Origin of the sequence: Paraburkholderia panacisoli (assembly GCF_008369935.1) — a bacterium.
In the GTDB taxonomy this organism is placed as follows: domain Bacteria; phylum Pseudomonadota; class Gammaproteobacteria; order Burkholderiales; family Burkholderiaceae; genus Paraburkholderia; species Paraburkholderia panacisoli.
The window spans coordinates 342,989-400,659 of the sequence record NZ_VTUZ01000001.1 but is presented as its reverse complement, the minus strand read 5'-3'; the positions used below and the strand labels follow the sequence as shown (position 1 = coordinate 400,659).

The 57,671-nt window shown below is 64.1% G+C and carries 51 protein-coding genes (2 of these 51 running past the window's edge); 13 read left to right on the top strand and 38 right to left on the bottom strand.

Annotation, left to right across the window (positions count from 1 at the left end):
- The 5 genes from FVF58_RS01825 to cysS all read right to left on the bottom strand — a co-directional run.
- Positions 1–434 carry the 5' portion of an aspartate kinase gene (locus FVF58_RS01825; protein ID WP_149668231.1) on the bottom strand. It extends 817 nt beyond the left edge of the window, so only the first 434 of its 1,251 coding nucleotides appear in the window; the start codon lies at positions 432–434; its stop codon lies off the left edge, out of view.
- Positions 435–821: 387 nt separating this feature from the next.
- Positions 822–2,297 carry a tRNA lysidine(34) synthetase TilS gene (tilS, locus tag FVF58_RS01820; RefSeq protein ID WP_149668230.1) on the bottom strand — a complete coding sequence of 492 codons (1,476 nt, stop codon included), beginning with the start codon at positions 2,295–2,297 and terminating at the stop codon, positions 822–824.
- 48 nt (positions 2,298–2,345) lie between these two features.
- Complete coding sequence (locus FVF58_RS01815) at positions 2,346–3,317, bottom strand: acetyl-CoA carboxylase carboxyltransferase subunit alpha (protein WP_027799587.1); 972 nt, start codon at positions 3,315–3,317, stop codon at positions 2,346–2,348.
- A gap of 125 nt (positions 3,318–3,442) precedes the next feature.
- The gene (locus FVF58_RS01810; protein ID WP_149668229.1) at positions 3,443–4,486 is read right to left on the bottom strand and encodes a DNA-3-methyladenine glycosylase family protein; all 1,044 of its coding nucleotides are present in this window, start codon (positions 4,484–4,486) and stop codon (positions 3,443–3,445) included.
- Positions 4,487–4,533: 47 nt separating this feature from the next.
- Positions 4,534–5,928, bottom strand: a complete 1,395-nt coding sequence (cysS, locus tag FVF58_RS01805; RefSeq protein WP_149668228.1) for a cysteine--tRNA ligase — start codon at positions 5,926–5,928, stop codon at positions 4,534–4,536.
- 231 nt (positions 5,929–6,159) lie between these two features.
- Between cysS and FVF58_RS01800 the strand changes: the two genes are divergently transcribed.
- The 4 genes from FVF58_RS01800 (at position 6,160) to FVF58_RS01785 (ending at position 9,090) form a co-directional block, all read left to right on the top strand.
- Positions 6,160–6,960, top strand: a complete 801-nt coding sequence (locus FVF58_RS01800) for a tetratricopeptide repeat protein (RefSeq protein WP_149668227.1) — start codon at positions 6,160–6,162, stop codon at positions 6,958–6,960.
- 75 nt (positions 6,961–7,035) lie between these two features.
- Positions 7,036–7,617, top strand: a complete 582-nt coding sequence (locus FVF58_RS01795; protein WP_149668226.1) for a peptidylprolyl isomerase — start codon at positions 7,036–7,038, stop codon at positions 7,615–7,617.
- A gap of 144 nt (positions 7,618–7,761) precedes the next feature.
- On the top strand, positions 7,762–8,256 hold the full coding sequence (locus FVF58_RS01790) for a peptidylprolyl isomerase (protein WP_149668225.1): 495 nt from the start codon (positions 7,762–7,764) through the stop codon (positions 8,254–8,256).
- A 36-nt stretch (positions 8,257–8,292) separates the two neighbouring features.
- Positions 8,293–9,090, top strand: a complete 798-nt coding sequence (locus tag FVF58_RS01785; protein WP_149668224.1) for a UDP-2,3-diacylglucosamine diphosphatase — start codon at positions 8,293–8,295, stop codon at positions 9,088–9,090.
- A gap of 280 nt (positions 9,091–9,370) precedes the next feature.
- On the opposite strand, the gene cysE is transcribed toward FVF58_RS01785, so the two are convergent.
- Complete coding sequence (cysE, locus tag FVF58_RS01780) at positions 9,371–10,291, bottom strand: serine O-acetyltransferase (RefSeq protein WP_149668223.1); 921 nt, start codon at positions 10,289–10,291, stop codon at positions 9,371–9,373.
- 112 nt (positions 10,292–10,403) lie between these two features.
- Positions 10,404–11,249 carry an RNA methyltransferase gene (locus FVF58_RS01775; RefSeq protein WP_149668222.1) on the bottom strand — a complete coding sequence of 282 codons (846 nt, stop codon included), beginning with the start codon at positions 11,247–11,249 and terminating at the stop codon, positions 10,404–10,406.
- A 532-nt stretch (positions 11,250–11,781) separates the two neighbouring features.
- Here FVF58_RS01775 and FVF58_RS01770 point away from each other — a divergent pair.
- From FVF58_RS01770 to FVF58_RS01755, 4 genes are all read left to right on the top strand, one after another.
- Positions 11,782–12,585, top strand: coding sequence for an inositol monophosphatase family protein (locus FVF58_RS01770; RefSeq protein WP_149668221.1), 804 nt, complete (start codon positions 11,782–11,784; stop codon positions 12,583–12,585).
- 276 nt (positions 12,586–12,861) lie between these two features.
- Positions 12,862–14,160 carry a lysophospholipid transporter LplT gene (gene lplT / locus FVF58_RS01765; protein WP_149668220.1) on the top strand — a complete coding sequence of 433 codons (1,299 nt, stop codon included), beginning with the start codon at positions 12,862–12,864 and terminating at the stop codon, positions 14,158–14,160.
- 160 nt (positions 14,161–14,320) lie between these two features.
- Positions 14,321–17,005, top strand: coding sequence for a DNA mismatch repair protein MutS (gene mutS, locus FVF58_RS01760; RefSeq protein WP_149668219.1), 2,685 nt, complete (start codon positions 14,321–14,323; stop codon positions 17,003–17,005).
- The gene (locus FVF58_RS01755; RefSeq protein ID WP_149668218.1) at positions 16,992–18,362 is read left to right on the top strand and encodes a hypothetical protein; all 1,371 of its coding nucleotides are present in this window, start codon (positions 16,992–16,994) and stop codon (positions 18,360–18,362) included. Before mutS ends, FVF58_RS01755 begins: the two co-directional genes overlap by 14 nt.
- On the opposite strand, the gene FVF58_RS01750 is transcribed toward FVF58_RS01755, so the two are convergent.
- A complete protein-coding gene (locus FVF58_RS01750) occupies positions 18,342–18,881 on the bottom strand; it encodes an FKBP-type peptidyl-prolyl cis-trans isomerase (protein ID WP_149668217.1) in 540 nt (179 codons plus the stop codon). The genes FVF58_RS01755 and FVF58_RS01750 overlap by 21 nt on opposite strands.
- Before the next feature lie 32 nt (positions 18,882–18,913).
- On the opposite strand from FVF58_RS01750, the gene FVF58_RS01745 reads away from it, so the two are divergent.
- Both FVF58_RS01745 and FVF58_RS52450 read left to right on the top strand, forming a co-directional pair.
- Positions 18,914–20,164, top strand: coding sequence for a cupin domain-containing protein (locus FVF58_RS01745; protein ID WP_149668216.1), 1,251 nt, complete (start codon positions 18,914–18,916; stop codon positions 20,162–20,164).
- A gap of 232 nt (positions 20,165–20,396) precedes the next feature.
- Positions 20,397–20,678, top strand: coding sequence for a hypothetical protein (locus FVF58_RS52450; protein WP_129959435.1), 282 nt, complete (start codon positions 20,397–20,399; stop codon positions 20,676–20,678).
- A gap of 153 nt (positions 20,679–20,831) precedes the next feature.
- On the opposite strand, the gene yoaA is transcribed toward FVF58_RS52450, so the two are convergent.
- From yoaA to FVF58_RS01720, 3 genes are all read right to left on the bottom strand, one after another.
- On the bottom strand, positions 20,832–23,096 hold the full coding sequence (gene yoaA, locus FVF58_RS01730) for a DNA repair helicase YoaA (RefSeq protein WP_149668215.1): 2,265 nt from the start codon (positions 23,094–23,096) through the stop codon (positions 20,832–20,834).
- Positions 23,097–23,159: 63 nt separating this feature from the next.
- Positions 23,160–23,378, bottom strand: a complete 219-nt coding sequence (locus FVF58_RS01725) for a DUF465 domain-containing protein (RefSeq protein WP_042322843.1) — start codon at positions 23,376–23,378, stop codon at positions 23,160–23,162.
- Positions 23,379–23,510: 132 nt separating this feature from the next.
- Complete coding sequence (locus FVF58_RS01720; protein WP_425468900.1) at positions 23,511–24,593, bottom strand: hypothetical protein; 1,083 nt, start codon at positions 24,591–24,593, stop codon at positions 23,511–23,513.
- A gap of 189 nt (positions 24,594–24,782) precedes the next feature.
- Here FVF58_RS01720 and FVF58_RS01715 point away from each other — a divergent pair, with 189 nt between their 5' ends.
- Complete coding sequence (locus tag FVF58_RS01715; protein WP_149668214.1) at positions 24,783–27,134, top strand: Tex family protein; 2,352 nt, start codon at positions 24,783–24,785, stop codon at positions 27,132–27,134.
- A gap of 201 nt (positions 27,135–27,335) precedes the next feature.
- On the opposite strand, the gene FVF58_RS01710 is transcribed toward FVF58_RS01715, so the two are convergent.
- The 17 genes from FVF58_RS01710 to ndk form a co-directional block, all read right to left on the bottom strand.
- The gene (locus FVF58_RS01710) at positions 27,336–29,222 is read right to left on the bottom strand and encodes a potassium transporter Kup (protein ID WP_149668213.1); all 1,887 of its coding nucleotides are present in this window, start codon (positions 29,220–29,222) and stop codon (positions 27,336–27,338) included.
- A 307-nt stretch (positions 29,223–29,529) separates the two neighbouring features.
- Complete coding sequence (locus FVF58_RS01705; RefSeq protein ID WP_149668212.1) at positions 29,530–30,120, bottom strand: phosphoribosyltransferase; 591 nt, start codon at positions 30,118–30,120, stop codon at positions 29,530–29,532.
- A 3-nt stretch (positions 30,121–30,123) separates the two neighbouring features.
- Entirely contained in the window at positions 30,124–31,470 is a 1,347-nt protein-coding gene (locus FVF58_RS01700) for an adenylosuccinate synthase (protein ID WP_149668211.1), read from the bottom strand.
- Positions 31,471–31,674: 204 nt separating this feature from the next.
- The gene (locus FVF58_RS01690; RefSeq protein WP_149668209.1) at positions 31,675–32,826 is read right to left on the bottom strand and encodes an ATP phosphoribosyltransferase regulatory subunit; all 1,152 of its coding nucleotides are present in this window, start codon (positions 32,824–32,826) and stop codon (positions 31,675–31,677) included.
- A 180-nt stretch (positions 32,827–33,006) separates the two neighbouring features.
- Complete coding sequence (locus FVF58_RS01685) at positions 33,007–33,198, bottom strand: DUF2065 domain-containing protein (RefSeq protein WP_149668208.1); 192 nt, start codon at positions 33,196–33,198, stop codon at positions 33,007–33,009.
- Between the two features lie 44 nt (positions 33,199–33,242).
- Positions 33,243–34,145 carry a protease modulator HflC gene (hflC, locus tag FVF58_RS01680; RefSeq protein WP_149668207.1) on the bottom strand — a complete coding sequence of 301 codons (903 nt, stop codon included), beginning with the start codon at positions 34,143–34,145 and terminating at the stop codon, positions 33,243–33,245.
- Between the two features lie 12 nt (positions 34,146–34,157).
- Complete coding sequence (hflK, locus tag FVF58_RS01675) at positions 34,158–35,537, bottom strand: FtsH protease activity modulator HflK (protein WP_149668206.1); 1,380 nt, start codon at positions 35,535–35,537, stop codon at positions 34,158–34,160.
- A 49-nt stretch (positions 35,538–35,586) separates the two neighbouring features.
- The gene (gene hflX, locus FVF58_RS01670; protein ID WP_188130682.1) at positions 35,587–36,801 is read right to left on the bottom strand and encodes a GTPase HflX; all 1,215 of its coding nucleotides are present in this window, start codon (positions 36,799–36,801) and stop codon (positions 35,587–35,589) included.
- Positions 36,802–36,831: 30 nt separating this feature from the next.
- Positions 36,832–37,068 (bottom strand): RNA chaperone Hfq, encoded by a 237-nt coding sequence (hfq, locus tag FVF58_RS01665; protein WP_006051315.1) that lies wholly within the window; start codon positions 37,066–37,068, stop codon positions 36,832–36,834.
- A gap of 142 nt (positions 37,069–37,210) precedes the next feature.
- Positions 37,211–38,548: a ribosome biogenesis GTPase Der gene (der, locus tag FVF58_RS01660; RefSeq protein ID WP_149668204.1), complete on the bottom strand. Its 1,338-nt coding sequence runs from the start codon at positions 38,546–38,548 to the stop codon at positions 37,211–37,213.
- A 434-nt stretch (positions 38,549–38,982) separates the two neighbouring features.
- Positions 38,983–40,128: an outer membrane protein assembly factor BamB gene (gene bamB, locus FVF58_RS01655; RefSeq protein ID WP_149668203.1), complete on the bottom strand. Its 1,146-nt coding sequence runs from the start codon at positions 40,126–40,128 to the stop codon at positions 38,983–38,985.
- Positions 40,129–40,203: 75 nt separating this feature from the next.
- Positions 40,204–40,833 (bottom strand): YfgM family protein, encoded by a 630-nt coding sequence (locus FVF58_RS01650; RefSeq protein WP_149668202.1) that lies wholly within the window; start codon positions 40,831–40,833, stop codon positions 40,204–40,206.
- Between the two features lie 66 nt (positions 40,834–40,899).
- Positions 40,900–42,240, bottom strand: coding sequence for a histidine--tRNA ligase (gene hisS, locus FVF58_RS01645; RefSeq protein ID WP_149668201.1), 1,341 nt, complete (start codon positions 42,238–42,240; stop codon positions 40,900–40,902).
- Positions 42,241–42,260: 20 nt separating this feature from the next.
- Complete coding sequence (ispG, locus tag FVF58_RS01640) at positions 42,261–43,577, bottom strand: flavodoxin-dependent (E)-4-hydroxy-3-methylbut-2-enyl-diphosphate synthase (RefSeq protein ID WP_149668200.1); 1,317 nt, start codon at positions 43,575–43,577, stop codon at positions 42,261–42,263.
- A gap of 84 nt (positions 43,578–43,661) precedes the next feature.
- Positions 43,662–44,768 carry a helix-turn-helix domain-containing protein gene (locus tag FVF58_RS01635; protein ID WP_149668199.1) on the bottom strand — a complete coding sequence of 369 codons (1,107 nt, stop codon included), beginning with the start codon at positions 44,766–44,768 and terminating at the stop codon, positions 43,662–43,664.
- Positions 44,769–44,984: 216 nt separating this feature from the next.
- Entirely contained in the window at positions 44,985–46,136 is a 1,152-nt protein-coding gene (gene rlmN / locus FVF58_RS01630; RefSeq protein WP_149668198.1) for a dual-specificity RNA methyltransferase RlmN, read from the bottom strand.
- A 171-nt stretch (positions 46,137–46,307) separates the two neighbouring features.
- Positions 46,308–46,733 (bottom strand): nucleoside-diphosphate kinase, encoded by a 426-nt coding sequence (gene ndk, locus FVF58_RS01625; protein WP_042322811.1) that lies wholly within the window; start codon positions 46,731–46,733, stop codon positions 46,308–46,310.
- A 287-nt stretch (positions 46,734–47,020) separates the two neighbouring features.
- On the opposite strand from ndk, the gene FVF58_RS01620 reads away from it, so the two are divergent.
- Positions 47,021–47,719, top strand: coding sequence for a Bax inhibitor-1/YccA family protein (locus FVF58_RS01620; protein WP_149668197.1), 699 nt, complete (start codon positions 47,021–47,023; stop codon positions 47,717–47,719).
- Positions 47,720–47,855: 136 nt separating this feature from the next.
- Here FVF58_RS01620 and FVF58_RS01615 read toward each other — a convergent pair whose 3' ends face one another.
- The 10 genes from FVF58_RS01615 to FVF58_RS01570 form a co-directional block, all read right to left on the bottom strand.
- On the bottom strand, positions 47,856–48,629 hold the full coding sequence (locus tag FVF58_RS01615) for an MBL fold metallo-hydrolase (RefSeq protein WP_149668196.1): 774 nt from the start codon (positions 48,627–48,629) through the stop codon (positions 47,856–47,858).
- 7 nt (positions 48,630–48,636) lie between these two features.
- Positions 48,637–49,776, bottom strand: a complete 1,140-nt coding sequence (gene bamC / locus FVF58_RS01610; RefSeq protein ID WP_149668195.1) for an outer membrane protein assembly factor BamC — start codon at positions 49,774–49,776, stop codon at positions 48,637–48,639.
- Positions 49,777–49,902: 126 nt separating this feature from the next.
- Positions 49,903–50,826 carry a 4-hydroxy-tetrahydrodipicolinate synthase gene (gene dapA / locus FVF58_RS01605; RefSeq protein WP_149668194.1) on the bottom strand — a complete coding sequence of 308 codons (924 nt, stop codon included), beginning with the start codon at positions 50,824–50,826 and terminating at the stop codon, positions 49,903–49,905.
- 43 nt (positions 50,827–50,869) lie between these two features.
- Positions 50,870–51,466, bottom strand: a complete 597-nt coding sequence (locus tag FVF58_RS01600; RefSeq protein ID WP_149668193.1) for a class I SAM-dependent methyltransferase — start codon at positions 51,464–51,466, stop codon at positions 50,870–50,872.
- A gap of 17 nt (positions 51,467–51,483) precedes the next feature.
- Entirely contained in the window at positions 51,484–52,686 is a 1,203-nt protein-coding gene (locus tag FVF58_RS01595; protein WP_149668192.1) for a tryptophan--tRNA ligase, read from the bottom strand.
- Positions 52,687–52,692: 6 nt separating this feature from the next.
- Positions 52,693–53,355, bottom strand: coding sequence for a site-2 protease family protein (locus FVF58_RS01590; protein WP_149668191.1), 663 nt, complete (start codon positions 53,353–53,355; stop codon positions 52,693–52,695).
- Between the two features lie 47 nt (positions 53,356–53,402).
- A complete protein-coding gene (locus tag FVF58_RS01585) occupies positions 53,403–54,038 on the bottom strand; it encodes an L-threonylcarbamoyladenylate synthase (protein ID WP_149668190.1) in 636 nt (211 codons plus the stop codon).
- Positions 54,039–54,189: 151 nt separating this feature from the next.
- Positions 54,190–55,020: a 3',5'-nucleoside bisphosphate phosphatase gene (locus FVF58_RS01580; RefSeq protein ID WP_149668189.1), complete on the bottom strand. Its 831-nt coding sequence runs from the start codon at positions 55,018–55,020 to the stop codon at positions 54,190–54,192.
- Positions 55,021–55,120: 100 nt separating this feature from the next.
- Positions 55,121–56,005, bottom strand: a complete 885-nt coding sequence (locus tag FVF58_RS01575) for an alpha/beta fold hydrolase (RefSeq protein ID WP_149668188.1) — start codon at positions 56,003–56,005, stop codon at positions 55,121–55,123.
- Positions 56,006–56,086: 81 nt separating this feature from the next.
- Positions 56,087–57,022, bottom strand: a complete 936-nt coding sequence (locus FVF58_RS01570; protein WP_425468903.1) for a ferritin-like domain-containing protein — start codon at positions 57,020–57,022, stop codon at positions 56,087–56,089.
- 318 nt (positions 57,023–57,340) lie between these two features.
- Here FVF58_RS01570 and FVF58_RS01565 point away from each other — a divergent pair, with 318 nt between their 5' ends.
- A protein-coding gene (locus FVF58_RS01565; protein ID WP_149668186.1) for a gamma carbonic anhydrase family protein crosses the window boundary here: on the top strand, positions 57,341–57,671 show its 5' portion. It continues 194 nt past the right edge of the window; the window shows 331 of its 525 coding nt (coding positions 1–331); it begins with the start codon at positions 57,341–57,343; its stop codon lies beyond the right edge, outside the window.

Sequence of the window (57,671 nt, the reverse complement as noted above, 5' to 3'; positions counted from 1 at the left end):
ATGTTGCCGTCAGGATCGATGCCCTGGAAGCCGGTGATCACCACTACCCTACCCGCGTCGAGATCGCGCAGCACGCGCTCGCCGTCGATTTCGCTGATGCGCGCTTTGGTGAACGCGCTGTCTGTCCTGACCGGCACTTGCCAGCCGGCATAGCTGACCGCGTCGACGCCGGCTTCCTGCAGCGCGATGGCGAGCAGTCCCGAGCTGACCTGCTCGCCCGTGGCGGCGATCATGTCGAGTTCACGCGCGCTCGGTTGAGCCGTGATTTCTTTCGCGAGACCGAGCAAGCGGTTGGTTTCGCCGGACATCGCCGACGGCACGACGACCATCTTGTGGCCGGCCTTGTGCCATTTCGCGACGCGCTTGGCGACGTTCTTGATGCGCTCGACCGAGCCCATCGAGGTGCCGCCGTATTTATGTACGATGAGTGCCATTGTCGTTCTGAACTGGAAGAGAAACCGCGCTGGCGCGCTGGAGACAACCGCACAAAAGCACAGGGAGCGCAACGTCTTGTGAACGCGACGGCAGAGTGTGTGGCGGCGTAAATGCAGCGCGCGTGCAGCACGCGCGGATTTGCCCGGGAATGATCGCTAATGGCTTAACGGAAACGACGGATCACGCTCGCAAACCGGCGATAGCGACAAAAGCGACGGCGAAATCGGGTCGGGCAAACACGTAAACTTACCCGATCGGGGGCAAAAAGACAAGCCGCGTGGGCCATCGAAAGACGCGCAATCGGCGCTGCAAAGGCTTGTTTCATGCGGCTTTGCGCCCTATTTCGAGATTTGGCGCCTCGCTGATCGGACAGTCCGACCGTCCGGTCAGGCGATCAGCAGATCTTCGCGCCAGATGATTCTGATGCGCGCGCCGGTGGGGTCGGCCGGGTCGGTCAACGCCGCGCAGTTCACGCCGAGCAGAGGCACGAACAGCAGTTCGTCGCCGACGTATAGCAGCGGCACATCGCGCTTCCACGCGGGAATGCCGCGTTCCTGGAAGAGGTTCTTCAAGGTCCGGTTCGGTGCGCTGGGCGCCCCGCCCGTGCGCATCCGCTCGCCGCCGCTGCGCGATCGTGCGCTCAGCAATGCGCGTCGCAGCACGCCGATGGGGATGGAGTCGAGATTGGACGCGTCGGCGCTCGCATCCGAGGCGGCCGATGCATCGCCTGTTGCAGCATCCACTGCTGCAAACACAAACGTGCCCCGCCATTGCGGCAAATGCCACACGGACTCTCCTTGCCACGCGAGTTCGCTGATCTCGCGAGCGGCGAGCGCGGTTTCGTCGGCGGGCTCGCTGCTCTCTCCTGCTTCCCAATAGACGAGGCCGCGATAGCTGCGCAATGCATGCCCCGCATGATCGACACGCAGACGATGCCCGTCGCTCGCCGCGCCCACTTCGCGCAGTTGACGCAGCGCATCGATCAAGCGCGCGCTGGAGGCCGCCAGGAGCCCCAATGTGCGCATCCAGTAGCGCAGCAGGTTGAGTGCGCGATCGTCGTCGAGTGCGAGCAGCGCACTCTGCGAGAGCGCACGCCCCTCGTCCTCGGCTACCGCATCCATGTCGATGCGCGCGAGCACATCGAGCAAACGCTGCGCCGATGCCGCATGCGCGGCCGTACGTGCGAGCGCGTCGCGAAACCCGGGAAAGTGGACAGCAAGCGCCGGCGTCACCTCGTGACGCAATGCGTTGCGAGCGTAGCGAGTGTCCGCGTTCGACTCGTCGTCGATCCAATGCAAAGCGTGCTCGCTCGCGTATTGCTCGAGTTGCGCGCGCAGCACGTGAAGCAAGGGCCGCACGCGCGTCGCGCACGCCCCCGCCGCGAGAAACGCGGGCGCCATCGCCGCAAGACCCGCGAGACCGGCGCCACGCAGCAATTGCAGCAGCACGGTTTCCGCCTGGTCGTCCGCGTGTTGCGCGAGCCATAGTGTCTGCACGCCGCGCGCCGCGCACATCGTGTCCAACGCGCGATAACGCGCATCGCGCGCCGCCGCCTCGACACTCACGCCGGTGGCACGCGACACCTCGACGCGCCGCGCGTCGAATTCGACCCCGCGCTCCTGCGCAAACGCCTGACAATGTGCGAGCCACGCATCGGCATGAGGACTCAACCCGTGATGCACATGCAGCGCGACACAACGCGATGCGCCCGCGACACGCACCGCGGCATCGAGCAGCACAGTCGAATCGACGCCGCCGCTGAACGCCACCGCCATGCGCGCGTTCGCGGGAAGCGCGGACAACGCCAAGCCGACCGCCTCGATGACGAGGCGGTCGGCAGGTGTTTCGGCGGGGGTGGTCACGTCGCTAGCGCGTTAAGCGCCGAAGGACGAAAGAGAACGCGCGCGGGCTTACGCACCCGGCGTCGTTTCCTTGAACTTGCCGTACGACATCAACCGTTCGAAACGGCGTTGGCGCAGGTCGTTGATGCTCATGCCCTGGAACTGGCGCAGCGAATCGGCGAGCGCACGGCGCAGCATCGCGGCCATGCCCTTCGGATCGCGATGCGCGCCGCCGAGCGGCTCGTTGACGATCTTGTCGATCAGCCCGAGCGCCTTCAGACGATGCGCGGTCAGCCCGAGCGCTTCTGCGGCTTCCGGCGCTTTCGCGGCGCTCTTCCACAGAATCGACGCACAACCTTCAGGGGAAATCACCGAGTAGGTCGAGAACTGCAGCATCAGCACGCTATCGCCGACAGCGATCGCGAGCGCGCCGCCCGAACCGCCCTCACCGATGATCGTTGCGATCAGCGGCGTCTTCAGCTCGGCCATCACATACAGATTCCGGCCGATCGCTTCGGACTGGCCGCGCTCTTCCGCGCCGATGCCCGGATACGCGCCCGGCGTGTCGATGAACGTGAAGATCGGCAGGCTGAATTTTTCGGCGAGACGCATCAGGCGCTCGGCCTTGCGATAGCCTTCCGGACGCGGCATGCCGAAGTTGCGCAGCGCGCGCTCCTTCGTGTCGCGGCCCTTCTGATGACCGATGACCATGCAGGCCTGGCCATTGAAACGCGCGAGGCCGCCGACGATCGACAGGTCGTCCGCATAGTTGCGGTCGCCGTGCAGTTCGTGGAAATCGGTGAACAGCTCGTTCACGTAGTCGAACGTGTACGGGCGCTGCGGATGACGGGCAATTTGCGAAACCTGCCACGGCGTCAGGTTCGCGTACAGATCTTTGGTGAGCTGTTGACTCTTCTTGGACAGCCGCTCGATTTCTTCCGAAATATCGACGGCCGAGTCGTCCTGTACGAAGCGCAATTCTTCGATCTTCGCTTCGAGTTCAGCGATCGGCTGTTCGAAATCCAGAAAGGTGGTCTTCATTGGTTGTAATCCTTGGACTTACCGGCAGCGCGTATTCTAACCGCGCGCGCCAATGTCAAAACCATTTCTCAACTATCGGACATTGGCAATCCATAGTTTTTCGAAACGGCCTCGTTTCTTCTTTTTCAGTAGTCGACCGGCAACGGATCGAGACTACGCCACATGTACCAGGTGGCGACGGTGCGCCACGGCTCCCAGTTCGCGGCGACCTCGCGCGCTTCGCTGCGCGTGACCGGTTCGCCGCTGAAATAGTTCACGCTGATCGCGCGGATCAGCCCGAGGTCGTCGAGGGGCAGCACATCGGGCCGCGACAGATTGAAGATGAGGAACATCTCCGCGGTCCAGCGGCCGATGCCGCGAATCTGCGTGAGCTCGGCGATCACCGCCTCGTCTTCCATCGACGTCCACTTGCCGACGTGCAACGCACCCGACACGAAGTGCTGCGCAAGATCGAGCACGTATTCGGCCTTGCGTTTGGACAGGCCGCACCCGGTCAGCTTCTCCTGACCGAGCTTGATGAACTGCTGCGGCACCAGCTTCGGACACGCGGCCTCGACCTTCGCCCACACCGCCTGCGCGGACGCGACCGAAATCTGTTGCCCGACCACCGAGCGCGCGAGCGTGACGAACGGATCGCCACGGCTTAACAAATGCACCGGGCCGAATTTCGGAATCAGTTTCTTCAGAATGCGGTCGCGCTTGACGAGGTCAGCACAGGCCTTGTCCCAATACGCGGGACGCATGACTTCAGGCGTGAGGCCGCCGATCTGCACCGGCACCGCGACTTCGCTCGCGCTCGCCGCTTCGCCGCCGGCGCTCGCCGACGCGCGTGTCTTGCGCACGACTTCACCCGCATTGGCATCGCGTGCGAGTTCCTGCACGTCGCCTGCCAGGTCGGCCGGCAACGCGCCATTGCCTTTCGTACGCGAGGCCTTCGCGCGCTTCGCAATAGACGCATGCGCGGACGCACCATTGAGCGCGCGTTTGACTACGGCCTTTTTCGCCGGCCCCGCCGCCCCGGTCTTCGCGATCACCCCTGCTGCTTTCGACGATGCTTTCTTTACCGTGCCGCTGCCCGCGCGAGCCGACGTGCGTGTCGACTTTGCCGCGGCTGCCGCGCTTGTTTGAGACGTGGCTCGTTTAGCCGGCGTCTTCGTGGCCGTTGCCATCCTGCCTCCTGCCTGGCGAGTCGATCAAAGGGAAGTACGAGGTGCGCTCACACGCGCCGCCACTCGGTCAACCCGCCGGGTTTGTCTTCAAGTGCAACGCCGGCCTCGAGCAATTCGGCCCGGATCCGGTCTGCTGCCGCATAGTCCTTCGCCTGCTTGGCGGCCACGCGCGCGGCGATCTTCGCTTCGATCGCGGCGGGCTCGAGCGCGCCTTCCGCGCGACCCGCGGCCTGCTGCAGATATGCACGCGGCTCGCGGCCGAGCAGTCCGATCACCGCGCCGAGCGAGCGCAATTGACGGGCCAGCGCGGGATCGCGCGTGCGGTTCACTTCAGTTGCCAACTCGAACAACACCGACACTGCAACCGGCGTGTTGAAGTCATCGTTCATGGCCGCCTGGAAACGCTGCGCATGCGCCTCGTTCCAGTCGAGTTCCGCGTCGTCCGGCGCGACGTCCTTCAGCGCGGTGTACAAACGCGCGAGTGCGTTGCGAGCGTCGTCGATATGCACGTCGCTGTAGTTCAACGGCGACCGGTAGTGTGCGCGTGCAATGAAAAAGCGCACGACCTCTGCATCGTACTGCGCCAGCACTTCGCGAATCGTAAAAAAATTGTTCAACGACTTCGACATCTTCTCATTGTCGATCTGTACGTAGCCGTTGTGCATCCAGTAATTGACGAACGTTTGACCGGTAGCGGCTTCACTTTGGGCAATTTCGTTTTCGTGGTGCGGAAACTGCAGGTCCTGGCCGCCGCCATGAATGTCGAACTGGTCGCCGAGCAGCGTGCAACCCATCGCCGAGCATTCGATATGCCAGCCAGGACGACCGCGCCCGTACTTCGAATCCCAGCCGGTGTCGGCGGGCTCGTCTGGCTTCGCCTGCTTCCACAACACGAAGTCGAGCGGGTCCTGCTTCGCGTCGTTGGCCGCGACGCGTTCGCCCGCGCGCAGATCTTCTAGCGACTTGCCCGACAGCTTGCCGTAGCCCGCGAACTTGCGCACCGCGTAGTTGACATCGCCGTCGCTTGCCTGGTACGCATAGCCGTTCGCCTCGAGCGTCTCGATCATGCCGAGCATCTGAGGAATGAAGTCGGTGGCGCGCGGCTCGATGTCCGGACGCTGGATGCCGAGCGCGTCCGCGTCTTCATGCAACGCGGCGATGAAGCGGTCGGTCAGCGACTTGATCGTCTCCCCGTTCTCGACGGCGCGGCGGATGATCTTGTCGTCGATATCCGTGATGTTGCGCACGTAGGTCACGTCGTAGCCGAGCGTGCGCAGCCAGCGCTGCACGATGTCGAACACGACCATCACCCGCGCATGACCGACGTGACTATAGTCGTACACGGTCATCCCGCAGACGTACATCCGCACGACGCCTTCTCGCATCGGGACGAAAGTTTGCTTGTCACGCGCGAGCGTGTTGTAGATGCGCAGTGATTCCATAGAGAACGGTGCGTGGGCCGAAAGAAGTCCGCATTGTGGTTCAAGCGCGCCGCGCCCCGCGAACAGGACGGCGGTGCGTCGCATGCAGCAAAACCGGTGCAGCTGGTGCGGCGGTCAGGCTGCGATCAAGGCGGAGACGACCACGAGTGGCGAAAAGACAGTCGGCGGTTCGACGGAACGCGCAGACCTTTTGTTAGAATGGGTCGGAGTATAACATCCAGACCCAAGCCTATGAAACCTTCCAGCGGCCGCGCGCGCAGCGTTGCGACCCTCGCCGCGACGGCGTTCAGTGGGCTCACGCGCGGCCTCGCCCGCGGTGTTGCCCATGATGCGACGCGCGCCCTCACCTTGCGCGTCACCGTCGCTGCCGCCCTTGCGGTGCTGCCGGCTGCGGCGGTCTATGCGCAGAAGGCCGCCGTCATGCCGCAAGGCCCCGCGGTGCGCGACAACACGCCGGACGTCGACGCATCGATCGCGCAGAAAAACTGGCAAGCGTCGCTTGCGCAACTCGACGCGCATATCGCGTCGAATCCGCGCGACGCCCAGGCAAAGTTCAAGCGCGCCACGGTGCTCGCCCACCTGAATCGCGACGACGAAGCGATCGCCGCCTTCACCGAACTCACGCAGACCTACCCTGAATTGCCCGAGCCGTACAACAACCTGGCTGCGCTTTACGCGAAACAGGGCAATTTCGCCGAAGCGCGCGCCGCGCTCGAGACGGCGACCAAGGTCAATCCGGGCTACGGCCTCGCGTACGAAAATCTTGGCGACCTGTATCTGCGCATGGCTAACGAAGCCTACCGTCGCGCGCAAAATCTCGGCAAGGCCAGCGCCACGACCACGCAGCGTCTCGCGGACATCCAGAAGATCGTCTCGCCGCCCAAGACCCCTGCGCGGCCGAAGCAGGCCGTGGTGCCGCTCGAGAACCCCACGAATGGCGACACCTCGAACATGACGCAAACACCGAGCTTCCAGTTCGGCGGCGCGAACGGCTCGCTCGCGATGCCGCCTTACATGGCGCCGTCGCGATAACGCCGGTGCGTCATCGGCAACCCGCGCTTTCAACAGCAAATTGAGGCACAAGTTTTTCCAATCCCGAGGATCTTCATGAAATGGTTGATGTTGGCGCTCGGCAGCGCCGCCCTGATCGCAAACGCACCCGCTTTTGCCCAGTCCGGTTCGCAAGCCGCGCATCCGTCCGTCCTGCTCAAGACATCGGAAGGCGACATCCGCGTCGAGTTGTATCCCGAGAAGGCGCCGAAGACGGTCGCTAACTTTCTCGACTACGTGAAGTCCGGCCAGTACAGCGGCACGATCTTCCATCGCGTGATTCCTGGCTTCATGATCCAGGGCGGCGGCTACACGCAGAGCTTCGCGGAGAAGCCCACGCGCGCGCCGATTCCGCTCGAGAGCCGCAACGGTCTGAAGAACCAGGCCGGCACGCTCGCGATGGCGCGCACCAGCGATCCTAATTCGGCCACCGCGCAGTTCTTCATCAACACGGTGGACAACGCCAATCTCGACTATCCGAATCCGGACGGCAGCGGCTACGCGGTGTTCGGCAAGGTCACGAGCGGCATGGACGTCGTGAAGAAGATCGAAGCCACGCCCACCACCACGCGCGGCCCGATGAGCAACGTGCCGAAAACGCCGGTCGTGATCCAGTCCGCCACGGTGGTCGGCAAGTAAGCGAACGCGAGCACAACCCAATACGCACCTGAACGCGCGGCTGCCTACGCGCTAGTGCACAATCCACGCCCCGGCGCGGTCCGTCGTCAACCCATCACGACTCGCCGCGCCTCTTACCCACCCCGTTCATCAAAGGATTCCATCATGGTTGAACTGCATACGAACCACGGCGTCATCAAACTCGAATTGAACGCCGAAAAGGCGCCGAAGTCGGTTGAAAACTTCCTCAACTACGTGAAGGCCGGACACTACGACAACACGGTGTTCCACCGCGTGATCGACGGCTTCATGATCCAGGGCGGCGGCTTCGAACCCGGCATGAAGCAGAAGCCGACGGCCGAGCCGATCAACAACGAAGCGAACAACGGCCTGAAGAACGTCAACGGCTCGGTCGCGATGGCGCGTACCAACGACCCGCATTCGGCGACCGCGCAATTCTTCATCAACGTGAACGACAACGACTTCCTGAACCACTCGTCGCCGACGCCGCAGGGCTGGGGCTACGCGGTGTTCGGCAAGGTGGTCGAAGGCATGGACGTGGTCGAGAAGATCAAGAAGGTCAAGACGGGTTCGAAGGGTTTTCATCAGGACGTGCCGGCCGACGACGTCGTGATCGAAAAGGCTGTGATCGTCGACTGAGCGTCGATTCGTTCGAACTGGAATCAGGCACCTTCAATGCTGCAAGAAACGCCGCTGCGAAGCGTCGCCGCGGGCGTGCCTGGCGAGGGCAAACGCCCGCACGCCGCACGCCCGTTTTTTTTCCTCTCTGACATTCATTTGAGCGAGGCGATTCCGCACACGGTCGCCGCGTTCGAACATTTCATTCGCGTCACCGCCGAGCAGGCGGACTCGGTGTTCATTCTCGGCGATCTGTTCGAGTACTGGGTCGGCGACGACATGCTGGCCGAGCCGTTCGTCGCACGCATGGCCGCGCTGCTGCATACGCTGTCGGAGCGCGGCATCGCGCTCTACCTGATGCACGGCAACCGCGACTTTCTGCTCGGCAAGCGCTTCATGAAAGCGGCCGGCGCAATCTGGCTGCCCGACCCGTTCGTGATCACCGCTTTCGGCACACGCGTCGCGCTCGCGCACGGCGACGGGCTGTGCAGCGCGGACCATGGTTACCAGTTCTTCCGGCATTTTGCGCGCAATCGTTTCGCGCAGATGCTGTTTCTCGCCTGGCCGTTTCGCTGGCGGCAGAAGCTCGCCGAGAACATGCGCTCGAAAAGCGAATATGGCCGCGCGCGGCCGGTATCGATGAAGTACAACGTGACGCCAAAAGCCGTAGCCGCATTGTTCAAGGCGTCGAAGACCGCGACGATCATTCACGGACACACGCATCTGCCTGCGCGGCATCGCGAGCCGGGCGGCACGCGCTGGGTGCTGCCTGATTGGGATCTCGATCACGGCACGCGCCGCGGCGGGTATCTGCGGATTGATGCGGATGGGATTCGGGCGTTGCCGCTGGATTGAGACTGGTTTTGGTGCGGCTTCTTTTGCTTCAGGGTTCTGTTGCTTCGAGCCTCGCTTGCTCGAGACTGTGTTGTGCGATGCCTGACTTGTCGTCTGAAGCCGATCGGCGTGAAGCTACCCGCGCGTGAAGATCGATTGCATCAAACTGGCTTGCCCGACTCGTGCCTGCGTGATGCCCTCTTGCGTGAAACCATCATGTCGAACTTGCGTGGTTAGCCCTTCGGATTGACGCGGTCCCTCGAACGGGCCAGCGCTCAAAGCGCCAGCCCAAAGCCATCAACTAGCGCTCCGCCACCGCCCCTTCCACTTTCCCCGCAATCGCGGCTGACAGACGTCGCAGGTCGAGCAGCGCCGCATCCGCACCTTGCAGACCTTCGAGGCTCGTGCCCAACCGCTCCAGCGCGTCGACGATTTCATCGATACGCTTCGCTTGCGTGGCGGCATGATCGATCAGCCCGTGTATCGCCAGCGACACCGGGTCGTCCGCATTCGGCGTAATGCCGTACGCGCAGAATTCGCTGCGTGGGGTCGCACGTTTCGCATCGCGCGACGCGTCACCGCTTGAGCCGGCGTCGGTGGCCGCCGTCGCCATGACCGACGCAACCGAAGCTGCCGCCGCCGGCACGATGATCCGCGCCGGATTGCCCACCGCCGTGCCGCGTGCGGGCACCGGCTTGGTCACCACGGCGTTCGAGCCGATCTTCGCGTCCGCGCCGATCGTGAAGCCGCCGAGCACCTTCGCACCCGCACCGACGATCACCCCGCGTTCGAGCGTGGGGTGCCGCTTCGCGCCCCGCGTCAGCGACGTGCCACCAAGCGTCACGCCCTGATAGATCGTGCAGTCGTCGCCGATCTGCGCGGTTTCACCGATCACCACACCCATACCGTGGTCGATGAACACGCGCCGCCCCACCGTCGCGCCCGGATGGATTTCGATACCGGTCATGAAGCGCGCCATCTGCGAGATGAAGCGCGCGAGCCAGCGGCGCCGCGCCTGCCAGCACGCGTGCGCGAGCCGGTGCAGCACGAGCGCATGCAAGCCCGGATAACACGTCAGCACTTCCCATGCGCTGCGGGCGGCGGGATCGCGCTCGCGGATCGTGGCGATGTCTTCGCGAAGTCTCGTGAACATGGCAGGGGCTGTGTTGTGGGAGAAAAGACCGCTGGCGCGCAGTCGCGCATGACGGCGCGACTGCCGCATAGCACGGCGGCAGATTTGGTTAGAACGTTTCGAGGATTGTAGGTCGATTGCGCGAAACCTGCCGGAAGCCCACGCTGCCGGCAAGGTCGTCGTCATTGGACGAAGGCGTGGCTCAGGATGGGTCGTCGCCGGGTCGCTTCACCTTCAGCAGGATGTGCTTGGCGATGCCGCGCACGATGTTCACTTCCTCGCGCTCGAGCCCCGAACGCGCGAACAGCCGCCGCAGACGCGACATCAGCTTCTTGGGATTGGCCGGATCGAGAAAGTCGATCGCTACGAGCGCGCTCTCCAGATGCCTGAACATGCTTTCGATCTCGTCGCTCGCCGCGCGCGCGCCGAACGGCTCGGCTTGCGCCGCGTTCGGCCGGAGCGCGGTGGGCGCGGAAAGTGCCGATGCCATCGAGTCGTCCGCCGACAGATACATCGTGCGCAACTCGTACGCCAACACCTGCACGGCCTGCGCGAGATTGAGCGAGCTGTAGGCCGGATTGGCCGGAATATGCGCGAGCGCGCTGCAACGCTCCACGTCCTCGTTCGACAGGCCCGTGCGCTCGTTGCCGAACACCAGCGCGATCTCGCCGTGCACCGCCTGCTGATGCGCGACCGCGGCCGCGGCGCGCGGCGTCCACTGCGGCGGACCGTATTCGCGCAGCCGCGCGGTCAGTGCGACGGACCAGTGCACGCCTTTTAACGCGTCGGCGAGCGTGGGCACGACGTGCGCGGACGCAAGCACGTCGTCGGCGCCGCTCGCCATCGCGATCGCTTCCGGATCGCTCTGCACGTGCGGCACGCGCGGCGACACCAGCACGAGCCGCGAGAACCCCATGGTTTTCAGCGCGCGCGCCGCCGCGCCGACGTTGCCCGGATGACTGGGCTCGACTAGCACGAAGCGGGTCGAAGTGAAGCCGCCGCGCAGGTCGGCCACGGCGGGATCGGAAGAATGGTGCGGGTGGTCCACGATGGAATTCTGCAAGCTAAAGACGCGTATGGTAGCGCCAACCGCGGGTGGGGTCCGAAATGCCGGTGCTTCTCGTGCTGCTTGCCGCTGCGTCTTGCTGAGGATCATACGGGAATACCGGCGCAATTTGCTGGGGACAATGGCGGCGGATTCGCGCGATAGGGCTGCCTGTTCGAAGCCATGCGATTGCCGGTTTGGCGTCATCTGACGGCCTCGATGTCGACGCCGTGCCACTGCCCCATGGCGACCCGGCAGGAGCCCCATCACGGCCCCATCACATCCACACCGCGCCGCGAACGCTGTCGCGCCGCCCGGACTCAGGTAAAATACTGATATTCGCGCCCGGCTTCAGCCTCTGCTCAGCCGGGCGCCTCGTTCTTATTCAATTCGTCTCCGTCGGCGGAATGCGCACCGGTCCTGTGCCGGGCGGCCGTTCCGTGCTGTTTTCGCGCCTCTTCGGGCGCCAGTCGGCGCTTCAGCGCTCATTTACCGGCCAGCAGCCGTGCTGCCCCGGCACAAAGGATCCAGTCTCATGCATCCCATGCTCAATATCGCTGTGAAGGCCGCGCGCCGCGCAGCCCAGATCATCAACCGCGCGTCGCTCGACCTCGATCTGATCCAGGTCAGCAAGAAGCAGCACAACGATTTCGTCACGGAGGTCGACAAAGCGTCCGAAGCGGCGATCATCGACACGCTGAAGACCGCCTACCCCGATCACGCGATCCTCGCCGAAGAATCCGGCAAGTCGGACCACGACTCGGAATACCAGTGGATCATCGATCCGCTCGACGGCACCACCAACTTCATCCACGGCTTCCCGTACTACTGCGTGTCGATCGCGCTCGCGCACAAGGGCACCGTGACGCAGGCGGTGGTCTACGACCCGACCCGCAACGACCTGTACACCGCGTCGCGCGGCCGTGGCGCGTTCCTGAACGATCGCCGCATCCGCGTTGCCAAGCGCGACCGTCTGGCCGACGGCCTGATCGGCACCGGCTTCCCGTTCCGCGAAACGGACGGCCTCGAAGCCTATGGCCGCCAGTTCGCCGAAATGACCGTCGCCTGCGCGGGTCTGCGCCGCCCGGGCGCAGCCGCGCTCGATCTGGCGAACGTCGCCGCCGGCCGCATGGACGGCTTCTTCGAGCAGGGCCTGAATCCGTGGGACGTCGCCGCGGGCAGCCTGCTGATCACGGAAGCCGGCGGCCTCGTCGGCAACTACACGGGCGACTCGGACTTCCTGCACGTGGGCGAAATCGTCGCGGGCAACCCGAAGATCTACGCGCAGATGATCCCGGTCCTGTCGCGCTACAGCCGCACGCGCGAACAATCGGCTTGAGACTGGCTGTGGTCGGGTCAGCCTGAGCCGAGATCGGCTCGGCCTTGATCCGGCCCATGCGCCGGTATGCGGAACAAAGAAGCGGCTTCGGCCGCTTTTTTGTTGGCGGCTCTGCATCGCGCGGACGTTCGTGCTACAAAGCGGGATGCCGCGCCGGCGCGCTGCTTCGCCCGGCTGCGTTTCGCGCGGTTCTCGCTGCGCCTTGCCATGCGCGCGATCCGGGCCCGGCCCGCGACCGCCCCGCTCCCGACTCGCGCGCAGCTTCCCATCCGCTTCATGAAAAAAGGCTTCTACACAATCATCGCGGCGCAGTTCATTTCGTCGCTCGCGGACAATGCACTGTTGATCGCCGCCATCGCATTGCTCTCCGTGATTCGCTCAGCTGCCTGGGTCACGCCGCTGCTGCAGATTTTCTTTACTGTCTCGTACGTGCTGCTCGCACCGTTCGTCGGCGCGTTCGCCGACTCGATGCAAAAGCGCCACGTGATGTTCATCTCCAACGCGCTGAAGGCGAGCGGCTGCCTGCTGATGATCGCCGGCGTCCACCCGATGATCGCCTACGGCGTGGTCGGCTTCGGCGCCGCCGCGTATTCGCCCGCCAAGTACGGCATCCTCACCGAGCTGCTGCCCGCCGAAACGCTCGTCAAAGCGAACGCGTGGCTCGAATCGGCGACGGTGCTGTCGACGATCGTCGGCACGATGGTGGGCGGCGCGCTGATCAGCAGCTTCGCCGACAGATTCGTCGCGCACGCGCACTTGCCGTTGATCCGTTCGTCGGCCGATCTGGCGATGTTCGCGGTGATGATCACTTACGCAATCGCCGCCGCGATCAACATCTTCATTCCCGACACCGGCGCGCGTTATCCGAATCTCCTATCAGAACCGAGGAAACTGGTCGGCGACTTCTACCACTGCTTCAACGTGCTGTGGGCCGACAAGCTCGCGCAGATCGCGCTGTGGGTGACGACGCTGATGTGGGGCGGCGCGGTGACGCTGCAATTGCTGGTGCTCAAATGGGCGAACGTCAACCTCGGGCTGTCGCTATCGAAGGCGGCGGTGATGCAGGGCGTGACGGGACTGGGCATCGCGGTCGGCGCGGCCGCGGCAGCCGCGCTGATTCCGTTGCGCAAATCGCTGCGGGTGCTGCCGGTCGGCATTCTGACCGGCGCGGTGGCGATCGCGATGGCCTTCTACAACAAGGATCTGTTCCCGGCGGGCGCGGGCCTACGCATCGGCTCGTACGTCGCGCCGATCTACATCCTGCTCGCGTATCCGCTGATGATTCTGCTCGGCGCGCTGTCGGGCTTTTTCATCGTGCCGATGAACGCGATTCTCCAGCATCGCGGCGCGACGCTGCTGTCGGCCGGCCATTCGATCGCCGTGCAGAATTTCAACCAGAACCTCGCGGTGCTACTGATGCTCGGCGTGTACGCGCTGCTGCTCACCGCGAAGATGCCGGCGCAATGGATCATCGTCGTGTTCGGCAGTTTCATCACGTTCATGATGTGGCTCGCCAAACGGCGCAGCGCATTGAACGAGCGCACGGTGAACATGCGGACGATGATCAAGGAATGATGGCTCGCCGCGAATGGATGCGGCGCGTTCAAGCGAGCGCAATCGTCGACGGGGTGACGATGAAGCCCGCTGCACGGATTGGCCATCCGGCCAGGGTCCGCTCGTCGCGCCGGCGGGTTAAACTCACGCCCTGAACAGCTAACGCAAGAAGACACCGAGGATGGGCATTCAAACCGCAGCGGCCAACGACGTCGCACAACACACGCCAATGATGCAGCAGTACCTTCGCATCAAGGCGGAGCATCCGGGCACGCTGGTGTTCTACCGGATGGGCGACTTCTACGAACTCTTTTTCGAAGACGCGGAAAAAGCCGCGCGCCTGCTCGACCTGACGCTCACGCAACGCGGCGCATCGGGCGGCAATCCGATCAGGATGGCGGGTGTGCCGCATCACGCAGTCGAACAATATCTGGCCAAGCTGGTGAAGCTTGGCGAATCCGTCGCGATTTGCGAGCAGATCGGCGATCCGGCTACGTCGAAAGGCCCGGTCGAGCGCAAGGTGGTGCGCGTCGTCACGCCGGGCACGCTGACGGACGCCGCGCTGCTGTCCGACAAGAACGACGTTTATCTGCTGGCCATGTGCGTCGCGCACAACCGGCGCGGCGTCGCGACCAGCGTCGGCCTCGCGTGGCTGAATCTGGCGAGCGGCGCGCTGCGCCTCGCGGAAGTCGCCCCCGACCAGGTGGCGGCGGCGCTTGAACGCATTCGTCCCGCGGAAATTCTGGTCGCCGACAACGCCGCCGATTCGCCAAGCTGGACGCCACCCGTCAACGCGGGCGCGCTCACGCGCGTGCCGGTCTGGCACTTCGATATCGCGTCGGGCACGCAACGCCTGTGCGATCAACTGGAAGTGGCGGGGCTCGACGGCTTCGGCGCGCATTCGCTGACTTGCGCATGCGGCGCGGCGGGCGCGTTGCTGCTGTATGCGGCGGCCACGCAAGGCCAGCAATTGCGCCACGTACGCAGCCTGAAGGTCGAGTACGAATCCGAATATATCGGCCTCGACCCCGCCACGCGCCGCAACCTCGAACTCACTGAAACACTGCGCGGCACCGAATCGCCCACGCTGTGCTCGTTACTCGATACCTGCTGCACGACCATGGGCAGCCGCTTGCTGCGTCACTGGCTGCATCATCCGCCGCGCGACCATGCGGTGGCGCAGGCGCGTCAGCAGGCCATCGGCGCATTGCTCGACGCGCCGCCGGGCGCCGACGTCGACACGCTGCGCGGCGCGTTGCGGCAGATTTCGGACATCGAACGGATCACCGGGCGTCTCGCGTTGCTGTCGGCGCGGCCGCGCGATCTGTCGAGCCTGCGCGACACGTTCATCGCGCTGCCCGAGTTGCGCACGCAGCTTGCAGCCGTGTCCTCCAACGCGGATTCGCTGGCGCGTATCGACGCGTCGCTGGAGCCGCCGCAAGCCTGCGTCGACCTGCTCAGCCGCGCGGTCGCGCAGGAGCCGGCGGCGATGGTGCGCGACGGTGGCGTGATCGCGCGAGGCTACGACGCGGAACTCGACGAACTCCGCGATATTTCGGAGAACTGCGGACAGTTCCTGATCGACCTCGAAACGCGCGAGCGTGTGCGCACGGGCATCGGCAATCTGCGCGTCGAGTACAACAAGGTGCACGGCTTCTATATCGAAGTCACGCGCGGCCAGACCGACAAGGTGCCCGACGACTACCGCCGCCGTCAGACGCTGAAGAACGCCGAGCGCTACATCACGCCGGAGTTGAAAACCTTCGAGGATAAGGCGCTGTCCGCGCAAGAACGCGCGCTCGCGCGCGAACGTTCGCTATACGACGCGTTGCTGCAGTCGTTGCTGCCGTTTATTCCGGAGTGCCAGCGGGTCGCGTCGGCGCTCGCCGAACTCGATCTGCTCGCCGCGTTCGCCGAACGCGCCCGCGCGCTCGACTGGGTTGCGCCCACGTTCTCGCCCGACACCGGCATCGAGATCGAACAGGGACGGCACCCGGTTGTCGAGGCGCAGGTCGAGCAGTTCATCGCCAACGACTGCACGCTCACGCCCGAGCGCAAGCTGCTCTTGATCACCGGCCCGAACATGGGCGGTAAATCGACCTTCATGCGGCAGACCGCGCTGATCGCATTGCTCGCGTATGTGGGCAGCTACGTACCGGCGCGGCGCGCGGCGTTCGGGCCGATCGACCGCATCTTCACGCGGATCGGCGCGGCCGACGACCTGGCCGGCGGCCGCTCCACCTTCATGGTCGAAATGACCGAAGCCGCCGCGATCCTGAACGACGCGACGCCGCAGAGTCTCGTGCTGATGGATGAAATCGGCCGCGGCACGTCGACCTTCGACGGGCTCGCGCTGGCGTGGGCGATCGCACGGCATCTGCTCGCTCATAACGGCTGCCATACGCTGTTCGCCACGCACTACTTCGAACTGACGCAATTGCCGGCGGAGTTTCCACACGCGGCCAACGTGCACCTGTCGGCAGTCGAGCATGGGCACGGCATCGTGTTCCTGCATGCGGTCAACGAAGGGCCGGCCAATCAGAGCTACGGCCTGCAGGTCGCGCAACTGGCCGGCGTGCCGAACGCGGTGATTCGGGCGGCGCGCAAGCATCTCGCGCATCTCGAGCAGCAATCGGCCGCGCAGCCCGCGCCGCAACTCGACCTGTTCTCCGCACCCGCGCCGATGGCCGAGGACGCGGACGACGAGCGCGATGCCGGGTCCGATGCGCCAGTGGTATCACCCGCGATGCAGGCGCTCGTCGAACGATTGCGCGGCATTGATCCAAACGATCTGCGGCCCCGCGAAGCACTCGACCTGTTGTACGAACTGCACGAACTGGCCGCCGCGCCGGATGCGGATCATTGACGCCCACAATCCTGTCCAGCGACCGCGCCGACTTCGCGCGGCGCTGAATTTCGCCTTCTCGCTCACCGGCGCTCCAAGGTGGTTCGCGGCACTGTCCGCTGCATTTTTTACGTTCGCAACGCCTGCCAACGCCGCCGCGCCGCGCTTCACCTTCGCAGTGATCGCCAACACGATGCACAGCGCCGCCGACGAAGCCGCCACGCAACGGCTGATCGACGCGATCGGCCGTGAGCGCGACGTGTCGTTCATCGTCTACAACGGCAATCTGAAGGGACCGAAGGAAGCCTGCCGCGATGCGCTCTACGAGCGCCGCCAGGCGCTGCTCGAAACTTCACGGCATCCCCTCTTCTTCATTCCGGGCCAGCACGACTGGGTCGACTGCGGCACGGCCGAGGCTGGCGGCTTCGATCCGGTGGAGCGGCTCGACCTGCTGCGTCAAACGCTGTTCGCAGACTCCACGTCGATGGGCCAGAACCCTATCGCGCTGACGCGGGAAAGCGAGGTCTCGCGCTTTCGTCCGTTTCGCGAAAACGTGCGCTGGCAAGCGGGTGACATCGTGTTCGTCGGGCTCAACGCACCCGGCCCGAACAATCATTACCTGACCGCGGGCGGCCGCAACGGCGAATTCGAAGATCGGGTCATCGCCAACGCTTTCTGGCTCGAGCACGCCGGCGAATATGCGAAACGCCGCGAAGCGCGCGCGGTCGTCGTGTTCATTCAGGGCGACCCCGATCCGGAGCGTTATGAACGGCCCGATCGCTTCGCGTGGCTGCGCTTTGCGCACAGCCCACGCCGCGACGGCTTTCTGGAATTCAAGCGTAGCCTCGTCAAGCTCGCGCAGATTTTCCACGGGCCCGTGCTGGTGATTCATTGCGACGACGAAGCCGCGAGCGGCGGCTTCGTGATCGATCAACCGCTACGCAATGACAAAGGGATGCTGGTGACGAATCTCACGCGTGTCGCGATTGCGCCGCATGATCGTCTTAACCAGTGGATTCAGATTGATGCGGAACTCGGTAGAAAACCGCCGTTCCGTGTGAGCGTGCGCGAGGTACCGAAGCAGATGCCGATGCCTACCGCGCAACCCGTGCTGACGCGCGAGGTGCCGGCTGCGTCGATGCCGGCTGTGCCGGCACTCGGACCCGCGTCGGAATTGCCGCCGCTGTTGCAAACGCCCGGAGAGCCACAACCGGATCAGCAACCGCGCATACCGGCCGACCAGGGTGGCGGCGCATACGGGCCGCCGTTGTCGGCGCCGCCTGCGCCGCCGGCCACGGCGCCGCGCACGCCGGGCGCTGCTTCAGGCCTGAACGTACCGGGCGGCGTGCCGGCAAGTTCAGTGCAGAGTGGGCCCTGACTTGTCGTCGTCTTCCTCGTCGTCTTCGTCGAGGATTTCAAGGCCGTCGGCGCCGTGCGCATGTTCGTGCTGGATTTCGTCTTCCGTAGCCGGGCGCACGTCTTTCACGGTCAGCGCGAACCGCAACGCCATGCCCGCGAGCGGATGATTGCCGTCGAGCACGACTTTGTCTTCCGCGACGTCGGTAACCACGTAGACCAGCGAATCGAGGTCCTCGTCGCCTTCTTCCGGCGTGCCTTCGAATTGCATGCCGACTTCGAGCGGTTCCGGGAAACGATCGCGCGGCTCGATCTTCACGAGATCGGGGTCGTACTCGCCGAACGCGTCTTGCGGTTCAAGCTGAATCTGAGTCTCGAAGCCGGCCTCGTGGCCGTCGAGCTCTTCCTCGATCTTGGGGAACGTGCCATCATAGCCGCCGTGCAGATAGACCATCGGCTCGTCGCTTTCTTCAATCAGATTGCCCTGCGCATCCGATAGCTTGTAAGCGACCGACACGACGGTGTTCTTTGCGATTTTCATTCGACTCTCCAGAATACAACTCACATTATACGATGCCCAAGCGGCCCACTGACCACCCGGCCGATGCAGCTTCGGCACGGAAATCGTCGCCGGCCTCGAAGCCGGCGCTTCCCGTTCTCCCGCCCTCGCCCGATACGCCGACCGCATTGCTCGGCAACTTGACCCCGGCGCAATTCATGCGCCGGTATTGGCAAAAAAAACCGCTGCTGATTCGCCAGGCCGTTCCGGGCATCGAGTCGCCGCTGTCGCGCGACGAATTTTTCGAGCTGGCCGATCAGGACGAAGTCGAAGCACGCCTGATCACCCACTTTCGCAACAAATGGCAGCTCGAGCACGGCCCGTTCGCGCCCGACGAGTTGCCATCGGTGAAGCAGCGCGCATGGACGCTGCTCGTGCAGGGCGTGGACCTGCACGACGACCGTGCGCGCGCGTTGCTGGACCGCTTCCGCTTCGTGCCGGACGCACGCCTTGACGACCTGATGATTTCGTATGCAACCGACGGCGGCGGCGTAGGCCCCCACTTCGATTCCTACGATGTGTTTCTTTTGCAAGTAAAAGGCACACGGCGCTGGCGCATAAGCGCGCAGAAAGATCTGACCTTGCAAGCCGGTCTGCCGTTGAAAGTTTTACAGAACTTCGAGCCGGATCAGGAATGGCTGCTCGAACCCGGCGACATGCTGTATCTGCCCCCGCACATCGCCCATGACGGTATTGCGGAAGGCGAATGCATGACCTGCTCGATCGGCTTTCGCGCCCCTTCGGCCAGTGAGCTGACCGCCCAATTCCTCTATCATCTGGCCGAACGCGGCGAGTCGGCAGGCAAGCCGGGCGCGCTTTACCGCGATCCGCAGCAGCCCGCCGTCGACCGTCCGGCCGAGTTGCCCGCGGCTCTGGTGGAGAAGGTTGGCGCGATCCTTGCTGGCATCAAGTGGAAGGATCAGGACATTGCTTCGTTTCTCGGCACGTATCTGAGCGAGCCGAAGCCAAGCGTGGTATTCGATCCGCCGTCCAGGCCCCTCAATGAAGCCCGTTTTATCGGTCAGGCATCAAAGTCCGGCCTGCGACTGGACCGCAAGACCAGTTTGTTGTACAACCGCCGTTTTTTCTTCGTAAATGGAGAAGAAATGCCGTTGGATGGTGCGCAAAAATGGTTATTTGATCTCGCCGATGGCCGGTGTTTGAGTGCGAAACGCTTTGTAACACTCTCACACGATTCGTCGGTGACAGCACTGCTACACGAGTGGTATTGTGCGGGCTGGATACAAGTGGGCGAGCTTGCGTAACTCTGCCTGCCTGCTATACCGTACAGTGAAATTTTGTATGAGAAAGACAACGTATTGACCCCGGATTTATCGACTGTCAGTACGAAAGTGCATATAATTTCCGCCCAAGCCGTAGGGAAGATTCTAGCTCGTCGAAAGAGCGTCTCCACCAGCGGCCCAGGTCGGTGTTGGAGCACATTACCGGTTTTATTTTGCGCTGTTGCTTACCTTTAAACCATAAAAGGACGTGATCATGAAGAAATCCCTCCTCGTAGCATCCCTGTTGGCAGCTGTGGCACTGGCTGCATGCAACAAGAGCAACGACCAAGCCGCTGCCCCGGCTAGCGACGCAGCTGCTGCTTCGGCACCGGCTGCTGCAGCTTCGGACGCGGCTACGGCTGCTTCGGGTGCCGCTGCTGCTGCGAGCGATGCTGCTGCTTCGGCTACGGCTGCTGCCTCGGATGCAGGCGCTGCTGCTTCGGACGCAGGCGCTGCTGCTTCGGCAGCTGCTCCGGCTTCGGGCGCAAGCCAGTAAGCTGTCGCATAGGGCTCGCCTCTGGGCGAAAACTGCATCGGGAAATCGTCGCGATTTCCCGGGCAGTAAAGCAAAACGCCACGGACTCACATCCGTGGCGTTTTGCCATTTGCGCGCCGTTTTACAACGGCGGCATTTTCAACACGTAACGGTTCATCGGACCGGCGTCGCGTTCTCTTCGAAGAACTCGCGCACCACCTCGATCTCACGCGTTCGTTTGAACGGCGGCAGGCTTTGCCAGATCCGACGGCCATACGGTTTGTCGACGAGACGCGTGTCGCAGATCATCAGCACGCCGCGATCGGTCTCCGCGCGAATCAGACGGCCTGCGCCCTGCTTCAACGTAATCACGGCCTGCGGCAACTGATGCACGGCAAACGGGCTCAAGCCTTTCTTGGTGAGCGCATCGAGCCGCGCCGACAGCACCGGGTCATCCGGCGGCGCAAACGGCAGCTTGTCGATCACCACCAGCGACAGCGCATCGCCGCGCACGTCCACGCCCTCCCAGAAACTCTGACTGCCCACGAGGATCGCATTGCCGTACGCCCGGAAGCGGTCGAGCAACTCGGTGCGGCTCGCGTCGCCCTGCACCAGCAGCGGATAATTCCAGCCTCGCGCTTCGATCGTGTCGCGCAGTTTCGCCGAGATGCGGTCCACCGCGCGCAGCGTCGTGCACAACATGAATACGCCGCCGCCCGATGCTTCGATCGCGGGCAACGCGGCGTCGAACACGGCGTCGGTGAACATCGGCGACGACGGCTGCGGCAAGTTGCGCGGCACGTACAGCAACCCTTGCGACGGATAGTCGAAGGGGCTGGGCAGCGTCATCGAACGTTTGGCGTTCAGTCCCATTTGCGCGGCGTAGTGCGTGAAGTCGCCGCGCACCGACAATGTGGCCGATGTGAAGATCCACGCGCGCGGCACGCCGGCGCGCTGCTTCGCGAAGATTGGTGCGACCGACAGCGGCGTTTCGTGCAACTGCACGGTATGGGAGAAGACTTCGATCCAGCGCACCTTTTCGTTCGGGTCCGCGCGTTCGGCATGGCCGTCGCTCGAGCTGGCTTGCTGTGCGTCGGCGGCGTTGCGCTCGGTCTCGGTGGGCGGCGTGGTCCAGCCGCCAAGCACGCCTTGCAACTCGCGCGCGCGGCGCAGGCATGCACCGAGTGATTCGGCGCGCTCGGCCTGGCCCGCCAGCGCGGATGCCAGCGCGTCGAGTTCGGTTTCGAGCGTTTCGAGCGCGGGGAATAGCGGATGATCATCGGGCAACTGGCCGATCGACAAGCGCACCGAATCTTCCTTGAACGCGAGCCGCACATCGCGCGCCGCGCGCTCGAGCGTCGCGCCGAGCTTGACCCAGTCGACCGCCTCGCGCGCGTGACCCAGACCTTCGGCCACCGAATCGCGCGCGAGCTCGAGAAACTGCGTAGTGGATAACGTCTCGCCGAAAAACAGCGTCGCCGTCTCGGGCAGTTGATGAGCTTCGTCGAAGACGATGGTGTTCGCGGTGGGCAGCAACTCGGCCATGCCCGTATCGCGCAACATGATGTCGGCGAAAAACAGATGGTGATTGACCACCACGATATCGGCCTGCTGCGCCTCGCGGCGCGCCTGCATCACGAAGCAGTCCTTGTAATGCGCGCACTCCTGGCCGAGACAGTTCTCCCGCGTCGACGTAACCATCGACCACACCGCCGCCGTTTCCGGCACGCTCGCGAGTTCCGCCTTGTCGCCGGTGCGCGTGATCTTCGCGAAGCGAACGATGTCCTGCAAATACGAGGTTTCCTGGCGCGACGGCAGACGGCCGTTATCCGCGGTGCGCTGCAGATAGTAGTGGCACAGGTAGTTCGCGCGTCCCTTGAGCATCGCCACCGATACCGGTACCGCGAGCGCATCGCGAACGGTCGGAATGTCGCGCTGAAAGAGCTGATCCTGCAGATGCTTCGTGCCGGTGGAGACGATCACCTTGCCGCCCCACAGCATGGCCGGCACGAGATACGCGTAGGTCTTGCCGGTGCCGGTGCCTGCCTCGACGATCAGCGTGTTTTCGCTACCGTCGAGTCCGCTCGACTCGGTGTTCCCAGCGGCCTCGGCCGTGGCATCCGCGCCCGCCGTTTGCAAGCGCCGCGCCGGACGCTTTTGCGCCTCGAACATCGCGGGCTCGGGCATCGCACGGCCCGACGCTTCCATCGCCGCAGCAACCGCGCGCGACATTTCGATCTGCGAGGCCCGCGAGCGATAGCCGTCGATCTGCCGGGCCAGCAGCCCATTGTCGGCGAAGATCTCATCGAGTTCGGCCGCGCGGCGCGGATTGAGCGACGCGCTCAACGCCGACGCGCCACTACGCGGCGCCGGCGTGCCGGTTCCTGCTGCTGCGTCGCCCAGCGTGGTCCGGGGTGAAGTTTCAAGCGGTGAATTCAAGGCAAGCGTTCCTGCAAAGTCCGGCTCGCGCGGCGCGCGCCCGGCGCCTGCCAGGCCGCGAACTCAGGCGCGTGCGTCCGGTTCGAGCTGCAATTGCAGCAAGATGATGGTGTCCTTGACTTTGAGTTTGCGCTTTTTCAGGCGCTGCAACTCGAAGTCGTCGATGCCGGGTTCATCCGACATTCGGTCGATTAGACGATCGAGCCCACTGTGCTCCGATTCCAGTTGCAGAATACGGTCGCGAAGTGTGTCCGCGTTGATGACGTGGTGATGATCGCGCATGCTCTCGCCTCCTCTCGTCTGCGGCACGGGCTGCGCGCGCAGACCGACGCCTGAGGTTGCTGTCCGGCTTAAAAGGCGTTTACGACTACGACGGGCGCTGGCCACAACCAGCCAGCGCCAACTACAGCACATTTACTGTTGCTGCTGTTGCTGTTTCTGCTGCTCTTCGAGTTGCTGCTGCTTCAACTGGTCCTGACGCTTCTGCTCGGCCTTCTCGGCCGCCTGCTTCTGACGCGCTTCCACGTCGGCCTTGTGTTGCGCGGCATCGGCCTGCTTCCTCTCGAAGCTCTGCTGTTTCTCGACGCGCTCCTGCGCCTTCTGCGCGCCCTGCTGACGCGCTTCTTCGAGCTTGCGCTGGAAGTCGCCCTGCTTCTGGTCGTACGCCTGCTGGTTGGCCGCCGCCTGCGACGGACCGATGCCACGCTGCGCCTGATCCAGCGCATGCTGGCGCTGCTTTTCCTCGTAGGCCTGCGCGTTGGCGGCGCGTTGCGGCGCCTCGGCGCTGCGCTGCGCCTGATCGAGTTCGTGCTGACGCTGCTTGTCCTGGTAAGCCTGCTGGTTACGCGCATCTTCGGCGGCACGCTGCGGCGCGTTCGCTTCGTCGCGCGCGCGCCTCAGCGCGGCCCGCTCGTCACGCGCGCGCGCGCGTTGCGCGCGCTGCTCGCCGTCGAGCGCGAGCTGTTCCTTGCGAATCTCCGCCTGCACCGTGCGCATGCTGTCGCGCGCGCGGTTCAGACAGTGATTGACGAAGAACGTGCTGTAGCAATTGTGCTGGGCGACCGCGTAACGGTAGTTGTTCTCGTCGCTGCGTTCGTCCAGTGCCCGTTGGCGCGCCTCGAACGAATTGTCCAGTGCGGCCGCGTCGCTCGCGCTGTCCGCGCTGCCAGCGGGCCGATCGCCCTGCGCAGCCGATGCCGCTGATGGCGCGACGCTCTGCGCGGACACCGGCGGGCTCGCGCTGTTACCCTCAGCCGACGGCGTTTGCGCGGCAGCCGGTGCGGACACGGCGAGCGCGGCGGCCATCACGCACGATGCGCACGATGCGGCGAAAACTCGCGGAGAAACGAATGCAAGCCCGAGCACGGCGCGCGCGGCCGATACCAACGAGATGAGCGGCGCGTTCAGCAAATCCGTTGGCGAACCCGACGACAACTCCGGCGACAAATCCGGTGACAGGCGAGAGACCCGGCGAAAGCCCAGGCAGTTGATGGACAAGGAGATTGGCAACGTCGTAGAGGGTCAACGGAACATGCCCGAAATTCTATCACCCTGCGGTTGAGCCCTTTGGCATTTATGGCAAAATGCCCCGCTCTAGCAACCTGGTCGCAGCGCGCACGCCGGGCGTGTCCCGACGAGCCGTCAGCGCGCGGCCCCTGACTGAGTCCGCAGGAACACCAAGACCTTATGACGGAAAACGTAGCACTCAAGATCGTACAGCGCATCGCCGCCGAACTGTCCGTCCAGCCGCGCCAGGTCGCGGCCGCCGTGCAACTTCTCGACGAAGGAGCGACTGTTCCGTTCATCGCCCGCTACCGTAAGGAAGTGACCGACAATCTCGACGACACGCAACTGCGTAATCTCGAGGAACGCCTGCTGTATCTGCGCGAGCTGGAAGACCGGCGCGCCGCGATCATCTCGAGCATCGACGAACAGGGCAAGCTCACCGACGAGCTGCGCAGCGCGATCGAAGGCGCCGACAGCAAACAGGTGCTGGAAGATCTGTATCTCCCGTATAAGCCGAAGCGCCGCACGCGCGCGCAGATCGCGCGCGAAGCCGGTCTGCAGCCGCTCGCCGACGCGCTGCTCGGCAATCCGCTGCTCGACCCGCAAACCGAAGCCGCCGCGTACGTTGACGCCGAAAAAGGCGTCGCCGACCTCAAGGCCGCGCTCGATGGCGCGCGCGACATCCTCTCCGAACAGTTCGGCGAAACGGCCGAGCTGCTCGGCAAATTGCGCGACTACATGTTCAATCAGGGCGTGGTGTCGTCGAAGGTCGTGGAAGGCAAGGAGAACGCGGAAGAAGAGAAATTCCGCGACTACTACGATTACGCGGAGACCATCCGCACTGTGCCGTCGCATCGCGCGCTGGCGCTCTTTCGCGGCCGCAATGCGGGCGTGCTGATGGTCAAGCTGGGTCTCGGCGAAGAACTCGACGCGCAGGTGCCGCATCCGGGCGAAGCGCTGATCGCGCGCCACTTCGGCATCGCCAATCAGAACCGCCCGGCCGACAAGTGGCTCTCGGACGTGTGCCGCTGGTGCTGGCGCGTGAAGGTGCAGCCGCACATCGAAAACGAACTGCTGACCAACCTGCGCGACGAAGCTGAGCACGAAGCGATCCGCGTGTTCGCGCGCAATCTGAAGGACCTGCTGCTGGCCGCGCCGGCCGGTCCGAAGGCGGTGATCGGCCTCGATCCGGGTATGCGTACCGGCGTGAAAGTCGCGGTGGTCGACCGGACCGGCAAGGTGCTCGCCACCGACGTGATTTATCCGCACGAGCCGCGCCGTGATTGGGACGGCTCGATCGCGAAACTCGCGCGCATCTGCGCGCAGACGCAGGCCGAACTGATCAGTATCGGCAACGGCACGGCATCGCGTGAAACGGACAAGCTCGCGAGCGAGCTGATCGCGCGTCATCCGGAATTCAAGCTGCAGAAGATCGTCGTGTCCGAAGCGGGCGCGTCCGTCTACTCGGCCTCCGAACTCGCGGCGAAAGAATTCCCCGACATGGACGTGTCGCTGCGCGGCGCGGTGTCGATTGCCCGCCGCCTGCAGGACCCGCTCGCGGAACTGGTGAAGATCGAGCCGAAGGCGATTGGCGTCGGCCAGTATCAGCACGACGTCAATCAACGCGAACTGGCGCGCTCGCTCGACGCGGTCGTCGAAGACTGCGTGAACGCGGTCGGCGTGGACGCGAACACCGCGTCGGTCGCGCTGCTCGCTCGCGTGTCGGGTCTGAACGCCACGCTCGCGCGCAACATCGTCGACTATCGCGATTCGAACGGTCCGTTCCCGTCGCGCGAGCATCTGCGCAAGGTGCCGCGACTGGGCGACAAGACCTTCGAACAGGCGGCCGGCTTCCTGCGCATCAACAATGGCGAGAATCCGCTCGACCGCTCGTCGGTTCACCCCGAAGCGTATCCGGTCGTCGAACGGATGCTCGCGAAGATCAACAAGCATGTCGGCGAAGTGCTCGGCAATCGCGACGCGCTGCGTGGGCTATCGCCAAGTGAATTTGTCGACGAGCGTTTCGGTCTGCCGACAGTGCGCGACATTCTGCTCGAACTCGAAAAGCCGGGCCGCGACCCGCGCCCCGAGTTCAAGACCGCGACGTTCCGCGAGGGCGTCGAGAAGGTCAGCGATCTGACGCCGGGCATGGTGCTCGAAGGCGTGGTGACGAACGTGGCGGCATTCGGCGCGTTCATCGACGTCGGCGTGCATCAGGATGGTCTGGTGCACGTGTCGGCGATGTCGACGAAGTTCATCAAGGACCCGCACGAAGTCGTGAAGGCCGGGCAGATCGTCAAGGTGAAGGTGCTGGAAGTCGACGTCAAGCGTCAGCGTATTGCGCTCACTATGCGCCTCGACGACGAGTTCGGCGCGGCTGCTGCGCGCAGCGGCGGCGGTGGTGCGCAGCAGGACCGCGGCGGCGCTGGACGTTCCGGTGGTGCCGGACGCGGCGCATCGCAACAGCGCTCGCGCGAGCCGGAAGCGGGCGGCGCGATGGCCGCCGCGTTCGCCAAGCTCAAGCAGAAGTAAGCGCCGCGACCCGCGCGTGATTCGTTTCATGCGCGGGCTTTCGCGAGCATGACAGGCGTTCACCACGCGAGCGCCCACGCGGCGGCACCGCGATGAAGCCACCTGATGCCATGCGGCCAAACAAAAAGCCCACGCTTGTGCGTGGGCTTTTTTCCGCGCCCCGATGCCGACATCGAAGCACGCAAGATTCACCGGCTCGCGTCAGATCTCGATCTTGGTCCCCAACTCCACCACCCGGTTGGCCGGGATGCTGAAGAAGTCCGTCGGCTTCGCGGCGTTCTGGTGCATCCATGCGAACACACGTTCGCGCCACACCGACATGCCCGGCAGTTGCGTCGGCACCACCGTTTCGCGCGCGAGGAAGAACGACGTGTCCATCAGTTCGAAGGTCATGTCGTGGGTGCGGCCGACATCGAGCAGCACCGCCTTCACATCGGGCGTTTCGTTGAAGCCGTAGGCCGCCTTGACGAGATACAGACCGCCCTCGATATCCTTCACCGTCACGCGCTCCGCGTCGTTCACATAAGGGATGTCGCGCGTCACGAAGGTCAGGAAGATGGTGCGCTCATGCAGCACCTTGTTGTGCTTCAGATTGTGCAGCAGGCTCACCGGCACCAGCGAATCGCTGCCGGTCAGATAGATCGCCGTACCCGACACGCGATGCGGCGGATGCGCGAGCAGCCCTTGCAGGAACGGCATCAGCGGAATACCGTCGGCGGCCGTGCGCTCCTTGACGATCATCCTGCCCTTGAACCACGTCATCAGCAGGAAGAACAGCAACGCGCCGATGCCGAGCGGCAACCAGCCGCCCTCTTCGACCTTCAGCAGATTGGCGCCGAAAAAGCCCAGGTCGACCGTCATGAACACGCCGATGATCAACGCCACCAGCAGCTTGTTCCAGTTCCACACGTTCACCATCACGACGCAGGCGAGGATCGTGGTGATCACCATCGTGGCCGTCACCGCGATACCGTACGCGGCGGCGAGATTGTCCGAGCTCTTGAACGCGATCACGATGCACAGGATGATGAAGAGCAGCATCCAGTTCACCACCGGCACATAGATCTGCCCGATCGCCAGCTCGGACGTGTGCAGGATCTTCATACGCGGCACGTAGCCGAGCTGGATCGCCTGGCTCGTCAGCGAATACGCGCCGGAGATCACGGCCTGCGATGCGATCACCGTCGCCACCGTCGACAGCACGACGAGCGGCAGCAACGCCCAATCAGGCGCGAGCAGGAAGAAGGGATTTTCGATGGCCTTCGGGTCGTGCATCAGCAGCGCGCCCTGGCCGAAGTAGTTCAGCACCAGCGACGGCATCACCAGCAGATACCACGCCATGCGGATCGGCTTCGCGCCGAAGTGGCCCATATCGGCGTACAGCGCTTCGGCACCGGTCAGCACCAGCACGACCGAGCCGAGCACCACATAAGCCTGCAGCACGTGCGCCGCCATGAAGGTGTACGCGTAATACGGGTTCAATGCGCGGATCACGTTCGGCGACTGCGTGATGTGCCACAGGCCGAGCGCGGCGAGCACCACGAACCACAGCACCATGATCGGACCGAACAGGCGGCCGACCATCGCCGTGCCGTGCCGCTGAATCCAGAACAGCAGAATCAGGATCGCGATCGTCAGCGGCAGGACCAGATGCGACAGATGAGGCGCGGCAATCTCCAGACCCTCGACTGCCGAGATCACCGAGATGGCCGGCGTGATCACCGCGTCGCCATAAAACATGCAGGCGCCGAAAATGCCGAGCATCATCAGCAGGCCGGCCATTTTCGATTTCTCTTCGAGCGAGCGCAGCGCCAGCGCCATCAGCGCGAGCACGCCGCCCTCGCCGTTGTTGTCCGCGCGCATCACGAACAGCACGTACTTGACGCCGACCACGATAATGATCGCCCAGAACAGCAGCGAGATCACGCCGAGGATGGATTGCTCGGTCAACGGAATGCCGTGCGACGGACTGAAGGCCTCTTTCAGCGAATACAACGGGCTCGTGCCGATATCGCCGAACACCACACCGATCGCGGCAATCGCGAGGGAAGGCAGTGGCTGCTTGTGCACGTGATTGTTATCTGTCATAGACGCGAGGAAATCCGTTTCCTGAGCGGAAAAAACGACCGCTATTCTAAACTGCCCGTCTAGCGCCGCCCGGCTTGTTGTGGATACACCACGTAGATAGTCCGCGCAGTGTAGCACTGCGATTTGGGCGCGTCTGCCGCGCCGAGGGCCGTGCCGGCGGTCTTGCCTGGATTCGTATCACACGACGCGCGCAGCGTGGTCTGGCCGGTCCGCTGAAGACGCGCAAAAAAAACGGAGCCCAACCGGGCTCCGTTTTGCGGACATTGCGACACATACGACGCGAAGCACAAAGCGCCGGGCATTCACATTACTCCGCCGCCGACTCCTGCGCCTGCGCGATGCCGCGCTTGATCCACGCACCGAGGTTGTGCGGGCGAACCGTGTCCCACTCCTCGAACGGCTGATGAATCCACGGATTGGTCGGCAAATACTGTACGTGGTAATCAGGCTTCACCTTTGAGCAGCCCTTGTACCAGAGCACCGCCGAGCGCACTGAGGTGATCGCCGGATAGCGTTCCTTCAGATGCTGCTGAACCCGCGCCAGCGTCACGCCGGAATCGACCAGGTCGTCGACCAGCAGCACGTTGCCGTGCAGCTCGCCGCGCGTCATCGTAATGTATTGCGCGATGTCGAGTTCACCCTGCTCCGTGCCGGCCGCTTCGCGATATGAACTGGTGGCGAGGATCGCCAGCGGCAGATCGTAGATGCGCGAGAGCTGGTCGCCCACGCGCAACCCGCCGCGCGCGAGGCACAGAATCTGGTCGAACTTCCAGCCGGATTCGTGCACGCCGAGCGCTAGCAACTCGATCAGCCGGTGATACTCGTCCCAGCCGACCCACAGGTTCTTGTCGTCATTGCGTGGATCTTTCATCGCGATCATGGGTACACCTTGAATCATCGCTTAAACCTTGAACGGATGACGCAGCAAGATGGTCTCGTCGCGATCCGGACCGGTCGACACCATGTCGATCGGAATGCCTGCAACTTCCTGCACGCGCGACAGATAAGCACGCGCGTTGGCCGGCAGCTTGTCCCACTCCTTGATGCCGACGGTGCTTTCCTTCCAGCCGGCAAAGGTTTCGTACACCGGCTCGCAGCGCGCGACTTCCGACGCGCCGCGCGGCAGCAAGTCGATATTCTGGCCGTCGACCGTGTAGCCGACGCACAGCTTCACTTCGTCGAGGCCGTCGAGCACGTCGAGCTTGGTCATGCACAGACCCGACACGCCGTTGATCTGGATCGAGCGGCGCAGCGCGGCAACGTCGAGCCAGCCGGTGCGGCGCGGCCGGCCGGTGACCGAGCCGAATTCCTTGCCGACGGTAGCCAGTTCCAGGCCGATCGCTTCCTGACGCGCGGCGTTGTCCGCGTCATACAGTTCGCTCGGGAACGGGCCCGAACCGACGCGCGTGCAGTACGCCTTGGTAATGCCGAGAATGTAGTTCAGCTTTTGCGGACCGACGCCCGCGCCCGAGGTCGCCGCACCCGCCACGCAGTTGCTCGACGTGACGAACGGATAGGTGCCGTGGTCGATGTCGAGCAGCGTGCCTTGCGCGCCTTCGAACAGCAGGTTGCTGCCGGCGGCGTTGGCGTCGTACAGACGGCGCGACACGTCGGTGACCATCGGCTTCAGACGGTCGGCGTAGCTCAACATCGTGTCGAGCGTTTGCTGGAAGTCGACAGCGGCGACGCCCAGGTATTGCGTGAGCACGAAGTTGTGATAGTCGAGGTTTTCGCGCAGACGTTCGGCGAAAGTGACCGGGTCGAACAGGTCCTGCACGCGCAGGCCGCGGCGCGCCACCTTGTCTTCGTAAGCCGGGCCGATGCCGCGACCGGTGGTGCCGATCTTGCCCGCGCCACGGCGCGCTTCGCGGCCCTGGTCGATGGCGATGTGATACGGCAGGATCAGCGTGGTGGCTTCGGAAATGAACAGGCGATTCTGGACATCGACGCCTGCGGCTTCGAGTTCGCCGATTTCCTTGAACAGCGCTTCCGGCGACAACACGACGCCATTGCCGATATAGCACGCGACGCCGGGATGCATGATGCCCGACGGAATCAGACGCAAGATGGTTTTCTTGCCGCCGATGATAAGCGTGTGACCGGCATTGTGACCGCCCTGGAAGCGAACGACGCCTTGAGCGTGGTCCGTCAGCCAGTCGACGATCTTGCCCTTGCCCTCATCACCCCACTGGGTCCCCACGACGACGACGTTGCGTCCGGGGTTCACATTCACTGCGCTGGCAGACATGTTGTTTCGTAAGCTGGTTAAAAACGTATTCTACCTATGTTCGCGGAACCTTCCGAATTTTTCCGTTTCCGCTCAACGGTATGCACGTTATGGTGGGTAGGAAAAAGATGGCGCGCCCCGTGACCGCGCCCGGTTCGACGGCGCGCTCGCCGCCGTTCAACATGCGCTAAGGATAGTCCCTCGGGCGACTCGAACGGAACGCGCTCAGGAGCGCGCTTCGACGACCCATGCGCCGTTGCGCTCGACCAACACGCGGTCGAAGGCGAATTCATCCAGATCGTGCTCGTGACCGGGCAGCGCCTGGATCACCACTTCGCCGGCATCGCGCAATGCGGCGACGCTCACGCGCAGCGCGTCGTCGTGCTGCCACGGCGCGAGAATCGCGCTGCTGCGCGCTTCGATCGGCGAGATCCGCGCCACTTCGCGCAGATCGAGCGAAAAGCCGGTTGCCGCGCGAGCCCGCCCATAAGCCTGGCCGACGTGGTCGTAACGGCCGCCGCGCGCCACCGCATTCGGCACGCCATCCACATACGCGGAGAACATCACGCCGCTGTGGTACGCGTAGCCGCGCAAGTCGGCGAGATCGATCATGACTTCGGCGCCGTCCACCTGAGTCGCGAGAAACGCGAGATCGTCGAGGGCGCGGGCGATGGCCGGCGCATTCGGCAGGCGCGCGCGGGCTTCGTCGAGCACCGACGCGTCGCCGTACAGCGTGGGCAGCGCGCGCAACGCGTCGCGGATGACCGGCGTGAGTCCCGCCGTCAGTTCGACGAGGCGCGGCACGTCCTTGCCCGCCAGCGCGTCATACAGCGACTGGCCGAGTTCGTCAGCGGCCGGCTCCGCTTCGATCAACGCCGCGAGCACGCCTGCATGACACAGATCGAGGCGCACTTTGGCGAGGCCCGCCAGACGCAGTGCGTCGAGCATCAGTTGCTGGATTTCCAGATCCGCTTCGAGGCCCGCGTGACCGTAGATTTCCGCGCCGATCTGAATCTGCTCGCGCGTCGCGTGCAGACCGCGCGGCCGCGTATGCGCGACATTGCCGGCGTAGCAAAGACGCGTCACGCCCTGACGGTTCAGCAGGTGCGCGTCGATCCGCGCGACCTGCGGCGTGATGTCGGCGCGCAGACCGAGCGTGCGCCCGGACATCTGATCGACGAGCTTGAAGGTGCGCAGATTCAGATCGTGACCACCGCTGGTGAGCAACGATTCGAGGTACTCGAGCAGCGGCGGCATGACCATCTCGTAGCCGTACGAGCGGAAACGATCCAGCAAATGGCGCCGCAACTCTTCGATCTTGCGGGCTTCCGACGGCAGCACGTCGGCAATATTCTCGGGGAGCAACCAGGTCGACATCGGTACAGTCCTACGGCGTTGAACACGGCGGGGGAAGGCGCCGGTAAGTGAGTGTTTGAATGGCGGGCGGCGGCTCGATTCTGGCGGCTATCGCAGGCACCGCCTGCGCGCCGCGCCCTCGCCGACACGAAGGCACGGCGAGCGCGTCACGCGCGCTGCCGCGCCGCCGGCGTGGCCCTTTCAGGTCACGATAAACAGCAGGATCAGCCCGAGCACCATCACGACCAAGCCGCCGACGCGAATCTGATGCGGCGGGCGTTCCGCTATTTTACGGAACGTGTCGCGCCAGGCGGTCGGAAAAACGAAGGGGAACATCCCCTCGATAATCAGCATCAATGCGATCGCGAGCAGTAACGAGCCGACTATGTCCATGCGAATGAAGGCGCCGCGATGCGGATGCCGCGGCGTTCCGGTTATCAGTGTTGACGCGGGGCCGCGGAAGCGTCCGGGGCAGCGCCGCCGGTCGGACTACGCATGAAGCGGAAGAACTCGTTGTTCGAGTCGACCACGATCAGGTCGCCCGGCTTGAAGGTCTTCCGGTACGCCTGCATGCTTTGGTAAAACTGGTAGAACTGCGGGTCTTTGCCGAATGCCTCGGCGGCGATTTCCGCGGCCTTTGCATCGCCCTCGCCGCGGATGGTCTGCGCCTGCGCGTTGCCGTCCGCGAGCACCGCCTGCTGCTGCGCCACCGCGTCCGCCTTGATCTGCGCGACCTCGGCCGCGCCCTTTGCACGCTCGTCGGCCGCGACCCGCTCGCGGGCGGCGATCATCCGCTTGAAGACCGAATCGGCCATCGCCGCCGGGAAGTCGACGCGCGTCAGTTGCACGTCCACCACCGACACGCCGAGCGAAGCCGCGCTCTTGTCCATCGCGCCGCGCGCCTGTTCCGCGACGGTTTGCTGTTTGGCGAGTGCATCGGATAGCGTGAACTGACCGAATGCATCGCCGAGCGCGCTGCGCGACAGCAGCGCGAGCCGGTCCGGCAGGCTCTGGATGTCGCCCTTCGTTTCGGCGAGCAGCTTGAGCGGGTCGGTGACGCGGAACTTGATGACCGGGTTGACCAGCAGATCGGTTTTATCCGATGTGGCGTAGCGATCCTCGTCCGGTGCGTCGAGCGACTGAATGCGGTTATCGACCAGCGTAAGCGTTTGCAACGGCGGCGGCAATTTGACATGCAGCCCAGGGCCGAGCAAGTTGGGCGGCGTGTCGCCACGCGACGACAGCACGGCCATGTGCCGCTGATCGACGACGAACACCATCGACGAAGCTGCGAACAGCACGAGGACGATGGCTACGATGAGCGCAATGATCTTGTTCATGTTGTGCGCTCCTTATTGAACGTCGTCTTCGCGCATGCGATTGCGGAAGGCGTCGCGTGAACGCAGCGAGGCCCCGCTCGCGGGCTGGCTGGCGGGCGTCTCGGCCGCGGCGGGCGCGGAAGCTGCCGGGCCTGCTGCAGCGGCGGACGCGCCCGACGGCGCAGCCGCGCTCGCCGCTTGCGGCGCGCCTGCGCCTGCGGCACCCGGCGTAGCGGCAGCGGCGTCGGCGAGCCGCTGGCGATTCTGTTCGACCAGCTTGTCGAGCGGCAGATACAGCACGTTGTTGCCGTTCTTGCTGTCGACGAAAACCTTGGTCGTATTCGAGTAGATCTGCTGCATGGTTTCCATGTACATGCGCGTGCGAATCACCACAGGCGCTTTCGAGTACTGCGCGTAGACCTGCTTGAAGCGGTCGGCCTCCCCTTGCGCCTGGGCGACGGTTTTCTCGCTGTAGGTTTTCGCGTCTTCGATCTGGCGCGCCACGTCGGCTTGCGCACGCGGCAACAAGTCCGCCACATAGGCCTGCGCGTCGCGCTTCGCGCGTTCGTTTTCCTGCCGCACCTTGGCGGCATCGTCGAACGCGGCCTGCACCTGATCGGGTACCTGCACGCTCTGGATCGTCACGCCGGTCACGGCAAGGCCGGACTCGTATTGATCGAGGGATTGCTGGATCGCCGCGATCAACTGCTGACGCATTGTTTCGCGATCCTGATCGAGAATCTCGCTCGTGCTGCGCGCGCCGACAATGCCGCGCACCGCCGCCTGCGCGGCATGCATCACGCTCTGATCGGGATCGATGCTGCGGAACAGATAGTCGATGGGCTTGCGCACCTGGTACTGCACCGCGAAGCGCACGTCGACGATGTCGCCGTCGTGCGTGAGCATCGATGCGTCCTTCACGTTCGCGAGACGCACCACGTTGTTGCGGCCGATCTCCACCTGGCGGATCTGGCCGACATTGACGAACTCATGTGCTTCGAACGGATACGGCAAACGCCAGTGCACACCCTGACCGGCGGTGTAGCGATACTTGCCGAACTGCATCACAACGGCGGCCTGGCCATCCTGCACGACGAACACGCCGCTGCCGAGATAGATCGCGACCAGCACGCCAATTACGATACCCACGCCGATGCGCGCGCCACGTCCGTTATCCGGACGGCCGCCGCCCGCACCGCCACCCTTGCGTCCGAAGATCCGGCTCAGGCGGCGGTTGAAATCCCTCCACATCTCGTCGAGATCAGGCGGACCTTCACCGTCCTTGACCGGACGCTTCGGGTCATTCGGCCGTTGCCGGTCGCCATTGCCGTCGCCCCGGCCCCAGCGCGGATCGTTCAGTGAAAGCAAGGCGCGCATGCGCAGCCAGATACTCCGCTCGTTGTATTCGTTCACCTGTGTTCGTTCACCAGAGTAGACAGCGGGTCAGTGCAATTGGAACGGGTCAGTGCCCGAGTTCTGGAACCTTGCGGTCGTCGCGCGGTGCTGCGGGCCGGCCTTCTTCCGACTGATCGATGAACGTGTCGGCAAGCGGTTCGGCCGTAGCGATTTCAGCGATGGCAGCGCGCAACGCATCCAGCCCTTGACCAGTGCGCGCGCTCAAAAAGACGCGCGAAATATTACCATATTCGTCCCGCTCGACCGCGTCGCCACGGGCCGCCAACTCCGGCACCGCGTCGATCTTGTTGAACACCAGCACCTGGCGGATGGTGTCCGCGCCGATCGCGTGCAATACCTCGTTCACCTGATCGATCTGATCGAGGCGCACCGCGCTCGAAGCATCGACCACATGCAACAGCAGATCGGCGTGAATGGTTTCCTCGAGCGTGGCGCGAAACGCGGCCACCAGCTGGTGAGGCAACTCGCGGATGAAGCCGACCGTGTCGGACACGACCACCTGCCCCGCTTCGTCACCGAGATAGACGCGCCGCGAGGTAGTGTCGAGCGTCGCGAACAGTTGATCGGCGGCATACGCCTGGGCTTTGGTGAGCGCATTGAACAGCGTGGACTTGCCCGCGTTCGTATAGCCGACCAGCGACACCGACATCGTCTGGTTGCGGCTGCGCGCCCGGCGCTGCGTGCCATGCTGGCGGCGCAATTTTTCGAGTCGCGTCTTGAGCGCCTTGATGCGCTCGCCGATCAAACGCCGGTCGGTTTCGAGCTGCGTTTCGCCGGGCCCGCGCAAGCCGATACCGCCTTTCTGGCGCTCGAGGTGGGTCCACGCGCGAATCAGCCGGGTCGACAGATACTGCAATTGCGCGAGCTCCACCTGCAGCTTGCCTTCATGGCTGCGGGCGCGTTGCGCAAAAATATCGAGAATGAGACTGGTGCGATCGACCACGCGCCGATTAAGCGCTTGCTCCAGATTGCGCTGCTGCGCGGGTGCCAGAGCGTGATTGAAAATGACGAGTTCGATGTCGTTCGCCTCACACGCAAGACGCAATTCTTCGGCCTTGCCGCTGCCGACGAACATCTTCGCGTCGGGGCTGGACCGGCGCCCGGTGAGGGTGACTAAGGGATTCGCGCCCGCGCTTTGCGCGAGCAGGCTGAGTTCTTCGAGACTGGCTTCGAAATCGATCTTACCGAAGTCGATGCCGACAAGCGCTGCATTGATCAAATTGGAGGGTATCAAAATGAGGCGGCCGGGAGTGATCGCCAACGGGCGACGCTACGCCGGCCGCGACGGGGGTTAGGACTGTTCGGAATCCGGGTGGAAATTCACCGGACGGGCTGGCACGACAGTCGAGATTGCGTGCTTGTAGACCATCTGGGTGACCGTATTCCTGAGCAACACGACGTACTGGTCGAACGATTCGATGTTCCCTTGAAGCTTGATGCCGTTGACCAGGTAGATCGACACCGGCACATGCTCTTTACGCAGTGCGTTCAAAAACGGGTCTTGTAACAATTGCCCTTTGTTGCTCATAGCAAACTCCGTATTTTTTTGCAGGTTGACTGAATTGACGACGAAGAAAAAGAGATCCGCCGTCAACCGCTACACTATAGCCGATTTTCGTTTTTGCGCGAGGGCCCGGGCCGTACGCCCAAACCCAGCACACACGCGGGTTTCAGCCTTTGTCCGCGTAAGGGTTCGTCGACGATCGGAACTCTATTCGCAATGGAGTCCCCGTCAGCTTGAAAGTTTCCCGGAAGCGGTTTTCGAGGTAGCGCTTATAGGTTTCGGTGATTGCATCGAGTGCGTTGCCGTGAATCACGATAATCGGCGGATTCTGTCCACCCTGGTGCGCGTAACGCAACTTCGGACGCACCGGACCGCGTCGGCGCGGCTGCTGGAATTCAACTGCATCGATCAGCGCGCGCGTGAGCTTCGGCGTCGGCAGCTTCGCCATTGCAGCGGTGTAGGCGTCGTCAACCGAACGCATCAGCGGACCAATTCCAGTTTTTTCCGCGGCGGAAATGAAATGGAATTTGGCGAAGTCGAGAAATTTTAGTTTGCGCTCGAGGTCGGCTTTGGTGCGCTCGCGCACATGCGGATCGAGACCATCCCATTTGTTCACGCCCACCACCAGCGCGCGCCCCTGCTCCACGACGAAGCCCGCGATATGCGCGTCCTGTTCGGAGATGTCCTGGCGCGCGTCGAGCAGCAGGATCACGACGTTCGCATCCGAGATGGATTGCAGCGTCTTCACCACCGAGAATTTCTCGATCGCTTCGAATACTTTGCCGCGGCGGCGCAGACCGGCCGTGTCGATCAGCGTGTACGGCTTGCCCTGACGCTCGAAGTCGACGTAGATCGAATCGCGCGTGGTGCCCGGCATATCGAACGCGATCACGCGCTCTTCGCCGACCAGGGCATTGATCAGCGTCGACTTGCCGACGTTCGGGCGGCCGACGATCGCGATCTTCACGCCGCGCGTTGCCTTCTCTTCGTCGCTTTCTTCCGGCTGGCCGGCATACGCGACTTCGAGCGCCTCGTTGATCATTTCGGTGACGCCGTCGCCGTGCGCGGCCGAAATCGCGCGCGGATCGCCGAGACCCAGCTCGTAGAAATCGGCGGCGACGGTGGTGTACTTCATCCCCTCCGCCTTGTTGACGACGAGGAAGATCGGCCGGCCGACCTTGCGCAGATAGTCGGCGATCGACTTGTCCTGTGGCGCAAGACCATTGCGGCCGTCGACGATGAACACGACGATGTCCGACTCCTCGACCGCCTGGCGGGTTTGACGCGCCATCTCGTGCAGGATGCCGTCTTTCGCGACCGGCTCGAAACCGCCGGTATCGACGACCAGATACGGCCGCTCGCCGGTGCGGCCTTCGCCATAGTGGCGGTCGCGCGTGAGACCGGGCAGGTCGGCAACCAGCGCATCACGCGAGCGCGTGAGACGGTTGAACAGCGTGGATTTCCCCACATTGGGGCGCCCGACGAGGGCAATAACGGGTTTCATCAGATGTTGTTCACGGTGAAACGCGGGATCGAAATCGACCGCCCGCGTAGCGACGCCATGCGGCCGCTACACGGCAGCGTTTGACGAAAATTATCACGAATTCGGCCGGCCCCGGCTGTGCTGTCGATATGCGCATCCGGGCGGACGGGGAGTTGGCTGAATGGGGCGGCGCCAACGGGCCGCCAGATTCAGTCTTTCTTGCTCGACGGCTCACACGCCCGTTCGAGGGCGATGGTCTGCGATGCCGCCGAAGGTGGCGCCGCAAGCAGCCACCGATGGCCACGTGGGCCGTTTCTGATCCGACTGCCGGACCAGCCAGTCCGGCGCAATGCTTCTACTGTCCTGCGATACGACAAACATTCAAAACAAGTTCAACAAAAACGCGCGCGGCCGGCGATGCCGGCCGCGCACTTGACGAAGCTCAGCGGGCGCGATCAGCGCGGGCGATAGCCGTACAGGCCGCCGTCGCGCGTTTGCACCACCAGCGTTTCGCCGGCCAGCACGGGCGCCGCGACAATCGCGCTGCCGTCGGTCTTCACACGGGCGACCAGCGAACCGTCGGAAGCCGACAGGAAGTGCACGAAACCCTGATAGTCGCCGAGCACGGCCGCACGGCCGAGCAGGAACGGCACGCCGAGGTCGCGGCTCTTCAGCTGGTCGTTTTTCCACAGCCGCGAACCGGTGTTCACATCGAACGCCGACACGACCGACCAATCGTCCGCCGCCACCACGGTGCGGTCATCCTGCGCTAGACCGCTCGTGCTCGAGAACGCGGTTTGCCACAGCGCACGGCCCGAGTTCGCGTCGAAACAGCCAATCTGGCCCTGGAACGTCACCGCGCAGGTTTGCGAGCCGACCAGCGTGGGCGGACCGGTCACGTCGTTGATGCGCTCCACTTCCGTCACACCCTTCGGATACGACACCGGCGTCTGCCAGTAGGCGTCGCCCGTTTGCAGGTTGATCGCGGCGAACGAGCCGCCCGGGAAACCGGCCAGCACGGCAGCGTCGCCGGCGAACGTCATGCCCGACGACACGCGCAGATTGAGCGGCACCGCGCGGTTGCGGTAGTTCCACTTCTGCTCGCCGGTTTGTGCGTTGAACGCGACCAGCTGACCGTCGACGGTACGCACCACCACGAGGCCGTTGCCGACCAGCGGCGGCGAAATGATTTCGCCCGGCGCCTTGGCGGTCCACAACTGCTTGCCATCCGCGCCGAGCACATAGACATCGCCCTTCAGCCCGCCGACCGCCGTCAGCGTGCCGTCGCTGCCGACACCCGCCGACAGGTCGTCGCGCAGCTTGACGCGCCAGATGTCCTGACCGGTTTGCGCGTCGATCTTCGCAACCGAGCCGTTCGCGCCAGCCGCGAACACCGCATTGCCCACCGCGACCGGCGAGAACAGGTAGCGCCCCGCCTTGCCCACGCTCGCCGTCCAGACCTGCTGCACGTCGAGCACGGGTTTGAACTCGGTGAGCGGCGTCGGCACACGGCGCTCGTCTTTCGTGGATGAGCAAGCCGCCATGGTGAGGACGGTCATCGCACAGATAACGGGCACGGCGTAACGTTTCAGCAGATTCATCGGTGGACGAAGCATTCAGGAAATTAATTAAAGGAAACCGGTTGGTCGTTGCATGCGGCGCGCGGCACGCGGCGATCAGCCACCCAGCGCGTCCAGCTTGAACTGAATCAACTGGCGTGCCGAGCTGTCATTTTTCGACAGCGAGTCGAGCGCGAGCTTGTAGGCCGTGCGTGCATCGTCGCGCTTGCCCTGCGCGGCGAGCAGGTCGCCGCGGCGGTCCGCCACGATGCCCTTGAACGCGTCGGATTGCGGCTCGGCGAGCAAGGCGAGACCCTGGTCGTAAGCCTTGTCGTCGAGCAGCAGCGAAGCCATGCGCAGCGTGGCGATCTGCTTGAACTCGTCGTCCTTCGCGTGATCGATGGTCCATTGCAACTGGGCCTTCGCGGCAGCTTCGTCGCCCGCGGCATAGAGCGCCTTGGCGGCGCCCAGCGCGCTCATCTGCGCGTACGGGGTGCGGCTGAACTTGTCTTCCATGTCGGTGGCGGCGCGCGTGATCCTGGCCTTGTCGCCCGATGCCACCGCTTGCTGCACCTGGTCGTACAGCACAGCGGCTTCCGCCGCCTGGCGCCGCTGCCAGAAATTCCAGCCGTTCCAGCCGGCTGCTGCAACCAATGCCACCAGCACGATCCACGTGGTTGCATTACCCCACTGCGTCCACCATGCCTTCAGACTTTCAATCGATTCTTGTTCGTCGTGGTAACTCATTGCCCGGCGATTTCCTCTTTCTTGATACCTGTGCGTGTCGAGCCAACCGGCTCGACGACGTCGCGATCAGTCGTCGCCGTCTTCGGCGGTTGCAACCATCGCATTGATTAGAAATTCGGTCAAGTCTTCAGCGGGCACGTTATGTTGCTCGCTTTTACCGCCGTTAGCATTTGTATCGCGCAGCGGCTTCACGCCGACCGTGCCGTTGGCGATCTCATCTTCGCCGAGCACCACCGCGAATGCTGCGCCGCTCGCGTCGGCACGCTTCATTTGCGATTTGAAGCTGGCCGCCTGACCGTCGGCGCTGCAATGCAGGATCACGTCGAGGCCCGTATCGCGCAGACGTTCCGCGATGATGAAGGCCTGCTCGCGCGCCGCATCGCCCTGATGGACCACGTACACGTCGCAGCCTTCGGCTTCAGGCACGAGCCCCTCTTCCTTCAGCAATTCGAGAATCCGTTCGACGCCCATTGCCCAGCCACACGCTGCCGTCGCCTTGCCGCCGAGCTGCTCGATCAGCGGATCGTAACGGCCGCCCGCCGCGACGGTGCCCTGCGCGCCGAGCTTGTCGGTCACCCACTCGAACACGGTCAGGTTGTAGTAATCGAGACCGCGCACGAGACGCGGGTTGATCGTGAACGGGATGTTGTTCGCTTTCAGAATGCGCTGCAACCCTTCGAAGTGCGCGCGCGATGCATCGCCGAGAAAATCGATCAGCTTCGGTGCGTTCTGCGCGACTTGCTGCAGCGCCGGATTCTTCGTATCCAGCACGCGCAGCGGGTTCGTGTACAGACGGCGCTTCGCGTCTTCGTCGAGCACGTCCATGTGCTTTTCCAGGTACGCGATCAGCTCGACGCGATGCGCCGCGCGCTCTTCGGCGAGGCCCAGCGAATTGATCTCGAGCTTGATCCCGGTCAGGCCGAGATCGTCCCAGAGCCGCTGGCACATCATGATGATTTCAGCGTCGGCGTCCGGGCCCGTGAAGCCCAGCGCTTCCACGCCGACCTGATGGAACTGGCGATAACGGCCGCGCTGCGGACGCTCGTGGCGGAACATCGGCCCGATGTACCACAGGCGCTTCGGACCGTCGTACAGCATGTTGTGCTCGATCACCGCACGCACCACCGCCGCCGTGTTTTCGGGGCGCATGGTGAGGTTTTCACCGTTCAGCGCGTCGGTGAAGCTGTACATCTCTTTCTCGACGATGTCGGTCACTTCACCGATGCCGCGTTTGAACAGCTGCGTATGCTCGATGATCGGCGTACGGATATTCTGGTATCCGTACGAACGCAGCATCGACTTGACGGTGGATTCGAAAAATTCCCAGAGCCCGGCTTCCTGCGGAAGGATGTCGTTCATGCCCTTCACGCCGGAGAGCTTTTCGAGCTTTTTCTTCTGTTCAGTCATCTGTCTTCGATAGCCGATGTTTAGTTGAGTGCTTCAGCGCGGCCATAGCGGCGCTCGACGTAGTCACTCACGATTTGCTGGAATTCTTGCGCGATATTCTCGCCGCGCAGCGTCTTGACCTTCTCGCCGTCGATGAACACCGGCGCGGCGGGGTTCTCGCCCGAGCCCGGCAAGCTGATACCGATGTTGGCCTGCTTCGACTCGCCCGGGCCGTTGACGATGCAGCCCATCACCGCGACGTGCATCTTCTCGACGCCGGGATACTGGTCGCGCCACACCGGCATCTGCGTGCGCAGATAGGTCTGGATTTGCGACGCCAGTTCCTGGAACAGCGTGCTGGTGGTGCGGCCGCAACCCGGGCATGCGATCACCATCGGCGTGAACGAGCGCAGACCCATGGTCTGCAGGATTTCCTGGCCGACGATCACCTCGCCGGTGCGCGGCGCGCCCGGCTCCGGCGTGAGCGAGATGCGGATCGTGTCGCCGATGCCCTCCTGCAGCAGGACCGACAACGCCGCGGTCGACGCGACGATGCCTTTCGAGCCCATGCCCGCCTCGGTCAAACCGAGATGCAGCGCGAATTCGCAACGGCGCGCGAGTTCGCGGTACACGGCGATCAGATCCTGCACGCCGCTGACCTTGCACGACAGAATGATCTTGTTGCGCGCGAGGCCGAGTTCGACCGCCCGTTCCGCCGAACCGATCGCCGACTGGATCAGCGCCTCGTACATCACGCTTTGCGCTTCCCACGGCGTGGAGCGCGCGGCGTTCTCGTCCATCATCTTCGCGAGCAGGTCCTGATCGAGACTGCCCCAGTTGACGCCGATACGTACCGGCTTGTCGTACTTCACTGCGGCTTCGATCATCTGCGCGAACTGCGTGTCGCGTTTCGCGCCGTGGCCGACGTTGCCCGGATTGATCCGGTACTTGGACAGCGCCTCGGCGCACGCGGGGTAATCGCGTAGCAGCAAATGGCCGTTGTAGTGGAAATCGCCGACCAGCGGCACCGACACGCCCATGCGGTCAAGCTGCTCGCGCACGGCCGGCACGGCCGCGGCTGCTTCCGGCGTGTTGACCGTGATGCGCACCAGTTCCGAACCGGCTTGCGCCAGGTCCTTGATCTGGATCGCGGTGCCGATTGCGTCCGCCGTGTCCGTGTTGGTCATCGACTGCACGCGCACTGGCGCGTCGCCGCCGATGGTGACGAACTGGCCGCCCCAACGGACATCGACCGCGTGCGACCTGCGCCGCGCAGCCTGCCCGCCGAACACCGGCTCGGTAGAAACGATCTTGCTACTGGATTGGGATTGAGCTTCGGATTGCATCGAAAAACCCATTTACGCCGCACGCGCGACAAAAAACGTCGCGCCTGAATTGAAAAAGCGCCGCGGACCGGTTGGCCGCGGCGCATACCGTATCTATCAAGGCAACGCGAAGCGCGCCACATTGCCCTTCGCTGCCGAATATTTCGCAGGATCGACCGGCTGGCCGTCGAGCGTCAGCGACTCGAGACCGGCCTTGTTGCCGACCGTAATCTTGAAGGGCGCCTCACCTGTCACTTCCTTGGTGTCGCCTGCGTGCACGAGGCCGGAGAATACCTCCTTGCCATCTTTGCCGCGCACGCTGAACCAGCTGTCTTGCGTCACGCGGAGTGCGACGATCGCCTCACCCGCGGCGGGCGTTGCCGCTGCCGCCGATGCTACCGTCGCCACAGCGGCCGGCGCGCTAGCGACTGGCGCAGCAGCGGCCTGAGCCTGCGAGCCGGCCTTCGGCGCAGCCGCCATTGCCGTGACCGCGGGTGCCGACGACGGCGCTGTACCGGTAGCCAGCGGCGCGGGCATCGGCGTAGCCGACGCTGCGTTTTCCGCTATTGCCGGCGCTTCCGGCGCCGACGCTTCCTCTTGCGCCGTCGCGGCCGCGGACGGACCCTGCGCGACCGCACCCGATGCGCCGTTTGCGGCACTTGTGGCGCCGTTCGCGCTCGCCTTCAGACGTGCAAGCCACGCGGTCGAATCGCCGCCATTGGTATGCCACATGGCGAGAGCGATCACCGCGACGACAACCGCCGCAATACCCCACAGCCACGAGCGGCTCTTCTGCCCGCTGCCGCCGAGCGTCAACGACACGCGGCCGCGCGGCAAGTCCTTGCCAGACGACGCCGGCATCGACAGATCCGGCGCCGGCACACCCTTCTCGCGGCGCAACGCCTGCGTGAACGGCGCGGGATCGGCGTCGAGCATCTTCGCGTAGCTGCGCACCACGCCGAGCGCGAAAGTCGTGTCGGGCAAATGGCTGATGTCGCCCGCTTCGAGCGCGCGCAGCTTGACGACGGATACTTTCAGACGGGCCGACACGTCTTCGATCGACCACCCCTTCGATTCACGCAATTGGGTCAAGCGCGCGCCAACCGCCGCCAACGAATCCAGGCCCTGCTGGACAACAGGCTGCATCACCACCCGAGCGACCGGCGCCGGATGGCTTTCGTTTGTGTCTGTGTCGTGCGGCTGCGGGTGCTGCGGCTCACTCATCCCAAATCCTTTCGCGTCGATTCTTTTTCACTTGTGCAACCCGGACGGGCTAAAACCTCGCGCCCGAATCGCAGACCGTTTATAACAAAATGCGCGGCCTCATGTGCCGCTTCCGATCGCTTCTGCAAACTTTCTTTTCAATCGACCGCGTCATGAAAGACTTTCGCGCGCTCGCCGAACTTTTTAGCGAACGCGGACGCCTGCCATGCCGCTCGACTACACGGCGCGAACTTCGATAACCTTGGCCGCCTTCCCGGTGCGCTCAGCAAGGCGCGTGCGGTCCTGCACCGCACCGGCCAGCTGACCGCAGGCAGCGTCGATGTCATCGCCGCGTGTTTTGCGCACCGTGGTGACGACGCCCGCGTCCATCAACACTTGTGCAAACCGCTTGATCTGCTCCGGCTTCGAGCGCACGAGACCCGATTCCGGGAACGGATTGAACGGAATCAGATTGAACTTGCACGGCACGTCGCGCGTGACCGCGAGCAGTTCGCGCGCTTGCGCTTCGCTGTCGTTCACGCCGTCGAGCATGCAATATTCGAACGTAATGAAATCGCGCGGCGCGACTTTCAGATAACGCTGGCAAGCCGCCATCAGCTCGCGCAACGGATACTTCTTGTTCAGCGGCACCAGCATGTCGCGCAACGGATCGCTAGGCGCATGCAACGAGACCGCGAGCGCCACCGGCAGATCGGCGCCAAGCCGGTCCATCATCGGCACGACACCCGAGGTGGACAACGTGACGCGCCGGCGCGACAGGCCGTACGCGTTGTCGTCGAGCATCAGGCGCATGGCCGGCACCACCGCGTCGTAGTTGAGCAGCGGCTCGCCCATGCCCATCATCACGACGTTCGTGACCACCCGCTCGCCCTTGCCGTCGCCCCCCGTGGCACGGCCGCCGGCCACGCCACGCGACGCGCGCAGCGCGAACTCGGCCATGCGCAACTGGCCAATGATTTCGCCGGTGGTGAGATTGCGGGAGAAACCCTGTTTGCCGGTCGAACAGAAACGGCAGTTGACCGCACACCCCGCCTGCGACGACACACACAGCGTGCCGCGCGTTTCTTCGGGGATGTACACGGTTTCAACCGCATTGCCGTTGCCGACGTCGATCAGCCACTTGCGTGTGCCGTCGGTGGAAATATGGTCGCTGACGATGCCAGGCATCGTGATCGCGGCGCGCCCCTTGAGCTTTTCGCGCAAGGACTTCGCGAGATCGGTCATACCGTCGAAGTCGGCAGCGTTGTACTGGTGAATCCAACGCTGCAATTGCTTGGCGCGAAACGGCTTCTCGCCCAGGCTGTCGCAGTAGGCGACAAGCCCTTGAGCGTCGAGGTCGAGAAGGTTGACGGTGGAACTGCTCGTCATATCGAATCCTGCCGTTTCAGTGCGAGACTGCATTCATGCAACAAGCTGCATGAACGCAATGCCGTTCGCGCCCATTCCTGCTGCTTTTACCTTACTACTTTGCCAGGCGATTCGTGCGATAAATCAGATCGGCTGCCCGAATCGCGCGCGGCAAATTCGCCTGAATGGCGATTAGCGCGAGTAGACGTTCACTTGCGGGAAGAAGAACGCAATTTCAACCGCTGCGGTTTCTGCCGCGTCCGAACCGTGCACGGCGTTAGCGTCGATGCTGTCGGCGAAGTCGGCGCGGATCGTGCCCTTTTCCGCCTTCTTCGGATCCGTCGCGCCCATCAGATCGCGGTGCTTCAGGATTGCGTTTTCGCCTTCCAGCGCTTGCACGACCACGGGGCCCGAGATCATGAATTCGACCAGGTCCTTGAAGAACGGACGTGCAGCGTGCACGGCGTAGAACTTCTCTGCGTCAGCGCGCGACAGGTGAACCATGCGCGATGCCACGATCTTCAGACCAGCGTTTTCGAAACGGGTGTAGATCTGGCCGATCACGTTCTTGGCCACTGCGTCCGGCTTGATAATGGACAGGGTGCGTTCGATCGCCATAAAAACTCCAAAAAATTAAGAGGTTACAGATTCAAATGAATCCGCTATTGTAGCATGTTCCCGTGTATGATTGCGATTGGACCCTTACAACACTGAAAGGTCGCCGGCAGGAGTTGCAAAATGCTGGTAGCGTAGGACTTACCGGCATTTTCGAGGTATTGAAACTCTGTGCTTCCGCGCTAATCTTAGGGGTGAACACTTTGCGCCTGGCGGCAACCACTCCGGCCGGCGCGGCACGACCCGCGGTACCACCATCACGAAACACGCTTCCGAGGTAAGGAGAGACCATGAACGAACATCCGTATAGCTTTGGCCGCAACGGCGCCGTCAGTACGGCCGAAACGCGCAACCGCGTGCTACGGAACACCTACTGGCTGCTGGCGCTGTCCATGATTCCGACCGTGCTCGGGGCGTGGGTGGGGCTCGCCACCGGCTTCTCGCTGTTCGCCGCTACCAGCCCGGCGATGAGCATGCTGGCCTTCTTCGCAATCGCCTTCGGTTTCATGTTCGCGATTCAGAAAACCAAAGACAGCTCGGTTGGCGTGTTCGTGCTGCTCGGCTTCACGTTCTTCATGGGCCTGATGCTGTCGCGCATCCTGAGCTTCGTGCTCGGTTTTTCGAACGGCCCGTCGCTGATCATGCTCGCCTTCGGTGGCACTGGTGTGATCTTCACGGCAATGGCAACCATCGCCACGGTCAGCAAGCGCGACTTTTCCGGTCTCGGCAAGTGGCTGTTCATGGGCGTGATCGTGCTGCTGCTGGCTTCGGTTGCGAACGTGTTCCTGCAACTGTCGGCGCTGATGCTGACTGTTTCGGTGATGGCGATCGTGATCTTCTCGGCCTACATGCTGTTCGACGTGCAGCGCGTCGTGAACGGCGGCGAGACGAATTACATCACGGCCACGCTCGCGATCTACCTGGATCTGTACAACGTGTTCGTCAACCTGCTCGCGTTGCTCGGCATCTTCGGCGGCAACCGCAACTGAGCCTGACTCGGGGCGAGGCGTTCTACAAACGCCCGCCCTCAAAAGTGAAAAGCCCGTAACGAGCAATCGTTATGGGCTTTTTTCATGGGTGTCGCCGGGGCTACCGCCAGATACCGCAACCGCGTTCAAACAAGTATCACACGCTCAGCCACGCAAACCCATCATCCTGCGAAGCGACCACCACTTCGGTAGGTGCCGCGCCCAGCACGCCGGCCATCGCGGCCTGTGCCAGTTCCGGCAGATTGTTCTGCTGACTCAAATGCGCAGCAACCAGATGACGCAGCCGCGAGCGGTCGAGCGATGCGAGAATCTCCGCCGCCGCGTCGTTGTTCAAATGCCCATGATTGCCGCCGATACGCGCTTTCAACGACTGCGGATATCGGCTGCCCGCCAGCATCCGCAGATCGTGATTGCACTCGAGCACCAGCGCGTCGCAGCCGCTCAGCACCCCGCTGATATGCGGCGTGGACGTGCCGACATCGGTCAGTACGCCGAGCCGGCTCGCGCCATTCGAGAACACGTATTGCAGCGGCTCGCGCGCGTCGTGAGGGACGGTATAAGGGAGGACGCTGAGGTCGCCGATCGCTACCGCTTCGTCGCCCCACAGCACCTGCAGGTCGACATCGGCTTCGTCGGCGCCCACCGCGCGGGCGGTCCCCCAGCTCATGTACAGCGGAATCGACCACTTGCGCGCCAGCGTCAGCGCGCTACCGATGTGATCGCTATGCTCATGCGTGATCAGAATAGCGTCGAGACCTTCGACGCTCGCGCCGATCCGGGTCAGACGCCGCTCGACTTCCCTCGCCGAAAAGCCGCAGTCGAGTAGCACGCGCGTGGTAGTCGCGCCGCTGTGCGCTTCCACTAGCAGCGCGTTGCCTTCACTGCCGCTGCCGAGACTTGCGAAGCGCACGGCGCGTTTAATTCAGCTGCGCGTGCAGCAGCGTCACGATGCGCTGCGCGTCAGACGACGTGTCGATCTGCCCGTTCGCGTCGAGCACCGCCACCTGCGTCACCGTGTCGCCCTTCGAGCGCACATTGACGAGAAATTCCTGACCCGGCTTCTTCGACGAATTGCCGCCGTAGAACAGCTTGCCGAACAGCCCTTCGCGCTTCAGTTCCTGCATCGAGTCCGCGTAACGCACGTAGTAGATGCCCTTCGCGCGATCACGGTTGTCGACCGTGAAGTTGGTACGGTCGAGCGCGAGGCCCACGCGCAGCCACGCACGGTCGAACGATTCCTGCAGATCCAGCGTCGAGGCGCCCGCGCTCTGGTCGATCGTGGTCGGCGCGGTGGCCGGGCGCGCGTCGGTCAGCAGTTGCTTCGATTGCGCTTCGGTCAGACCGAACTTCTCCATCAGCTTGCTCAGGAACAGCGCTTCAAGCGCCGGATCGCGCGGGCGCTCTTCCCAGCGCGACGATGTCTTGTCCTGGCCGGTCATCACTTCTTCCATCGCGCTGTGCGTGATCGAAATGTCGGTGGTGTCGGACGCTCCGCGCGACACCAGCGTGCGGAAGCTGTCGCGCGTACCCGATGAGTACGCGAAGTCGATCACCTTGCCGACCGTGCGGCGGAACCAGTCGTCCGGAATATTCGCGCGGTTTTCAGCCCAGTCGGTCGTCATGATGCCGGTGGCAGGCGCGTCCGTTTTCAGGACAAAACCGTTTTCCTGCCAGAACTCCTGCAATTGCGGCCACAGCTGTTCCGGCGAACGGCCGTCGACCACCAGCCAGCGGCGATCGCCGTCACGCTCGATATGCATGCCGAGCGGGTCTTGCGCATTCGGCTGGCCTTCGGTGGCATTGCCGGCAGCCGTGACCGCGCGCGTGGGCGCGCCGCCCAGCGCCAGATTGGCCGGCGGCGCGACGTAGCGCTGGTCGGTCGGCGAGGTGCTCAGGTCGTTCGGAACGGCCAGCGGCGGCGCGCTCGCCGCGACCTTGTAGTTGACGCGGTCGGAAGCGAACCAGTCGTTCAGCGTGTCACAGCCGGCGAGCGTCGTCAGGGCAAGCGCCAGCGCCGCCATGCGGGTTGCGTGGAGGGAAAGTGCGGAACGTTTCATGAGGTCCTTCGTGATGCTGGAACGCGGTGCCTGGTTCTGTGTGCCGGGAACGTGGGCTGGATCGACGTCGGTTAAGGGAATGCCGGTGGCAGTCTTTCGTTGGCGCTGGTGCCGCGGTCGCCCCGCTTAGCCCAGCAGGCCCGCTTCGCGCAGCGCGCCGCGCACCACTTCGTGGTACTGCGCGTCGAGCGGCGTGAGCGGCAGGCGGATTCCGCCCTGCACACGACCCAGTTGCTGCAATGCCCATTTGGCCGGAATCGGATTCGATTCGACGAACAGGTTCTTATGCAGCGACAGGAGTTTCAGATGAATTTCACGCGCGGTCTTCGCGTCAGCTGCGAGCGCGGCCTTGCAGAGCTCGCTCATCGCGCGCGGCGCGACGTTGGCGGTGACCGAGATATTCCCGTGGCCGCCGAGCAGCATCAGCGCGATCGCGGTGGGATCGTCGCCGCTGTAGATGCCGAAGTGCGCAGGCGCGGATTTGATCAGATGCGCGGCGCGGTCGATGTTGCCGGTCGCTTCCTTCACGCCGACGATACCCGGCACCTGCGCGCAGCGCAGGATGGTCTCGTTGCTCATGTCCGCGACGGTGCGGCCCGGCACGTTGTACAGGATCACCGGGAGGTCGACGGTTTCGGCGATCTTCGCGAAATGGCGGTAGATGCCTTCCTGAGTCGGCTTGTTGTAATACGGCACGACCTGCAGCGTCGCGTCCGCGCCGACGTCTTTCGCCTGTTGCGTGAGTTCGATCGCTTCAGTGGTGCTGTTACCGCCCGAGCCCGCGATCACCGGAATCCGGCCCGCCGTGTGCTCGACCGCGGTCTTGACCATCAGCACGTGCTCTTCGACCGACAGCGTGGCCGACTCGCCGCTCGTGCCCACCACGACGAGCCCGTCCGTGCCTTCCGCGATGTGCCAGTCGATCAGTTTGCGAAACGCCGGCAGATCGAGGCTGCCGTCTTCCAGCATGGGGGTGATGATGGCAGGAATGCTGCCGCGGATCTGAACGCTGCTGGTGCTGAGGTTGCCGCTCTGGTTGCCGTTAGTCATGAAACGCCATGAATTTGATCAGGTAAACCGCGATTGTAGCGGATTAGCCAGCCAACTCGTAACAAGGCGGCGGTGCCGCCTGCGCGAGGTCGTCTGGGCGCTTTGCCTCGAGAATCGCGCAGATGCGCTGGACGTAGGCCGGGCGCGGCTGCGCGAGAAAACCGTCCTGAAACGCGATCACCCTGAGCTGGCCGCGCACCCTGTCGAGAAGCTCGCCGGGCGCGAGCAGAAACGCCGGATTGGAGGGCTTGCCGACGCTTTCATTTCCTTGCGCGAAGGTCTCGTAAACCAGTACGCCACCGGGGGCGAGCGAGCGCAAAAGATCCGGAAAGAGCGGCCGGTGCAAATAGTTCGTCACCACGACGGCGGCGAATTTTGCATCGGCGGACAGCGGCCACGCGGCGCCTTCGAGGTCGGCCGCGAGCGGGGTAACGAGCGGCTCGTTGCGCAGCGTGCCGAGCGCGGCCGCATCGTGGTCGATCGCGGTCACCGGGTGCCCCAGCGCCGCGAAGAATCGCGCATGCCGCCCCGCTCCCGACGCCACATCGAGCACCGCACCGCCCGCGGCGACCAGATGGGCCCAATCGCGCACCCAGCGCGACGGCTCACCCAATCCGTGGACGGCGGCGGACGTGCTCATCGCTGCTGCGTCGCGGCTCAGGTGTACGACAGGCCCATGGCCTCGCGGACGTCGCGCATCGTTTCCGTGGCGAACTTGCGGGCCTTGTCGCAGCCGTCGGCGACGATCGCGCGCAGCAGCGACGGATCGTCCATGTACTTCTGCGCGCGCTCGAGCATCGGCTGCTGCTCGCGCAGAATGCCTTCGATCACCGGCTGCTTGCAGTCGAGGCAACCAATACCCGCGCTGCGGCAACCCTTCTGCACCCACTCGTGCGTCGCTTCGTCGGTGTAGACCTGGTGCAGTTGCCAGACCGGGCACTTGTCCGGATCGCCCGGATCGGTGCGGCGCACGCGGGCCGGATCGGTCGGCATGGTGCGGACTTTCTTCGTGATGGTTTCCGCATCTTCACGCAGGCCGATCGTGTTGCCGTACGACTTCGACATCTTCTGGCCATCCAGACCCGGCATCCGCGACGCTTCGGTCAGCATCGCCTGCGGCTCGACCAGAATGATCTTGCGCGAACCTTCGAGGTAGCCGAACAGGCGCTCGCGATCACTCATCGACAGGCTCTGCGACTCCTGCAACATCGCGCGCGCCTGCTCGAGCGCTTCGTCGTCGCCTTCCTGCTGATAGGCGTTGCGCAGCTCGTGATAAAGCTTGGAACGCTTGCCGCCGAGCTTCTTCGCGGCTTCGTTGGCCTTCTGTTCGAAGCCCGGCTCACGGCCGTACAGGTAGTTGAACCGGCGCGCGATCTCACGCGTCATTTCGACGTGCGGCACCTGGTCCTCGCCGACCGGCACGAGCGAACCGCGATACAGCAGGATGTCGGCCGCCATCAGCACCGGGTAGCCGAGGAAGCCGTAGGTGGACAGGTCCTTGTCCTTCAGCTTCTCCTGCTGCTCCTTGTAGGTCGGCACGCGTTCGAGCCAGCCGAGCGGCGTGCTCATGCCGAGCAGCAGCGCCAGCTCCGCATGCTCGGGCACCTTGCTCTGGATGAACAGCGTAGCCTGCGCCGGATCGATACCGGACGCGAGCCAGTCGGTCAGCACGTCCCACACGTTCTTTTCGATCACTTCGGGCGTTTCGTAGTGCGTCGTCAGCGCGTGCCAGTCGACCACGCAGAAGAAACATGGGTATTCGGACTGCAGCCGCACCCAGTTTTTCAGCACGCCGTGATAGTGGCCGAGGTGCAGCGACCCGGTGGGCCGCATGCCGGAGAAGATACGGTCTGGGAACATGATTATTTAGAAAAGCGAAACAAGTGGAGTCAGGATTGCGGTAATCGCACTGTAGCCGAGCGTAACGAGCGGATTCAGCCAGTAGCGCGTCAGCGTGCCGGTCATGACCAGCGCCATGACGATGAAGAAACCATACGGTTCGAGCCGCGCCAGCCCGATCGACTGGCGCGGCGGCAGCAGCGCCATCAGCACGCGGCCGCCGTCCAGCGGCGGCAGCGGAAACAGGTTCAGCACGCCGAGCACGAGATTCACGCCGACGCCCGCGCCCGCCATGCGCGTGAAGAACGGTTCGTCGACGTTCAGCACCGCCAACCCGACGCCGAACAGGCCCCAGATCAGCGCCTGGATGAAATTGCACGCAGGGCCCGCCGCCGCGACCCACAAGCTGCCCCAGCGCGGATTGCGCAGGTTGCCGAAAGCGACCGGCACCGGCTTCGCGTACCCGAACATGAACGCGCCGCTCGTCGCGAAGTACAACAGCAACGGAATCGCGATCGTGCCGAGCGGATCGATGTGCCGCATCGGATTGATCGAAACGCGCCCGAGCACGTATGCGGTGTTGTCGCCGAGCCAGCGCGCGACGTAGCCGTGCGCGGCTTCGTGCAGCGTTATCGCAAAAATAACCGGCAACGCGTACACCGCAATGGTTTGTATCAGGGAAGAATCCATAACTCGCTATTGTAACAACGCGACTGCGTGCGTCTGTCCGCTTTCACTCATGCCGTCTCTTCGAGACCGAAGGGCGCGAGAGAGCCGCGCCCCGCCCGCACCAGCACCGGCTCCGGGCCAGTGAGGTCGATCACGGTCGACGGCTCGCACACGCAGGGGCCGCCGTCGATCACCAGATCCAGCTGCTTTTCGAGGCGCGTGCGGATTTCTTCCGGGTCATTCAGCGGCTGGGTTTCGTCCGGCATGATCAGCGTCGAGCCGAGCAGCGGCTCGCCGAGTTCCTCGAGAATCGCCAGCGTGATCGCGTGGTCCGGCACCCGCAGGCCGATGGTCTTGCGCGACGGGTGCGACAGGCGCCGCGGCACTTCCTTGGTGGCCTGCAGCACGAACACGTACGGGCCCGGCGTCACCGACTTGATCAACCGGTACTGGCGGTTGTCCACCATTGCGAAGTTCGCCAGTTCCGACAGGTCGCGCACCAGCAACGACAGCAGCTGCTTTTCGTCGAGCCCGCGAATCCGCCGCAGACGCTCGGCCGCGTCCTTGTCGTCGAGCTGGCAGGCAAGCGCATAGCTCGAGTCCGTCGGCAACGCGACCACGCCGCCGTCCTTGATGATCTGCACGGCCTGTTTGACGAGGCGGGGCTGCGGGTTGTCAGGGTGAAGCCGAAAGTATTGGGACATGGCGACTAACGATGACGACAGATGAACGGGGGGCGAACCGCGGTTGAACTGCGGATCAGCGGCGGCCGGAAGAGCGGACGCGGGCATGCGCCGCGTGCGGCCGGCTCCGGCTGTGATCCGCGCGTGACGTGCCGCGTGGCACGGCGCGCGATCACAGCCAGCGTTCCCAGACAGGCTTGAGATCGGAAGGCAATTGCGGCAGCGCGCCGAGCTCGATGCGGCCTTCGCCGGACGCGTGGAAGTCGGAGCCGCGCGACGCCTCGAAACCGAACCGGCGCGCAACATCCGCGTATTCGCGGTATTGGTCTGGAGTGTGGCTGCCGGTCACTACTTCGATCGCCTTGCCGCCGAGATCGATGAATTCGGCGAAAAACGCGTCGAATTCGACCGGCGTGTACGCGTAACGACCCGGATGCGCGATGATCGCCTCGCCGCCGGCGGCCTGGATCCAGCCGACCGCGTCGGCCAGTTTGGCCCAACGATGCGCGACGTAACCCGGTTTGCCGTCGCCGAGATAGCGGTTGAACACGTCTTGCGTGGAGCTGCAATAGCCGCTCTCGACCATGAAGCGGGCGAAATGCGTGCGCGAAATCATGTCCGGGTTCGACACGTATTTGAGCGCGCCCTGGTACGCGTCGGGAATGCCGAGCGCGTCCAGCTGTTCGCCCATGGCTTCGGCGCGCGCGGCACGGCCGTCGCGGGTGCGCGCCAGACCGTCGATCAGAATCGAACTCGCCGGATCAATGCCCAAGCCAACGATGTGCACGGTACGCGACGCCCACGTCACCGAGATTTCGACACCGCTCACGTAGCCGATGCCAAGCGCCTCGGCGGCGGCACGCGCTTCCTGCTGGCCGCCTACCTCGTCGTGGTCGGTCAGCGCCCACAGTGTCACGCCGCCCGCGTGCGCGCGACGCGCGACGTCAGCCGGCGCGAACTGGCCGTCGGAAACGGTGGAGTGGCAGTGGAGATCGGCGTTCATCGTGGTCCGGGAAAAGTTGACCATCCATTTTACTGCAACGCAGTAAATGGGCGCAGAGCTATCTCGCGCGGACGTCCACGTCTGCCGATATTCACGGCGTTCAGGCGCAAAATCCCTCGATCAGCGCGGCCACCTGCTCCGGCTGGTCGTGGTGCACCATGTGTCCCGCTGCGTCGATGATCTTTTCGCGCCAGTCCGGGAACGCCTGGAAGCGCGCCTTGAATTCGTCGAGCGGAATCTCGCCGGCGATCTGCGCGAGCGTCGGCGAATTGGCGGCCTCGACGTGCAGCACCTTCGCGCTCACCTTGCGCCATACCGCCATCACTTCGTCGAGCCGATACAGCGTCGGCCCGCGCAGCTTGTGCGCCGGGTCGGCGAGCAGCATGAAGCGCCCTTCGCCGTCCGGTTTCGACCAGTGCTGCGCGAGAAACTTCGCGCGCGCCGGGTCGAGCCGCGGATTGGTTTTGATCAGGCGGGCGGCGACGTCGTCGAGCGACGCGTAGCGCTTCAACTGCGGCGGATCGCGCAGTTCGTCGAGCCAGTTGCGCAGGCGCCTGGGCGCTTGCGCCGAGTGCGACGGCGCGAGCCCGAAGCCCTCCAGGTCGACCACCCGCCGCACCCGCTCCGGCCGCGCACCCGCATACAGGCAAACGATGTTCGCGCCCATGCTATGGCCGACCAGATTCACTTCGCCGGCCGGCGCGTAGTGGTCGAGCAGCGCGTCGAGATCGGCGACATAGTCCGGGATCCAGTAATTGCCGCCGCCGCGCTCGGCCACCGGCCAGTCCGACAGGCCGAAGCCGCGCATGTCGGGGGCGATTACCTGCCAGTCGCCGCCCAGCGCATCGACGACGAACTGGAACGACGCCGCCACGTCCATCCAGCCGTGCAGCATGAAGAGCATGGGCGCGTCGGGATGGCCCCACCGCCGCACATGCAGACGGACGCCGCGTACGGCGACAAACTCGGATCGGGAAGTATTCATGAACGGCGCGCCAAAAAAGAATGGTCGTTCGATTATAGAGACAGCTGACGAGACGTGGGGGTCGGATTATTGAGCATGCACTCAGTCGAGCGCGGTCGGGCCGCCCGGCTGCTGGGCGTCGAGATGCGCCAGTGCGGCGAGTTCCGCTTCGTCGAACCCGGCGTCGCGGCGCGCTTCGAAATTGAACGGACCACGTAATTTCGGTGCGTGATACTGGTCGGCGAGTCGCGTGTACGTCGCGTGCGGGTCGAGGCCGCTCGCGTCGCACAGATGCCGGAACCAGCGGTTGCCGATCAGCACATGGCCGATTTCATCGCGTAGGATCACGTCGAGAATCGCCGCGGATGCCTGGTCGCCCGCCTGTAGCAGGCGCGCGCGGATCGGCGGTGACGCGTCGAGGCCGCGTGCCTCGAGCGTGCGCGGCACCAGGGCCATACGCGCCAGCACGTCGCCGCGGGTGCGCTCGCACATATCCCACAGGCCGTCGTGCGCGGGAAAATCGCCGTATGCGTGGCCGTATTGCGCGAGGCGCGCGGCCAGCAGCGAGAAGTGATAGGCCTCTTCGGCGGCAACCTTGAGCCAGTCGGCGTAGAACGCCGCAGGCATGCCGGCGAAGCGCCAGACGGCATCGAGCGCGAGATTGATCGCGTTGAATTCGATGTGCGCCAGCGCGTGAAGCAAGACCGCGCGCCCTTGCGCCGATTGCATGGCGCGCCGCCCAAGCTTGCGCGGCTCGACCAGTTCGGGCCGCATGGGGCGGCCCGGCAAGCCGGCCGGCTCATCGAGTTCGAAGCCGGCTGCACAGGCGGCGCGACCGTCCAGCACGGCGGCGTACAACGCGCGGGCCGCGGCGGCCTTCGCGGCCGGATCGCTTTCGCGCAAGGCGGCCAGCGCGGCGCTTCGCGCGCAATCCGGTTGGGCTTGCGGGATCGGGACGGACGCAACGGCTGCGGCTGGTGAAGCGGCTGAGGCGATTGAGGCGGTTGACACTGGCGAGGCGAACGAAGCGGCGGACATCATGGCAAGCGGATCGGCAAAGGAAGCAGCGAAGAAAGCCGCGAAGGACGCGATCGCCTACGCGGCAAAAGAAAGATCACGAGACGGGACGGGCGACGGCGCAATCGGCCCGCCAGCCCGAACGACGGTCTGGCGAAGGTTCCCGCAGCCGCGCGAGGCGGCCCAAGCACACAAACGTTTACAATACCCGATTCGACCGTCCGGCGCGCCCGTCGCGCCGGCTATGCGGGACACCCCGGTCAGGCAGCACGCGGCGGACAGCTCACTGCCCCACCCCGCATGCGCCTTAACCGCTCAAGCGGATCAAGAGGAGACACTGTGACGATTTACAAGCTTGGCGAAGCCGCCCCGACCATCCATGAAAGCGTGTTCGTTGCCGATTCTGCGAACATCGTCGGCAACGTGACGCTCGAGGAAAACGCGAGCGTCTGGTTCGGCGCGACGATCCGCGGCGACAACGAGCCGATCACGATCGGCACCGGCAGCAACGTGCAGGAAAACGCCGTGCTGCACACCGACCCCGGCTTTCCGCTGACGATCGAGTCCAACGTGACGGTCGGCCATCAGGTCATGCTGCATGGCTGCACGATCAAGGAAGGCTCGCTGATCGGAATTCAGGCCGTGGTCTTGAATGGCGCGGTAATCGGCC

Bases quoted from the DNA above. Each gene is read 5' to 3' on its own strand.
- hflC (WP_149668207.1), bottom strand. From the start codon at position 34,145: ATGAACAAGATCATTGCGCTCATCGTAGCCATCGTCCTCGTGCTGTTC.
- mutS (WP_149668219.1), top strand. From the start codon at position 14,321: ATGGGCATTCAAACCGCAGCGGCCAACGACGTCGCACAACACACGCCA.
- FVF58_RS01685 (WP_149668208.1), bottom strand. From the start codon at position 33,198: ATGGACATAGTCGGCTCGTTACTGCTCGCGATCGCATTGATGCTGATT.
- FVF58_RS52450 (WP_129959435.1), top strand. From the start codon at position 20,397: ATGAAGAAATCCCTCCTCGTAGCATCCCTGTTGGCAGCTGTGGCACTG.
- FVF58_RS01585 (WP_149668190.1), bottom strand. From the start codon at position 54,038: ATGTCCCAATACTTTCGGCTTCACCCTGACAACCCGCAGCCCCGCCTC.
- FVF58_RS01600 (WP_149668193.1), bottom strand. From the start codon at position 51,466: ATGAGCACGTCCGCCGCCGTCCACGGATTGGGTGAGCCGTCGCGCTGG.
- hisS (WP_149668201.1), bottom strand. From the start codon at position 42,240: ATGACTGAACAGAAGAAAAAGCTCGAAAAGCTCTCCGGCGTGAAGGGC.
- FVF58_RS01810 (WP_149668229.1), bottom strand. From the start codon at position 4,486: ATGGCAACGGCCACGAAGACGCCGGCTAAACGAGCCACGTCTCAAACA.
- FVF58_RS01725 (WP_042322843.1), bottom strand. From the start codon at position 23,378: ATGCGCGATCATCACCACGTCATCAACGCGGACACACTTCGCGACCGT.
- FVF58_RS01705 (WP_149668212.1), bottom strand. From the start codon at position 30,120: ATGATTCAAGGTGTACCCATGATCGCGATGAAAGATCCACGCAATGAC.
- FVF58_RS01750 (WP_149668217.1), bottom strand. From the start codon at position 18,881: ATGAAAATCGCAAAGAACACCGTCGTGTCGGTCGCTTACAAGCTATCG.
- FVF58_RS01635 (WP_149668199.1), bottom strand. From the start codon at position 44,768: ATGAGTGAGCCGCAGCACCCGCAGCCGCACGACACAGACACAAACGAA.
- FVF58_RS01690 (WP_149668209.1), bottom strand. From the start codon at position 32,826: ATGTCGACCTGGTTGCTCCCCGAGAATATTGCCGACGTGCTGCCGTCG.
- FVF58_RS01590 (WP_149668191.1), bottom strand. From the start codon at position 53,355: ATGGATTCTTCCCTGATACAAACCATTGCGGTGTACGCGTTGCCGGTT.
- FVF58_RS01755 (WP_149668218.1), top strand. From the start codon at position 16,992: ATGCGGATCATTGACGCCCACAATCCTGTCCAGCGACCGCGCCGACTT.
- FVF58_RS01795 (WP_149668226.1), top strand. From the start codon at position 7,036: ATGAAATGGTTGATGTTGGCGCTCGGCAGCGCCGCCCTGATCGCAAAC.
- FVF58_RS01745 (WP_149668216.1), top strand. From the start codon at position 18,914: ATGCCCAAGCGGCCCACTGACCACCCGGCCGATGCAGCTTCGGCACGG.
- bamC (WP_149668195.1), bottom strand. From the start codon at position 49,776: ATGAAACGTTCCGCACTTTCCCTCCACGCAACCCGCATGGCGGCGCTG.
- bamB (WP_149668203.1), bottom strand. From the start codon at position 40,128: ATGAATCTGCTGAAACGTTACGCCGTGCCCGTTATCTGTGCGATGACC.
- hfq (WP_006051315.1), bottom strand. From the start codon at position 37,068: ATGAGCAACAAAGGGCAATTGTTACAAGACCCGTTTTTGAACGCACTG.
- FVF58_RS01575 (WP_149668188.1), bottom strand. From the start codon at position 56,005: ATGAATACTTCCCGATCCGAGTTTGTCGCCGTACGCGGCGTCCGTCTG.
- rlmN (WP_149668198.1), bottom strand. From the start codon at position 46,136: ATGACGAGCAGTTCCACCGTCAACCTTCTCGACCTCGACGCTCAAGGG.
- FVF58_RS01620 (WP_149668197.1), top strand. From the start codon at position 47,021: ATGAACGAACATCCGTATAGCTTTGGCCGCAACGGCGCCGTCAGTACG.
- cysE (WP_149668223.1), bottom strand. From the start codon at position 10,291: ATGCGGCAGTCGCGCCGTCATGCGCGACTGCGCGCCAGCGGTCTTTTC.
- FVF58_RS01595 (WP_149668192.1), bottom strand. From the start codon at position 52,686: ATGTTCCCAGACCGTATCTTCTCCGGCATGCGGCCCACCGGGTCGCTG.
- dapA (WP_149668194.1), bottom strand. From the start codon at position 50,826: ATGACTAACGGCAACCAGAGCGGCAACCTCAGCACCAGCAGCGTTCAG.
- lplT (WP_149668220.1), top strand. From the start codon at position 12,862: ATGAAAAAAGGCTTCTACACAATCATCGCGGCGCAGTTCATTTCGTCG.
- FVF58_RS01710 (WP_149668213.1), bottom strand. From the start codon at position 29,222: ATGACAGATAACAATCACGTGCACAAGCAGCCACTGCCTTCCCTCGCG.
- FVF58_RS01650 (WP_149668202.1), bottom strand. From the start codon at position 40,833: ATGAGTTACCACGACGAACAAGAATCGATTGAAAGTCTGAAGGCATGG.
- FVF58_RS01770 (WP_149668221.1), top strand. From the start codon at position 11,782: ATGCATCCCATGCTCAATATCGCTGTGAAGGCCGCGCGCCGCGCAGCC.
- ispG (WP_149668200.1), bottom strand. From the start codon at position 43,577: ATGGGTTTTTCGATGCAATCCGAAGCTCAATCCCAATCCAGTAGCAAG.
- FVF58_RS01815 (WP_027799587.1), bottom strand. From the start codon at position 3,317: ATGAAGACCACCTTTCTGGATTTCGAACAGCCGATCGCTGAACTCGAA.
- FVF58_RS01700 (WP_149668211.1), bottom strand. From the start codon at position 31,470: ATGTCTGCCAGCGCAGTGAATGTGAACCCCGGACGCAACGTCGTCGTC.
- FVF58_RS01785 (WP_149668224.1), top strand. From the start codon at position 8,293: ATGCTGCAAGAAACGCCGCTGCGAAGCGTCGCCGCGGGCGTGCCTGGC.
- FVF58_RS01580 (WP_149668189.1), bottom strand. From the start codon at position 55,020: ATGAACGCCGATCTCCACTGCCACTCCACCGTTTCCGACGGCCAGTTC.
- ndk (WP_042322811.1), bottom strand. From the start codon at position 46,733: ATGGCGATCGAACGCACCCTGTCCATTATCAAGCCGGACGCAGTGGCC.
- FVF58_RS01800 (WP_149668227.1), top strand. From the start codon at position 6,160: ATGAAACCTTCCAGCGGCCGCGCGCGCAGCGTTGCGACCCTCGCCGCG.
- FVF58_RS01790 (WP_149668225.1), top strand. From the start codon at position 7,762: ATGGTTGAACTGCATACGAACCACGGCGTCATCAAACTCGAATTGAAC.
- cysS (WP_149668228.1), bottom strand. From the start codon at position 5,928: ATGGAATCACTGCGCATCTACAACACGCTCGCGCGTGACAAGCAAACT.
- FVF58_RS01570 (WP_425468903.1), bottom strand. From the start codon at position 57,022: ATGTCCGCCGCTTCGTTCGCCTCGCCAGTGTCAACCGCCTCAATCGCC.
- der (WP_149668204.1), bottom strand. From the start codon at position 38,548: ATGAAACCCGTTATTGCCCTCGTCGGGCGCCCCAATGTGGGGAAATCC.
- FVF58_RS01715 (WP_149668214.1), top strand. From the start codon at position 24,783: ATGACGGAAAACGTAGCACTCAAGATCGTACAGCGCATCGCCGCCGAA.